This window comes from Amphibacillus cookii (assembly GCF_016908375.1).
Classification (GTDB): Bacteria; Bacillota; Bacilli; order Bacillales; family Amphibacillaceae; genus Amphibacillus_C; species Amphibacillus_C cookii.
Window position 1 is genome coordinate 115,343 of sequence record NZ_JAFBDS010000009.1, and the last position, 57,671, is coordinate 173,013.

The 57,671-nt window shown below is 36.4% G+C and carries 63 protein-coding genes, 1 other RNA gene and 2 pseudogenes (2 of these 66 running past the window's edge); 57 read left to right on the forward strand and 9 right to left on the reverse strand.

Translation table 11 applies throughout. The annotated features are described in order from the left end of the window. The 28 genes from aroC to JOE23_RS13865 all read left to right on the forward strand — a co-directional run. On the forward strand, window positions 1-1,093 hold the 3' portion of the coding sequence (aroC, locus tag JOE23_RS13730) for a chorismate synthase (RefSeq protein ID WP_204439211.1). The gene continues 74 nt to the left of window position 1, outside the view; the window shows 1,093 of its 1,167 coding nt (coding positions 75-1,167); its start codon lies beyond the left edge, outside the window; it ends in the stop codon at window positions 1,091-1,093. Next, window positions 1,093-2,175, forward strand: a complete 1,083-nt coding sequence (gene aroB / locus JOE23_RS13735) for a 3-dehydroquinate synthase (protein WP_204439213.1) — start codon at window positions 1,093-1,095, stop codon at window positions 2,173-2,175. The genes aroC and aroB overlap by 1 nt, the downstream gene beginning before the upstream one ends. After that, window positions 2,172-2,534 carry a chorismate mutase gene (aroH, locus tag JOE23_RS13740; protein WP_204439215.1) on the forward strand — a complete coding sequence of 121 codons (363 nt, stop codon included), beginning with the start codon at window positions 2,172-2,174 and terminating at the stop codon, window positions 2,532-2,534. The genes aroB and aroH overlap by 4 nt, the downstream gene beginning before the upstream one ends. Window positions 2,535-2,550: 16 nt before the next feature. Next, on the forward strand, window positions 2,551-3,651 hold the full coding sequence (hisC, locus tag JOE23_RS13745; RefSeq protein WP_204439217.1) for a histidinol-phosphate transaminase: 1,101 nt from the start codon (window positions 2,551-2,553) through the stop codon (window positions 3,649-3,651). Between the two features lie 2 nt (window positions 3,652-3,653). After that, a complete protein-coding gene (locus tag JOE23_RS13750) occupies window positions 3,654-4,757 on the forward strand; it encodes a prephenate dehydrogenase (RefSeq protein ID WP_204439218.1) in 1,104 nt (367 codons plus the stop codon). Window positions 4,758-4,770: 13 nt separating this feature from the next. After that, window positions 4,771-6,057 carry a 3-phosphoshikimate 1-carboxyvinyltransferase gene (gene aroA, locus JOE23_RS13755; RefSeq protein WP_204439219.1) on the forward strand — a complete coding sequence of 429 codons (1,287 nt, stop codon included), beginning with the start codon at window positions 4,771-4,773 and terminating at the stop codon, window positions 6,055-6,057. Between the two features lie 153 nt (window positions 6,058-6,210). Further along, window positions 6,211-7,461: a tetratricopeptide repeat protein gene (locus JOE23_RS13760; protein WP_204439220.1), complete on the forward strand. Its 1,251-nt coding sequence runs from the start codon at window positions 6,211-6,213 to the stop codon at window positions 7,459-7,461. 47 nt (window positions 7,462-7,508) lie between these two features. Then, complete coding sequence (locus JOE23_RS13765) at window positions 7,509-8,090, forward strand: ReoY family proteolytic degradation factor (RefSeq protein WP_204439221.1); 582 nt, start codon at window positions 7,509-7,511, stop codon at window positions 8,088-8,090. 203 nt (window positions 8,091-8,293) lie between these two features. Further along, window positions 8,294-8,893 (forward strand): lipoprotein heptaprenylglyceryl N-acetyltransferase LhaT, encoded by a 600-nt coding sequence (lhaT, locus tag JOE23_RS13770; protein ID WP_204439223.1) that lies wholly within the window; start codon window positions 8,294-8,296, stop codon window positions 8,891-8,893. Between the two features lie 35 nt (window positions 8,894-8,928). After that, window positions 8,929-9,138 carry a hypothetical protein gene (locus tag JOE23_RS13775; RefSeq protein WP_204439225.1) on the forward strand — a complete coding sequence of 70 codons (210 nt, stop codon included), beginning with the start codon at window positions 8,929-8,931 and terminating at the stop codon, window positions 9,136-9,138. 406 nt (window positions 9,139-9,544) lie between these two features. Continuing rightward, window positions 9,545-9,889, forward strand: coding sequence for a nucleotide pyrophosphohydrolase (locus JOE23_RS13780; RefSeq protein WP_204439227.1), 345 nt, complete (start codon window positions 9,545-9,547; stop codon window positions 9,887-9,889). Then, window positions 9,882-10,685 (forward strand): 4-hydroxy-tetrahydrodipicolinate reductase, encoded by an 804-nt coding sequence (gene dapB, locus JOE23_RS13785; protein WP_204439230.1) that lies wholly within the window; start codon window positions 9,882-9,884, stop codon window positions 10,683-10,685. Before JOE23_RS13780 ends, dapB begins: the two co-directional genes overlap by 8 nt. Window positions 10,686-10,724: 39 nt before the next feature. Continuing rightward, complete coding sequence (gene mgsA / locus JOE23_RS13790; protein WP_204439231.1) at window positions 10,725-11,132, forward strand: methylglyoxal synthase; 408 nt, start codon at window positions 10,725-10,727, stop codon at window positions 11,130-11,132. Then, a complete protein-coding gene (gene bshA, locus JOE23_RS13795; protein WP_204439232.1) occupies window positions 11,132-12,265 on the forward strand; it encodes an N-acetyl-alpha-D-glucosaminyl L-malate synthase BshA in 1,134 nt (377 codons plus the stop codon). Before mgsA ends, bshA begins: the two co-directional genes overlap by 1 nt. Window positions 12,266-12,268: 3 nt before the next feature. Next, entirely contained in the window at window positions 12,269-13,474 is a 1,206-nt protein-coding gene (locus JOE23_RS13800; RefSeq protein ID WP_204439233.1) for a CCA tRNA nucleotidyltransferase, read from the forward strand. Continuing rightward, the gene (locus JOE23_RS13805) at window positions 13,450-14,430 is read left to right on the forward strand and encodes a biotin--[acetyl-CoA-carboxylase] ligase (protein WP_204439234.1); all 981 of its coding nucleotides are present in this window, start codon (window positions 13,450-13,452) and stop codon (window positions 14,428-14,430) included. The genes JOE23_RS13800 and JOE23_RS13805 overlap by 25 nt, the downstream gene beginning before the upstream one ends. Before the next feature lie 12 nt (window positions 14,431-14,442). After that, window positions 14,443-15,279, forward strand: coding sequence for a 3-methyl-2-oxobutanoate hydroxymethyltransferase (gene panB / locus JOE23_RS13810; RefSeq protein WP_204439235.1), 837 nt, complete (start codon window positions 14,443-14,445; stop codon window positions 15,277-15,279). Window positions 15,280-15,286: 7 nt separating this feature from the next. Then, complete coding sequence (panC, locus tag JOE23_RS13815; RefSeq protein ID WP_204439236.1) at window positions 15,287-16,159, forward strand: pantoate--beta-alanine ligase; 873 nt, start codon at window positions 15,287-15,289, stop codon at window positions 16,157-16,159. 18 nt (window positions 16,160-16,177) lie between these two features. Beyond that, window positions 16,178-16,564, forward strand: a complete 387-nt coding sequence (gene panD / locus JOE23_RS13820) for an aspartate 1-decarboxylase (RefSeq protein ID WP_204439238.1) — start codon at window positions 16,178-16,180, stop codon at window positions 16,562-16,564. A gap of 352 nt (window positions 16,565-16,916) precedes the next feature. Further along, the gene (gene dinG, locus JOE23_RS13825; protein WP_204439240.1) at window positions 16,917-19,649 is read left to right on the forward strand and encodes an ATP-dependent DNA helicase DinG; all 2,733 of its coding nucleotides are present in this window, start codon (window positions 16,917-16,919) and stop codon (window positions 19,647-19,649) included. A 53-nt stretch (window positions 19,650-19,702) separates the two neighbouring features. Continuing rightward, window positions 19,703-20,509, forward strand: a complete 807-nt coding sequence (locus JOE23_RS13830; RefSeq protein WP_204439242.1) for an MBL fold metallo-hydrolase — start codon at window positions 19,703-19,705, stop codon at window positions 20,507-20,509. 78 nt (window positions 20,510-20,587) lie between these two features. Next, window positions 20,588-20,761, forward strand: a complete 174-nt coding sequence (locus JOE23_RS13835; protein WP_204439243.1) for a YpmA family protein — start codon at window positions 20,588-20,590, stop codon at window positions 20,759-20,761. Next, complete coding sequence (locus JOE23_RS13840; protein WP_204439244.1) at window positions 20,727-21,251, forward strand: hypothetical protein; 525 nt, start codon at window positions 20,727-20,729, stop codon at window positions 21,249-21,251. The genes JOE23_RS13835 and JOE23_RS13840 overlap by 35 nt, the downstream gene beginning before the upstream one ends. 19 nt (window positions 21,252-21,270) lie before the next feature. Next, a complete protein-coding gene (locus tag JOE23_RS13845; protein ID WP_204439245.1) occupies window positions 21,271-22,458 on the forward strand; it encodes a pyridoxal phosphate-dependent aminotransferase in 1,188 nt (395 codons plus the stop codon). Between the two features lie 23 nt (window positions 22,459-22,481). Further along, window positions 22,482-23,774 (forward strand): asparagine--tRNA ligase, encoded by a 1,293-nt coding sequence (gene asnS, locus JOE23_RS13850; protein ID WP_204439246.1) that lies wholly within the window; start codon window positions 22,482-22,484, stop codon window positions 23,772-23,774. A 176-nt stretch (window positions 23,775-23,950) separates the two neighbouring features. Beyond that, on the forward strand, window positions 23,951-24,637 hold the full coding sequence (locus JOE23_RS13855) for a DnaD domain-containing protein (protein ID WP_204439248.1): 687 nt from the start codon (window positions 23,951-23,953) through the stop codon (window positions 24,635-24,637). A gap of 17 nt (window positions 24,638-24,654) precedes the next feature. Beyond that, complete coding sequence (nth, locus tag JOE23_RS13860; protein ID WP_204439250.1) at window positions 24,655-25,305, forward strand: endonuclease III; 651 nt, start codon at window positions 24,655-24,657, stop codon at window positions 25,303-25,305. An 8-nt stretch (window positions 25,306-25,313) separates the two neighbouring features. After that, window positions 25,314-25,664 (forward strand): YpoC family protein, encoded by a 351-nt coding sequence (locus JOE23_RS13865; RefSeq protein ID WP_204439251.1) that lies wholly within the window; start codon window positions 25,314-25,316, stop codon window positions 25,662-25,664. Between the two features lie 80 nt (window positions 25,665-25,744). Here the strand turns inward: JOE23_RS13865 and JOE23_RS13870 are convergent, their stop codons facing one another. Next, complete coding sequence (locus JOE23_RS13870; RefSeq protein WP_204439252.1) at window positions 25,745-28,240, reverse strand: transglycosylase domain-containing protein; 2,496 nt, start codon at window positions 28,238-28,240, stop codon at window positions 25,745-25,747. Between the two features lie 2 nt (window positions 28,241-28,242). Further along, the gene (recU, locus tag JOE23_RS13875) at window positions 28,243-28,851 is read right to left on the reverse strand and encodes a Holliday junction resolvase RecU (RefSeq protein WP_204439253.1); all 609 of its coding nucleotides are present in this window, start codon (window positions 28,849-28,851) and stop codon (window positions 28,243-28,245) included. A gap of 300 nt (window positions 28,852-29,151) precedes the next feature. Here recU and JOE23_RS13880 point away from each other — a divergent pair, with 300 nt between their 5' ends. The 9 genes from JOE23_RS13880 to JOE23_RS13920 all read left to right on the forward strand — a co-directional run bounded on the left by JOE23_RS13880 (window position 29,152) and on the right by JOE23_RS13920 (window position 35,308). Beyond that, window positions 29,152-29,391 (forward strand): hypothetical protein, encoded by a 240-nt coding sequence (locus JOE23_RS13880; RefSeq protein WP_204439255.1) that lies wholly within the window; start codon window positions 29,152-29,154, stop codon window positions 29,389-29,391. A 55-nt stretch (window positions 29,392-29,446) separates the two neighbouring features. After that, window positions 29,447-29,803 (forward strand): DUF1798 family protein, encoded by a 357-nt coding sequence (locus JOE23_RS13885; RefSeq protein WP_204439257.1) that lies wholly within the window; start codon window positions 29,447-29,449, stop codon window positions 29,801-29,803. Between the two features lie 79 nt (window positions 29,804-29,882). After that, window positions 29,883-30,134 carry a CotD family spore coat protein gene (locus tag JOE23_RS13890; protein WP_204439260.1) on the forward strand — a complete coding sequence of 84 codons (252 nt, stop codon included), beginning with the start codon at window positions 29,883-29,885 and terminating at the stop codon, window positions 30,132-30,134. A gap of 106 nt (window positions 30,135-30,240) precedes the next feature. Continuing rightward, window positions 30,241-30,798: an SLOG family protein gene (locus JOE23_RS13895; protein WP_338021923.1), complete on the forward strand. Its 558-nt coding sequence runs from the start codon at window positions 30,241-30,243 to the stop codon at window positions 30,796-30,798. A gap of 339 nt (window positions 30,799-31,137) precedes the next feature. Continuing rightward, entirely contained in the window at window positions 31,138-31,440 is a 303-nt protein-coding gene (gene gpsB / locus JOE23_RS13900) for a cell division regulator GpsB (protein ID WP_204439262.1), read from the forward strand. Window positions 31,441-31,530: 90 nt separating this feature from the next. Continuing rightward, window positions 31,531-31,918: RNase P RNA component class B (gene rnpB / locus JOE23_RS13905), an RNA gene on the forward strand. A gap of 169 nt (window positions 31,919-32,087) precedes the next feature. Continuing rightward, window positions 32,088-33,236 (forward strand): THUMP domain-containing class I SAM-dependent RNA methyltransferase, encoded by a 1,149-nt coding sequence (locus JOE23_RS13910; protein ID WP_204439264.1) that lies wholly within the window; start codon window positions 32,088-32,090, stop codon window positions 33,234-33,236. Between the two features lie 63 nt (window positions 33,237-33,299). Further along, a complete protein-coding gene (locus JOE23_RS13915; protein ID WP_204439266.1) occupies window positions 33,300-34,790 on the forward strand; it encodes a carboxypeptidase M32 in 1,491 nt (496 codons plus the stop codon). A gap of 245 nt (window positions 34,791-35,035) precedes the next feature. Beyond that, on the forward strand, window positions 35,036-35,308 hold the full coding sequence (locus JOE23_RS13920) for a DUF6123 family protein (protein ID WP_204439267.1): 273 nt from the start codon (window positions 35,036-35,038) through the stop codon (window positions 35,306-35,308). On the opposite strand, the gene JOE23_RS13925 is transcribed toward JOE23_RS13920, so the two are convergent. After that, the gene (locus JOE23_RS13925; protein ID WP_204439268.1) at window positions 35,286-35,705 is read right to left on the reverse strand and encodes a ribonuclease HI family protein; all 420 of its coding nucleotides are present in this window, start codon (window positions 35,703-35,705) and stop codon (window positions 35,286-35,288) included. The two genes, JOE23_RS13920 and JOE23_RS13925, sit on opposite strands and share 23 nt — an antisense overlap. A gap of 89 nt (window positions 35,706-35,794) precedes the next feature. Continuing rightward, a complete protein-coding gene (locus tag JOE23_RS13930) occupies window positions 35,795-35,995 on the reverse strand; it encodes a cold-shock protein (RefSeq protein WP_204439269.1) in 201 nt (66 codons plus the stop codon). Between the two features lie 562 nt (window positions 35,996-36,557). Here JOE23_RS13930 and JOE23_RS13935 point away from each other — a divergent pair. After that, on the forward strand, window positions 36,558-37,151 hold the full coding sequence (locus JOE23_RS13935) for an HD domain-containing protein (RefSeq protein WP_204439270.1): 594 nt from the start codon (window positions 36,558-36,560) through the stop codon (window positions 37,149-37,151). A gap of 6 nt (window positions 37,152-37,157) precedes the next feature. On the opposite strand, the gene JOE23_RS13940 is transcribed toward JOE23_RS13935, so the two are convergent. Further along, complete coding sequence (locus JOE23_RS13940) at window positions 37,158-38,189, reverse strand: C40 family peptidase (RefSeq protein WP_204439272.1); 1,032 nt, start codon at window positions 38,187-38,189, stop codon at window positions 37,158-37,160. Window positions 38,190-38,324: 135 nt separating this feature from the next. Here JOE23_RS13940 and JOE23_RS13945 point away from each other — a divergent pair, with 135 nt between their 5' ends. The 6 genes from JOE23_RS13945 (at window position 38,325) to JOE23_RS13970 (ending at window position 44,798) form a co-directional block, all read left to right on the forward strand. Beyond that, entirely contained in the window at window positions 38,325-39,284 is a 960-nt protein-coding gene (locus JOE23_RS13945; protein WP_204439274.1) for a thymidylate synthase, read from the forward strand. Window positions 39,285-39,297: 13 nt separating this feature from the next. After that, window positions 39,298-39,786 (forward strand): dihydrofolate reductase, encoded by a 489-nt coding sequence (locus tag JOE23_RS13950; RefSeq protein WP_204439275.1) that lies wholly within the window; start codon window positions 39,298-39,300, stop codon window positions 39,784-39,786. A 17-nt stretch (window positions 39,787-39,803) separates the two neighbouring features. After that, entirely contained in the window at window positions 39,804-40,019 is a 216-nt protein-coding gene (locus JOE23_RS13955) for a YozE family protein (RefSeq protein ID WP_204439276.1), read from the forward strand. Window positions 40,020-40,226: 207 nt separating this feature from the next. Continuing rightward, window positions 40,227-41,381 carry an exonuclease SbcCD subunit D gene (locus tag JOE23_RS13960; protein ID WP_204439277.1) on the forward strand — a complete coding sequence of 385 codons (1,155 nt, stop codon included), beginning with the start codon at window positions 40,227-40,229 and terminating at the stop codon, window positions 41,379-41,381. Window position 41,382: 1 nt separating this feature from the next. Then, a complete protein-coding gene (locus JOE23_RS13965) occupies window positions 41,383-44,493 on the forward strand; it encodes an AAA family ATPase (protein WP_204439278.1) in 3,111 nt (1,036 codons plus the stop codon). 56 nt (window positions 44,494-44,549) lie between these two features. After that, window positions 44,550-44,798, forward strand: coding sequence for a DUF2584 family protein (locus tag JOE23_RS13970; RefSeq protein ID WP_204439279.1), 249 nt, complete (start codon window positions 44,550-44,552; stop codon window positions 44,796-44,798). Between the two features lie 323 nt (window positions 44,799-45,121). On the opposite strand, the pseudogene JOE23_RS13975 reads toward JOE23_RS13970, so the two are convergent. Continuing rightward, window positions 45,122-45,428 (reverse strand): annotated as a pseudogene (locus JOE23_RS13975) (Tn3 family transposase); the annotation flags it as partial. Between the two features lie 59 nt (window positions 45,429-45,487). Here JOE23_RS13975 and JOE23_RS18315 point away from each other — a divergent pair. From JOE23_RS18315 to JOE23_RS14020, 9 genes and pseudogenes are all read left to right on the forward strand, one after another. Further along, window positions 45,488-45,682, forward strand: coding sequence for a hypothetical protein (locus JOE23_RS18315; RefSeq protein ID WP_420827543.1), 195 nt, complete (start codon window positions 45,488-45,490; stop codon window positions 45,680-45,682). A 304-nt stretch (window positions 45,683-45,986) separates the two neighbouring features. Beyond that, window positions 45,987-46,127, forward strand: a pseudogene (locus JOE23_RS13985) (helix-turn-helix domain-containing protein); the annotation flags it as partial. A 103-nt stretch (window positions 46,128-46,230) separates the two neighbouring features. Then, window positions 46,231-47,076, forward strand: coding sequence for an AraC family transcriptional regulator (locus JOE23_RS13990; protein WP_204439281.1), 846 nt, complete (start codon window positions 46,231-46,233; stop codon window positions 47,074-47,076). A gap of 252 nt (window positions 47,077-47,328) precedes the next feature. Next, window positions 47,329-48,414, forward strand: coding sequence for a hypothetical protein (locus JOE23_RS13995; protein ID WP_204439284.1), 1,086 nt, complete (start codon window positions 47,329-47,331; stop codon window positions 48,412-48,414). A 411-nt stretch (window positions 48,415-48,825) separates the two neighbouring features. Beyond that, a complete protein-coding gene (gene vrrA, locus JOE23_RS14000; RefSeq protein ID WP_204439286.1) occupies window positions 48,826-49,368 on the forward strand; it encodes a VrrA/YqfQ family protein in 543 nt (180 codons plus the stop codon). Between the two features lie 59 nt (window positions 49,369-49,427). Further along, window positions 49,428-50,396: a peptide-methionine (S)-S-oxide reductase MsrA gene (gene msrA, locus JOE23_RS14005; protein ID WP_204439287.1), complete on the forward strand. Its 969-nt coding sequence runs from the start codon at window positions 49,428-49,430 to the stop codon at window positions 50,394-50,396. A 175-nt stretch (window positions 50,397-50,571) separates the two neighbouring features. Continuing rightward, window positions 50,572-50,781: a DUF6501 family protein gene (locus JOE23_RS14010; RefSeq protein WP_204439288.1), complete on the forward strand. Its 210-nt coding sequence runs from the start codon at window positions 50,572-50,574 to the stop codon at window positions 50,779-50,781. 70 nt (window positions 50,782-50,851) lie between these two features. Continuing rightward, window positions 50,852-51,397: a histidine phosphatase family protein gene (locus JOE23_RS14015; protein ID WP_204439289.1), complete on the forward strand. Its 546-nt coding sequence runs from the start codon at window positions 50,852-50,854 to the stop codon at window positions 51,395-51,397. Window positions 51,398-51,429: 32 nt separating this feature from the next. Next, entirely contained in the window at window positions 51,430-51,669 is a 240-nt protein-coding gene (locus JOE23_RS14020) for an indolepyruvate ferredoxin oxidoreductase subunit alpha (RefSeq protein ID WP_017472143.1), read from the forward strand. 59 nt (window positions 51,670-51,728) lie between these two features. On the opposite strand, the gene JOE23_RS14025 is transcribed toward JOE23_RS14020, so the two are convergent. Then, a complete protein-coding gene (locus JOE23_RS14025; protein WP_204439290.1) occupies window positions 51,729-52,010 on the reverse strand; it encodes an acylphosphatase in 282 nt (93 codons plus the stop codon). 84 nt (window positions 52,011-52,094) lie between these two features. Here JOE23_RS14025 and JOE23_RS14030 point away from each other — a divergent pair, with 84 nt between their 5' ends. The 4 genes from JOE23_RS14030 (at window position 52,095) to JOE23_RS14045 (ending at window position 56,203) form a co-directional block, all read left to right on the forward strand. Continuing rightward, complete coding sequence (locus JOE23_RS14030; RefSeq protein ID WP_204439291.1) at window positions 52,095-53,072, forward strand: P1 family peptidase; 978 nt, start codon at window positions 52,095-52,097, stop codon at window positions 53,070-53,072. Between the two features lie 102 nt (window positions 53,073-53,174). After that, window positions 53,175-54,098, forward strand: a complete 924-nt coding sequence (locus JOE23_RS14035; RefSeq protein ID WP_204439292.1) for a peptidase U32 family protein — start codon at window positions 53,175-53,177, stop codon at window positions 54,096-54,098. A gap of 17 nt (window positions 54,099-54,115) precedes the next feature. After that, window positions 54,116-55,339, forward strand: coding sequence for a peptidase U32 family protein (locus tag JOE23_RS14040; protein WP_204439293.1), 1,224 nt, complete (start codon window positions 54,116-54,118; stop codon window positions 55,337-55,339). A gap of 102 nt (window positions 55,340-55,441) precedes the next feature. Beyond that, window positions 55,442-56,203 (forward strand): alpha/beta fold hydrolase, encoded by a 762-nt coding sequence (locus JOE23_RS14045; protein ID WP_204439294.1) that lies wholly within the window; start codon window positions 55,442-55,444, stop codon window positions 56,201-56,203. 177 nt (window positions 56,204-56,380) lie between these two features. On the opposite strand, the gene JOE23_RS14050 is transcribed toward JOE23_RS14045, so the two are convergent. Continuing rightward, window positions 56,381-57,148, reverse strand: coding sequence for a methyltransferase domain-containing protein (locus JOE23_RS14050; protein WP_204439295.1), 768 nt, complete (start codon window positions 57,146-57,148; stop codon window positions 56,381-56,383). A 357-nt stretch (window positions 57,149-57,505) separates the two neighbouring features. Next, window positions 57,506-57,671, reverse strand: partial view of a DUF4885 family protein gene (locus tag JOE23_RS14055; protein WP_204439296.1) — the 3' end only. Its footprint extends 662 nt past the window's final position; the window shows 166 of its 828 coding nt (coding positions 663-828); its start codon lies off the right edge, out of view; it ends in the stop codon at window positions 57,506-57,508.

Below are 57,671 nucleotides of genomic sequence, written 5' to 3' on the forward strand. Positions count from 1 at the left end.
GCCTTTAACCACTAATGATATCAATGAATCGTTGCTACGTCGGCAAAAAGGCCATGGACGTGGTAAAAGAATGCAAATTGAAAAGGACTTAGTCGACATTGCTGGCGGTGTCCGGCATGGGTATACATTGGGGTCACCCATTGCAATGGTAGTCAAAAATGATGATTTTAAACATTGGCAAGATATTATGGGAGAAGAACCCATTGATCTTGATCAAGAAATCAGACGAACGGTTACGAGACCAAGACCAGGACATGCAGATTTAAATGGGGCGATTAAATATGGTCACCGAGATATGCGAAATATATTAGAACGATCGTCAGCTCGAGAAACTGCAGCAAGAGTTGCAGCAGGTGCAGTTGCTAAGACATTGTTAAAACATTTAGATATTAACATTATCGGTTATGTTACTGAAATTGCGGGCATTAAAGCAAATGAACCTGAAAACTTGACCATCCAAGATAAAATAAAAGTCTCTGAGGAGTCCCCAGTGCGCTCACTCGATGGGAAGGCTGGCCAGAAGATGATGGATGCCATTGATCAAGCCAAAAAAGAAGGTGATTCTATCGGTGGTGTTTGCCAAGTTTACATTGAAGGGATGCCTCCAGGTATAGGGTCTTATGTTCATTACGATCGTAAATTAGATGCTCGAATTGCCTTTGCTGTCCAGAGCATTAATGCTTTTAAAGGTGTAGAATTTGGCATTGGCTTTGAAGCAGCTCGTCGTAATGGTAGTGAAGTTCATGATGAAATTATTTGGTCAGAGCAACAAGGGTTTAAGCGACGGACTAATCATTTAGGCGGGTTTGAAGGTGGAATGACTTCAGGTATGCCCATTGTCGTTAAAGGTGTGATGAAGCCAATCCCTACCCTATATAAGCCCTTGCAAAGCGTCGATATTGAATCAAAAGAAGTGTTTAATGCAAGTATTGAACGTTCAGATTCATGTGCCGTTCCTGCTGCAGCGGTTGTGATGGAACACGTTGTCGCATTTGAGGTTGCCAATGCTTTATTAGAACAATTCCCACATGATCAATTTCCAAAATTAAAAGCAGCAATCGAGCAATATCGCGAAGAAGTCAGGTGTTTTTAATGGAGAGTATATCGGTTCAAACAAGTACAAATAGTTATCACGTTTTTGTAGGGGTTGGGCTTAGACATCAAGTTAATCGTTTCTTAAATAAAACGTACAGTAGCATATTTATTATCACAGACAGTAATGTTGAAACGCTTTATTTAAATGATGTTATTCAAAGCTTCAATGCTGATGATCAAAAGGTTGGTTATACTATTGTCCCTGCCGGGGAAGGTTCAAAAAGCATTCGATTTTATTTTGATATTATGACAGAAGCCATTCAATCTGGTTTAGATCGGCATGGACTTATTATTGCTTTAGGCGGTGGAATGATTGGCGATCTAGCTGGGTTTGTTGCTGCTACATTTATGCGTGGAATAGACTTTATTCAGATGCCTACCACGATCTTAGCTCATGATAGTAGTGTGGGAGGAAAAGTAGCCATTAATCATCCAGAAGGCAAAAATTTAATTGGTAGCTTTTATCCCCCGCAAGCTGTTGTTTATGATGTTGAAACATTACATACGATCCCTCAAACGGAAATTCGTTCTGGTTATGCAGAAATTGCCAAGCATAGTATTATTCATAATGATCCTTTTTGGGAAGATATTAAAAATGCACCATTAAATAAGCATTTAAGTGAAGAACGGTTAATGAAAGATCTATTAAAAGGTATCTCAGTTAAAGCAAAGATTGTCGAGCTAGATGAGCGTGAATCCAGTGTGCGGCAATATTTGAACTTCGGTCATACACTAGGCCATGCTCTAGAATCAGAATTGGGTTATGGAACATTAACTCACGGTGAAGCGGTAGCGATTGGTATGTTGTTTGCTATCCGAGTAAGTGAACATTACTATAAGGTAAGTTTGCCCTATAGCGAAGTGTTACACTGGCTAAAGCAAAATCACTATCCACTAATATTACCAAAGTTATCTGTTTCTCGACTCATTTCACGGATGAAAAAAGACAAGAAAGCTAAGCAACAAAGTATTCAAATGGTCTTATTAAAAGCGTTAGGTCAACCTTCTATTGAAAAAATTGACGACCAAAATATGACGATTTGGTTAGAAGACTTTTTAAGGGAGCTGGTGAACAATTGATTAGAGGTGTTCGAGGAGCAACAACTGTTTCCTCCAATAATGAATCAGAAATCATTAGCCATACACGCGAATTAACACGAGCAATGATCGAAGAAAATAACATTAACGCAGATGATGTTGCATCTGTTTTAGTATCAGTAACACAGGATTTAAATGCCGCATTTCCTGCCAAACCGATAAGAGAACTTAACGGGTGGGAGTATGTACCCGTCATGTGCATGCAGGAAATTGATGTGCCGAATGGTTTGCCTTATTGCATTCGCATTATGATGACGATCAATACACCGCTTGAGCAAGAAGAAATCATCCATGTATATCAGCACCAAGCGAAGAAGCTTAGACCAGATTTATTGAAATAATGAGGGGGAAAATATTTTGAAAGCAAAAAAAGTCTTTGAATCGATGTCACCATATAAACCAGGTAAGCAAATCGAAGATGTTAAAAAAGCATATGGACTAAATAAAATCGTTAAATTAGCCTCTAACGAAAATCCATTCGGTTATTCACAACAGGTAGATCAGGCCCTTAAAGCATCTGCTAATCATTTCGAAATTTATCCAGATGGGTATGCTACAGAGCTAAGGGAATTGTTAAGTGATGAACTATCTGTTGATCCCGATCAGCTTGTATTTGGTTGTGGATCAGATGAAATTATTACAATGATTTGTCAAGTATATCTAGAACCCGGTACGAACACGATAATGGCCACACCAAGCTTCTCACAATATAAACATAATGCCTTGATTCAAGGAGCGAAGGTAAAGGAAATCCCTGTAATTAATGGCTATCATGATCTTCAAGGGATGCTGGATGCTATTGACTCTTACACTAGGATTGTATGGCTCTGCTCACCAAATAACCCAACCGGCTGTTTAATTAATGATCAATCATTAAGAAGCTTTCTAGACCAATGTCGATCAGATGTATTAGTAGTGGTTGATGAAGCCTACTATGAATACATCATATCATCTGAGGCACCAGACACATTAAGTTTATTGAATCAATATCCTAATTTAATCATATTAAGGACTTTTTCAAAAGCTTTCGGTCTAGCAAGTTTACGTGTCGGATACGGCATCGCAAACCTAGCTATTAGTGAAGTGCTAAATATAGCTAGAGGTCCATTTAACGTGACACAAATTGCCCAAAAAGCTGCAACCGTTGCTTATCAAGATAAAGATTTTCTAGAACAATCATTAAGAGAAACGACCAAAAACAAGGTTATGCTGATGAATTATTTTGATGAAATGGGTTTGACGTATTATGACTCAGAAACAAATTTCATTTTTGTTAAGCTTCCGTGTTCTGGGGATGCATTATTTGAGTATTTATTGACCAAAGGATTTATTGTTCGATCAGGTGAAGCGCTCGGGCATCCTAATGGTGTCCGTATTACCATTGGAGCAGAAGACGATATGAAGGTGTTACAGGCTGAAATGAAGAGTTTTTTGGCTACACATGTAGGAGTTGAATAAGTTTGACTAAAAAAAAAATTTTGGTAGCAGGACTAGGGTTAATAGGGGGCTCACTCGCTTTAAATATTCGCAAACAAACGAATCACCATATCATCGGTTATGATGTGAACAAAAAAACACTTCAATATGCCTTAGATAAATCCATTATTGATGAAGTTGCAGATTCCTTTGAAGAAGCAGTAACGACTGTTGATTTCTGTATACTAGCTGCACCCGTTACAAAAACAATCGACTTGTTAAATGTGGTAAAGAAGTTGCACTTCACTAAGCCGATTATTATTACTGATGTTTCTTCTGTCAAAGGAAATGTCATGCAAACAGCTGAGCTCTTAGATAACCCTTTTGTCACATTTATTGGTGGACATCCAATGGCAGGATCACATAAAAGGGGAATCGAAGCGGCTAAAGCCCACCTTTTTGAAAATGCAATCTATATTATTACACCCACTCAAAAGGCTGATGCATCAGCAATTGAAGCACTAAAGGAACTTTTTTCAGCTACACATTCGAAATTTTTACATTTAGATGCTAAAGAACACGATGAAATGACAAGTGTCATCTCACATTTCCCACATCTAATCGCATCATCTCTTGTGCAACAAGCAAAGCGTTGGCAAAATAAACATGCTAAAATACCAACCCTTGCAGCAGGTGGTTTTCGTGATATTACTCGGATTGCTTCTAGTAATCCAACCATGTGGCAAGATATTTTCTTTCAAAATAAAAGCATTTTATCTGCTTTGTTGGTAGATTGGATTAAGGAAATGACAGATTTAAAAAAACTTTTAGATCATAATGATAAAGTATCAATGTATCATTATTTAGAACAAGCTCGAGAATATCGAGATGGTTTAGATCGTTCCAAAAAAGGGGCTTTACCCGGATTTTATGATTTATATGTTGATATATTTGATCAACCTGGTGCTTTATTAAAAGTCGTTTCATTATTAGCTGAGCAAGAAATCAGTATTAAAAATATTGAAATTTTAGAAATTAGAGAAGGCATCACAGGTGTTTTAAGGTTAAGCTTTGTAACAAAAGAAGACCAAATAAACAGTCATCGCTTACTCATTAAAAACGGCTATGAAACGATGTTACAAGATTAAGGGAGGGATTGCATTGAAACCATTAACATTAAAACCATCACGTTCGCCTTTAAGCGGAGAATTGGCTGTACCTGGTGATAAATCGATTTCACATCGAGCCATCATCTTCGGATCTTTAGCTAAAGGAACAACAATCATTACAAATTTCCTTGACGGTGAAGATTGCTTAGCAACCATTCAAGCTTTTAAGCTCATGGGTGTCGACATTGAACAACAGCAACAAAAGGTAACGATTAGAAGTAAAGGTATTGATGGTCTGACTGAACCTTTATTACCGATAGACCTAGGTAATTCAGGAACAACCGCTCGATTACTATTAGGTGTGCTCGCCGGTTTGCCTTTTCACACGACCTTATATGGTGATCAATCGCTAACTCAACGCCCAATGGATCGAATTGCTAAACCATTAGAACAAATGGGTGCTAAGTTGGATGGACGTGAAAGGGGAAAACACCTCCCAATAGCTGTCCGTGGGCAATCTCTAAAAGGCATCACATTTCGCCCACAAGTAAAAAGTGCTCAAGTGAAATCAGGTGTGCTATTAGCAGGTTTATTGGCGGAAGGGAAAACAACCATTATTGAATCAACCAAAACGCGTGATCACACAGAAAATATGTTGACTGCATTTGGTGGAAAAATCGAGGTGAATGGGAATGAAGTCACACTAGTTGGCAAGCAACCATTAACAGCTACGACGATTCAAGTCCCCGGTGATATTTCATCAGCTGCTTTTTTCATCGTTGCGGCTTTACTTGTCCCTAACAGTGAAGTAACCATAAAAGAGGTTGGCTTAAACCACACGCGAACGGGTATATTAGATGCATTAGCGGCCATGAACGTTGAACTTGAAATTAAAGAAACAGCACATGTTGGCGGAGAAGTTATCGGTTCGATAACAATTAGACATTCTCAGGCTTATGGTGCAGAGATAAGTGGTGATATCATTCCAAGAATGATTGACGAATTGCCGATTATTGCACTACTTGCTACGCAAGCAAAAGGGAAAACCATTATTCGTGACGCCGAAGAACTAAGATATAAAGAAACAAACCGCATCGACAGCGTTGTTAACACATTAACAGCTTTAGGTGCTGATGTTCAGCCAACAGATGATGGGATGATTATTGAAGGTGGCACGTCCTTAAAGGGAACCCAACTCCATTCCTACGGTGACCATCGAATTGGGATGATGATTGTTATCGCCTCACTCATCTGTGAAGGTGACATCACATTGACAGACGCAGACGCGATTAACGTATCATATCCACGTTTTTTTGAAGACCTAAAAAAAATAACCTAACATGTGATAGAACATCTTGTTTCTGCAAACAAGGTGTTCTTCTTTCTTTGTATGATTGAAATCCTTATTTAAAGATGGTTTATCGTTGAATAATTCATTTTTTTTCGATATGATTAAGCTAATTCAAGCAAGAGCTGAAAGGTTGTTATACAGATGGAAGATATTTATCAAGCGATTCATTTAATTGAACAAAATAACGTTGAAAAAGCGATTCGTATATTACATCAACACTTACCGCAAGCTAATGATGATGAGAAATTTACTATAGCAGATTTATTTTTAGAGCTCGGATTACAAGAAGACGCTAGTACTGTATTAGAACCGTTAGTGGAAGCATATCCCCAAGAAAAAGAGCTGCATTTGACACTTGCCGAAATATATATTGATTTGGAGCAAGATGAAAAAGCACTAAACCTTCTGGAAGAAATCGAGCCATCTAGCGATCATTATTTACCCGCACTTCTAGCCTCTGCTGATCTGTATCAGACACAAGGGCTGTTTGAAGTAGCAGAGCAAAAGCTCATTGAAGCGAAGCAATCTGCACCTGATGAGCCTTTAATCGATTTTGCCAGAGCAGAATTAGCCTTTTCCTTAGGAGAATACCAAAAAGCGGTTACACACTACCAGAAGGTGCACCAGACGCAATCAAATGTCGCTGAAATTGATATTTCCTTAAGATTAGCTGAATCATTAGCAGCTATTGGAGAGTTTGAACAATCACTATCCTTTTATCAAAAGGCAGAGAAAGAAGATGAAGACACACTATTTCGATATGGATTTATTGCATATCAAGCTAATCGATTAGATATAGCTATTAAAGTTTGGGAAGAACTTATTGAACGTGACAAAGAATATGCTTCTGTCTATAACTACTTAGCGCATGCATACGATGAAGAAGGGTTAGTTGACCAAGGTTATCAAACCGTACAAGACGGCTTGAAGTATGATCCACTAAATAAAGAGTTACTCCTAACGGGAGCAGCTTTAGCGCGTCGTTCAGGGGATAATGAAGCGAGCTATCGATTAGCAAGAGAGGCTGTGGCTATTGACCCCGGTTACAAAGAAGCGATCTTATTCTTAGTTGAAAATTATCGATCTGATAATGATTTTCAAGCAATAATTGATCTGCTTTCTCATATTATAGAACAAGGCGAGCAGGATGGTTATTATAAATGGGAATTAGCTAAAGCTTATGTAGAAGAAGAGCATTATGGTTTAGCACTTCATGCATATCAAGAAGCCTATGACGACTTTAAAGAAGATGGTGATTTCCTTAAAGCATATGGTTACTTTTTAATTGAGGAGGGGAGAAAGGAAGAAGCGATTCGTATATTTAATCGTTATCTAACCATTGAACCAAGTGATAGTGAAATTGAAAATTATCTGATACGTCTTAACAGTTGAGTCGTGTCATAATAACTTTCCTAAGGAATGATTGGGAGGGAAGCTTGTTGAATACTTCTGTATCCACGCACGACAAAAAAGCATTTATTCTTTGGTTTTTAGAACATTATCAGTTGAAAAAAAGAGAGAGTGTTTGGATCTTAAATTATTTAACCAACCACGAGAGTTTATTGGCGAATGTTCATTTTATAAGAGAAGCTCGTTTCTGCCCTCGAGGAATTATTATATCTGCTCAATGTTCAAATGATGTACCATTTCGTTTTTATAAAGATCATATCGTCACAACTGATGCAGAAAAATCTTTCCATGACATAAGATTAAATAGGCAAGACCCGATATATATACAGCTTTCTTTTGAAAATGCTCATCAAAGCGCTGAATATAGTGCAGTTTTAGAAGATAATCCTTTTTTACCTGATGATTTTTTTATAACGAAAAGAGAAAAAATGTTAGCAAGCGAATTTCTAAATTACACCCTATTCAAGGCTAGGAAAAATCAATTATTGAAAAAAATAGATCAAGCGCTTGATCATCATGATAAAGAGAACTTTAACAAATATACATTGGCGCTCGAACAATTGAAAGACGCTTATGACACAGATCCGTTATTTAGTATTGATGATCATTGATCTCAGTTAAGAAAAATAAATATGAAAAAGAAAAAGCCGGATGATAACTGATGAACTGCATTATCATTCGGTTCATTCAATGTTTACGAAATGGTCTGCAAATAGGGACTAATGTGCTACTTTAAATGCTTAAAAAATGTGAAAGTTTTGAGCTATAATACAATAAAAATGTTCTTGAAAACAGTTTAGGAAGGGTTTTATAATTGTCATACATCCACATCATACTTAGACATCGTTTATTTTTAATTGCTTTATTTTTTATTAATTTAATCGGTACAATTTATGGTTATATTTGGTACGCCAATCAACTTGCTAATACACCTGCTATTTTTTTAATATTTGTGCCAGACAGCCCAACAGCTAGTTTGTTTTTCACTATATTTTTAGGTTTCTATATATTTGGTAAACATGTTCCTTATATTGAAGCCCTAGCAATCGTTACTCTATTTAAATATGGGGTATGGGCGGTTGTAATGAATATTTTAACCTACTTTACTAATGGTCCTTTAGCTCCCGAAGCTTATATGCTTATTATTTCACATGGTGCGATGGCTATTCAGGGGCTATTATATGCTTCCCATTACAAGATTAAATTAAAGCATCTTGTTGTTGCTGGGTTATGGACAATACATAATGATTTTATTGATTATATATTTGGTATGATGCCACGTTATCATTCTTTAGATTTATACATGAATGAAATTGGTTATTTCACTTTTTGGCTTAGCATAGCTTCAATTGGATTAACTTATTATTTAACGATTAGAAAAAATCAAAATCAGACACCAAGTTTAAAGGATTAGCATAGGCTACAGTAAAAAGGTAGGAGGCCGATGATATGCTTGGGCTTATTCTGCTTTCTTATCAGATTTCCTTAAATTTTACTTTAGCTCAAATCAATCAATTTCATTCTATTCAGTTGGTAAAATCATTAGTCATTATGAGCGTTTTAATCGTTATGTGTTTAGGATATGTTATTTTTAGAATGTATCGCACGAATAAAAGAACCGATCGAGCAACCAAACCAAAAAAAATTGAAATTAAATAACATTAGAAAATTGAAGCGTTATTCTTTTTACACTTAATTGCGAGCCAATTTTATCACAGATAACCGTCCATAAAACGGACGGTTATCTCCTGATTCACTCAACGGCCAAGCAGCGGGAGAAGAACACTCACGGATTGAAGGTTCGTTTTATAGGGGAGGGGGGGCTGAGCGTATAAACTATCGCCAAAGGATTGGATAGTTTATATTTTATTAATTTTTAGCTCACCTTCGTTATTTATTGTACAACCATTTAAACACGGTCTGATTGTCAGGCGGTGTCTTTTTTTGTACAATATTTTAGAAAAGCTTATAATGTATGTTGAATAATAAGTTAAGAAATTTGTCAAATGATGTTGTTTTCGCTACCATAATAAATAAGACTTTATTATAAGAGAGAGGGACAAACATGGCAAAAAGTATTCAATCTATGCAAGAACGCGTCGATACATATATATCGCAATTTAAGGAAGGCTACTTCAGTCCATTAGCAATGATGGCACGATTTACTGAAGAAGTTGGTGAACTTGCGCGAGAAGTGAACCATGTATATGGAGAAAAGCCCAAAAAAAAATCTGAAGACAAAAATACGATAGAAAATGAATTGGGTGATTTATTATTTGTCATACTTTCGTTTGCAAACTCCCTTGATATCGATCTTTCAGACGCTTTTGATCAGGCGATGACAAAAATTGAAACGAGAGATAAAGATCGCTGGACAAAAAAAGAAATGGAGCGTGAATATAATGAGTGAAATTAATGTAGTAGTGGCAGGTGCAAGTGGTAAAATGGGTAGTGAAGCGCTGAGAATGATTAAAAAACATGCTGAATTAAATTTGGTTGCATGTATAGATATGAAACATACCGGAAAAAAAGTCAATGAAGTAGAAGGATTACCTAATTTCGAAGCTAAATTCTATAATGACATTGATCTCTGTCTAACTGAAGTTAATGCTGATGTCTTAGTTGATTTAACAAGTCCCAAAGTAGGGTTTAAGCACACTAAAGCTGCGATTGTTCATGGTGTAAGACCGGTCGTTGGAACAACGGGTTTCACTCCTGAAGAGTTAGACGAATTAACAGCTTTAGCGAAAGAAAAAGAAGTAGGGGCGGTTATTGCACCTAATTTTGCTATGGGTGCTGTATTAATGATGCAATTCTCTAAATTAGCTGCTAAATATTTTCCTGATATTGAAATTATCGAAAAGCATCATGATCAAAAATTGGATGCTCCCTCAGGAACGGCTGTTAAAACAGCAGAACTGATTCAGGAAAATCGTCAATCCAAAGCGCAAGGGCATCCAGAAGAACAAGAAACAATTACTGGGGCTAGGGGTGCAAACGTTGATGGCATGCGGATTCACAGTGTTCGTTTACCAGGATTAGTTGCCCATCAAGAAGTTATTTTTGCTGGACCTGGTGAGAATTTAAAAATTCAACATGATTCCTTTCATCGAGAATCTTTTATGTCTGGTATTAAATTTGCTATTGACCATGTCATAAATATGAAAGAATTAGTATATGGTTTAGAACATTTAATGTTAGACTAAGTGAAACAAATGAATAATCGCCGAAGGAGTTGGAGACTAATGAAAATTTCCCTGATTGCACATGATAAGAAAAAGGAATCTATTATTGAGTTTGCGAAATCCTATCAACATATTTTAGAGAAACATGAGCTCTTTGCTACCGGAACAACGGGTAAAAGAATAAGTGAAGCGACACGTTTACCTGTCCATCGTTTTCAATCTGGACCTATGGGTGGAGATCAACAAATTGGTGCCAAAATTGCTGAAGATAGCATGGATTTAGTCATCTTTTTCAGAGATCCATTAACAGCTCAACCTCATGAGCCAGATATCAGTGCGTTAATGCGTTTATGTGATGTTCACCAAATTCCCCTAGTGACAAATCTAGCTGGTGCGGAGATTATGATAAGAGCACTTGAGGCTAATTTTTTTGCATGGCGAGATTTAGTTAAAGAAGATACCGAATGATGAAAGCTTTAAAAATTGGTATCACTTGTTATCCTTCTATTGGGGGGTCTGGCATCGTCGCAACTGAGCTAGGTAAGCAACTTGCCAATAAAGGTCATGAAGTCCATTTTATTACGACAGATATGCCTTTTCGACTCGATCATATCTCAGCTCGAATATTTTATCACCAAGTGGAAATTAGCCATTATCCTGTCTTTCAGCATCCACCACACGACTTGGCTTTAGCAAACAAAATGGCCGAAGTAATTGATCGCGAACAACTTGACATTTTACACGTTCATTATGCAATGCCCCACGCAATCTGTGCCATTTTAGCAAAGCAAATGGCTAACCATCCTGTCAAGATTGTAACGACATTACACGGCACAGACATTACGGTCTTAGGCATTGATAAAAGCCTCACAAAAATGATTCGCTATGGTATTGAACAGTCTGATGCTGTAACATCAGTATCGACAAGCCTTGCAGAGGAAACATACCAAATTATTAATGTTAACAAACCCATCGATATCGTTTACAATTTTATTGATACCAATGATTATTATCGTTCTGATCCCCAAAAATTGAAAAAAGCTTTTCAGATAAACGAATCAGAAAAAATAATCGTCCATGTTTCAAATTTTCGAAAAGTAAAACGCATCGAGGATGTGATTGTTACTTTCTCAAAAATCTCAAAGCAATTAGCCGTAAAATTATTATTAGTAGGGGATGGACCAGAATATAATGCGATGGTAGAGCTTGTCGATCAATTACAGATAAAGGATCGAGTTCTTTTTCTAGGAAATCAACAAAATATGGCTGATCTTTTCTCAATTGCTGATTTAAATCTACTAATGTCGGAAAAGGAAAGCTTCGGACTTGTATTGATAGAAGCAATGGCATGCCAAGTGCCTTGTATTGGTACGGATGTTGGTGGTATCCCCGAAGTAATTAAAGATAATCATAATGGCTTTATTGTTTCTTTAGGTGATACGAAAAGAGCAAGTGAAATCGCGCTGGAATTATTGACGAATCAAGAGATGCACCAACGTCTTGCTAAACAGGCCTTGCTATCTGTGAAAGCACATTTCACACCATCGATAATTATCGCTAAATATGAACAGATTTATCAACGGATACTTGAGGATGATTAAAATATGCAGGTAGACCATTTCAAGAAGGCAAAAGAACTAATCAATATTATAATAGGTAAAGGCTACCAAGCTTATATTGTCGGTGGCGCTGTCCGTGATCATTTTTTAGGCCATCAACTAAACGATATCGATATAGCAACGTCTGCCACACCTTATCAGATTCAAACCATTTTTGAAAAAGTAATACCTGTTGGCATTAAGCACGGAACAGTGATGGTCAGATATAAAGGGGAATCTTTTGAAGTCACAACTTTTCGATCTGAATCTGGGTATTCTGATTATCGTCGTCCTGATCACGTCAGCTTCGTTGACTCCATTGATATTGACCTTTCAAGACGTGATTTTACAATTAATGCTATGGCCATGACAAGCACCCATCATTTAATTGATCCTTATAAAGGAAAACATGACTTAGATCAACAAACGATTAGAGCTGTAGGGTCCCCAATAAGGCGTTTTACAGAAGATCCATTACGAATCTTGCGGGCACTCAGATTTGCCAGCCAATTAAATTTTCGAATTGATGAGGACACTTATACAGCAATCAAATGTTTGATCGATATGGTTAGAAAGCTATCCATAGAGCGTGTGACAGTCGAATTAACGAAACTATTCAATGGTGACTTTGTTGATTATGGGCTTAAATATAGTTTCGATGTTCATTTATTTTCACATTTGCCTCTTTTTCAAGATCACCCGTGTATGGTTGATCAACTTAAAACCATTAACAAGCCCTTTAGTAAATTAGTTGACGTCTTTGTTTTTTTAAACAGAATATCAGTGGAGAGTCCATCGATAACCACGTGGTGTAAAACATATCGTTTATCCAATCGCACGCTTAATAATGGTAAACGTCTCTGCTATTTAGTTAATTTGTATGAAGAAGAAGGATGTAGCGCTTGGCTAATTTATCTATTGCCTGAAAATTTGGAACAGCGATTTATTCGGTTAATCGAAGCGATATCAAGTGAACGTATTGATATGCATCATGTTCAGATGATGCGCAGATCATTACCCATTTCAAGTCAAAAAGATATTAAAATTAGTGGAAATGATCTTATAAAATGGTATCCTCAACGAGAAAAGGGACCTTGGATTCAGGATTACCTTAAAGAAATTGAAAGAGCAGTCCTTGAAGCAAAAGTCATCAACCATATTAGTGAAATAAAGGAGTGGGTCCTACGATGTCATCCACCCGAGAACAATTAATTCAACTATTATCAACGCACATGCATACCTTTGTATCAGGTCAATGGTTGTCAGAGCAATTGGATATATCTCGAACAGCCATTTGGAAACAAATGAAACAATTAAAAAGTGATGGTTATCATTTTGAAGCGGTCCCTAATAAGGGGTATCGATTGATCTCCCAACCCGACAAAGTTAGCGAAAATACAATCTATTGGGGATTAAATACAAATTGGTTAGGAAAAACATTAGAACATTACACAGAAATAGATTCTACTCAATGTCTAGCTAATCAAAAAGCACAAGCCGGGGCACAAGAAGGACTTGTTATTGTATCCGAACGGCAAACAAAAGGAAAAGGGCGGCTTAATCGAAACTGGGATTCGGATAATGCCAAGGGGATATGGCTAAGCTTTATTTTGCGTCCAAAATTATTACCATCAGAAGCACCTCAGTTGACTTTATTAACTGCAATCGTTTTAGCTGATACAATAAAATCATTAACAAATGTAGAACCGTCGATCAAATGGCCGAATGATTTGTTAATTAACGAAAAGAAAGTTGCCGGTATTTTAACAGAAATGCAGGCTGAACAAGATCAAATTCATTACCTAGTGATTGGAATTGGATTAAATGTCAATCAAAAACAATCAAATTTCCCAAGTGAACTGGGGGATATCGCTACATCTTTAGCTACAGCAGCTAACCGAGAATTTCATAAACAAGAAATTATCCGAGATCTTTTAATGAGGTTTGAGACTTATTATCAAAACTATTTAACCGATGGCTTTAAGATGATTAAGAGAAAATGGGAGAGCTATGCCTATAAACTCGGTGAAATAGTGACTTATCGTAGCGGAAATCAAACGACTCAAGGCAAAATAGTAGCCATTGCTGATGATGGAGCACTAATCGTTGAAGATCGGCATAATCAGAAAACGAAAAAACTATACTCTGCTGAAATAGAATGGTTTTAGGAGGTTCTACACTTGAAAACAAGATTAGATTTCTTAAAAATGAAACAGGACAGTGATAAAATAACAATGATCACTGCTTATGACTATCCGTCTGCTAAATTAGTTGAACAAGCCAAAGCAGATATTATTTTAGTCGGTGATTCTCTAGGGATGGTTGTGCTCGGGTACGAGTCAACCATTAACGTTACAATGGAAGACATGATTCATCATGGCAAAGCAGCTCGTAAAGGTGCACCAAACACATTTGTTGTCGTTGACATGCCTTTTATGTCTTATCATATTTCAATGGAACAATCATTAGAGAACGCTAAACGCCTTTATCAAGAAACGGGTGCCCAAGCGATTAAGGTAGAAGGTGGGACTGATGAAATTTATCAACTGGTTCATCGTTTGACACACGCTGGAATTCCAGTAGTTGGACATGTTGGTTTAACACCACAATCGGTCAATATATTCGGTGGTTTTAAAGTGCAAGGAAAAGATCAAGAAAGTGCTGAGAAAATTGTTAAACAGGCCCAACAGCTTGAAGACATGGGGGCAATTGCTTGTGTCTTAGAAGGCGTGCCTAAAGCATTAGCCCGTCTTATCACTAAAAAGTTGGCTATCCCTACGATCGGAATAGGAGCAGGCATTGATTGTGATGGTCAAGTTCTTGTTTATCATGACCTTCTTCAATATGGTGTCGATCGTTTTCCGCGCTTTGTTAAAACGTATGCAAACTTCAACGATACCGGTCTCAAAGCGTTGGCTTCATTCGTAGAAGATGTTAAAAAAACGCAATTTCCAGAAGATAAACACAGCTATGCAGCAGAATCAACTGTTTGTTTACCTGAGGAAAAAAGTAGGTGAATATATAGTGAAAACGATTCGTTCGATTAAAGAAATGAAAGATACAATTCATCAGTTGAAGAGATCAGGTCAATCAATAGGCTTCGTTCCTACCATGGGCTATTTACATGAAGGTCATGGGGCGTTAATCGATCACGCACATAAAGATGCTGATATTGTTATTGTGAGTATCTTTGTTAATCCTCTTCAGTTTGGGGAAAATGAAGATTTTGATAATTATCCAAGAAATGAACAAAAAGACAAAACTTTTGTTGAGAATAAACAAGTCGACTACCTTTTTATCCCCACTGCTGATCAAATGTATCCAACATCAATGGGGCTGACCATGGTTGCAGAAAAGAGGATAGGTGTACTTTGTGATCGATCGAGACCGGGGCATTTCGGAGGAGTACTTACGGTATTAACCAAGCTTTTTCATATCATTGAACCAAATTATGTTTTTTTTGGTAGTAAAGATGCCCAACAAGTAGCTATTGTCGACTTATTAATTAAAGATTTTAATTTCCCAATTTCACTTAAAATGGTTGCAACCGTTCGAGATAGCGATGGCTTGGCCAAAAGTAGCCGTAATACGAATCTCCTTGACCATGAGAGGGAAGAAGCACCTCAATTGCATCAAGCTTTACAATTGGCCAGAAATAAAATCATTGACGGGGAAAAAAATCCTGTTAATATAGTGAATGAAGTTAAAGATCATATTACCAAAAAAACTTCAGGACAAATCGATTACGTGGAAATTCTATCCTTTCCAGAATTAGAAATAGTCAGCGAATGGGATCGAACAATAATTATTGCGTTAGCTGTGCAGTTCAGTCACGCGCGTTTAATTGATAATATTATTATTGATAATAGAGGTGAACCTGTTGATTCCCTGTATTAAATAAGGAGGGGGGCTTACATGTACCGAACAATGATGAAAGCAAAGTTGCATCGCGCTCGTGTTACAGAAGCGAACTTAAATTACGTTGGCAGTATTACCATTGATCCCGATATCCTTGAGGCAGTGGATATATTACCTCATGAAAAAGTTCAGATTGTTAATAATAATAACGGTGCCCGGTTAGAAACTTATGTTATTGCTGGTGAACGTGGAAGTAAAATGGTTTGTCTAAATGGGGCAGCTGCTAGACACGTGCAAGTTGATGACATCATTATTGTTGTTTCTTATGCGGCGATTTCTGATGATGAATTAGCGTCGTTTAAACCTAGGGTGGCATTAATGGATGATCAAAATAACGTTGTTAAAATGCTAGAACAAGAGCCGCCTCTAACCGTGTATAAATAGATAAACACTTGCCACTTAGAGGTAAGTGTTTATCTGTTTATACAACGAACCTTCAATCAGTGGAGGGAGGCCTACAGGATGTATGTCATGCAGACGTGGGCCTACAGGATGTATGTCATGCAGACGTTGCCACAGGACGTGGCGATCTTAGTCTGTAATCCTTCTTAAAGACGCGGCGGTCTTAGTCTACGATCTTACCCACCCACTGATTGGTCGTTGAGTGAATCAAGACATTAGTGTCCGTTATCCCCCTCAAACGATTTGCTCTACTCTCTTGAAGGGGGGATACAGACGGTTATCTGTGATAAATTAACATCGTTTTATCTAGCACAAAAAGATAAGGATGATATTTATGAATAAATTTGCAGTTATAGATTTAGAGACAACAGGAAATGCGCCTAACAAAGGGGATCGCATTATTGAGATTGGGATTGTCATTTATCAAGATGGAGAAATTATTGACCAATACAATCAATTAATCAATCCAAATAAGCATATCTCTCGCTTTATTTCACATTTAACTGGAATAACCAATGAAATGGTAATTGATAAACCTAGCTTCGAAGAGGTTGCTGATGATATTATTGCATTTTTTAAAAACGTCTATTTTGTTGCACACAATGTACCGTTTGACTTAGGTTTTTTAAATGTGGAGTTAAAAAATGCCGGTTATTCACCACTTAAGCAACCTATTATTGACACGGTAGAGCTAAGTCGAGTGTTTTTTCCAAAAGCAAAAAGTTTTAAATTAGCTCATCTATCTCGTTGGTTGAAGCTTGAACATAATAGTCCCCATAGAGCATTGTCAGATGCCTATGTAACTGCTAAACTGCTCGATCAACTGTTTGTAAAATTAGATAGCTTACCATTAACGACAATTAAACAATTACTCAAATTAGAACCTTATTTAAAAAGTAACTTAAGTAATATATTGATTGAAAAAGAAGAAAAGGCCAAGTGCAAAGAACTGATCAATCAGTCCTATGACTATCCATTTGGTTTAGCCGTTAAACCGATGATCCCAATCCATCAACAGGCCAACGAAAGTGAGCTAACATTTGGTGAATTATTGAACCTGCTTTTTGACAATCATACACCCTTTGAAAAATGGTTTGAAAGATATGAAGACCGGCCCGGTCAACAAGAAATGGCTGAATATATCTACCACGCGTTCCAAAGTCATCAACATGGAATTATTGAAGCCGGTGCCGGTATTGGCAAGTCAATTGCTTATCTTATTGCAGCTCTGTATCAAGCGAAATACCATCATGAAAAAATTATTGTCAGTACACATTTAACTCAGCTTCAAAAACAATTATTGCACGAGGAGATCCCACGTCTTCGCCATGTGTTACCCTTTCCTTTTCAAGCAACTTTATTAAAGGGAAAACAACATTATTTAAGTTTACCGTTATTTAAAAAAGCATTACAAGAACACCCTTACCGAAATTATGATGAACTATTAATAAAAGCCATGATCATCGTTTGGTTGACAGAAACCGAAACAGGGGATATCGATGAATTACAGTTACCGTCAGGTGGGGATCACTTCTTTAAACAGGTTTCCGTTGCTACTGAACATGCTTTACAAGTCAAGGTAAAAAAACACGGTGAATCTTTTTATGAATTTGCGCTTCAACAAAGCGAACAAGCTGACTTAATCATTATTAACCACGCGTTATTAGCAGATTATATTATTCAAACACGGTCGCCCATTTATGGCATCAATAAAATCATTGTAGATGAAGCCCATCACTTAGAGCGTGTATTTGCTAATAAAGCTGGAATGCAAATCGATTACCTTAGCTTCCAAAAGAGGCTTATCTCACTTAACCATATGCTAAAAGGGCTACATAATCATCATTTAAATCATAAATCAAATCAACTTATTGCAACACTTTTAGAAGAAAATGATATGTTCTTCAGATATATTTATCATTATGTAAATGACCGTAGAAACAGGGATATCAATAAAAATGATGTTGGACGCTATCAATGTACAATTGATGATCCATATCAATCAGATTGGCAAACAACAGTAGAAATGGCAAATCGATTAATTCTGTTCATTAATGATCTATCTAACCAATTAAGTCAGATTGAAACGATCAAACAAGAAGAATTGTTAATTGGCCATCATACGAACGAACTAAGGGAAATGAAGGATAAATTAAAACGATTTTTTACTCCAGATGAAAAAAATGCAGAGGTGAGATGGATTGAAATCGAATCCTATGGTGCTAAAAATGCTGTTTATTTATACCAAGAGCCGTTACAAATCCAGCAATTGTTAAGATCAACTTTATTTAAAGAGACAAATAGTGTTATTCTAACGAGTGCATCAATTACTATAGATGATCAATTCGAATTTTTTAAAAAGCAAATTGGCCTAGACAGTGAAGCAATAGTCGAGCGAAAAATTCCATCACCGTATGTTTATCAAAATCAAGTAAAAGTACTGATTCCAAATGATTTCCCTCTGGCTCATTATAAGGAAATGGACCCTTTTATTGAAGCAAGTTGTGAGGCTATTTTTACTTTGGCAGAAATCACTAAAGGGCGTATGCTTATTTTATTTAATTCATATGAGATGTTAAAAAAAGCGTATTATCTGTTAAAAGAGTTATTTAATGATGATTATGTCCTAATTGCGCAAGGTATTTCAAGTGGAAGCCATGAACGATTAAAGAAAAATTTTCAAAGCTTTAATCAAGCAATATTATTTGGCACGAATGCGTTTTGGGAAGGGTTAGACATACCCGGCAGTGATTTAACGTGTGTAGTTATGGTGAGATTACCATTCGACAATCCAAACCATCCTGTGTTTAAAGCAAAATATACAAACTTACAATCAAGTGGGCAAAATCCATTTCTATCCTTGTCACTGCCCAATGCCGTGATTCGGTTCAAACAAGGCTTTGGTCGTCTCATACGTTCTCATACAGATAGAGGAATAATATTTATCTGTGATGATCGCATTATGACAAAACATTATGGACAGACATTTCTAAATTCGATTGCGAACGTCCCTACTTTTCACCGGAGAACAAATGAATTATTAGAAATAGCTAATAATTGGATTTAGTAACACCTTCAAATTGAGGAATAATAACCAAACATTATTTAGGTGGTGCTAAAATGAAGGTAGGTTGGCTATTTGGGCTACTTTTAATTACAATTTCAATACTCGTATCCTTCTCTAATCAGTCAGAGGTAGTGGTGTATTTCCTTGACCTTCCAGATGGGGAAGCAACACTAGTACAAGGAACCAATCAGCAATATACTTTAATTAATACCGGCTCAAAAGCAAGCGAAATTTATTTAATTAAATTTTTGGAAACATTAGAGATTGATACCATCAAGCATCTCATTATAACAGACAATGATCAAAGTTATTGTGCGAATAAAGATTTGATTATTAACAAATTTGATGTTAAACATGTATTTGATATAAGTGAAACAATGAATCAGCATAGAACTAAACTAGCGACGCCTACATTGAGTAAGGAACCCACATCCATTCATTTAGATGCTGGATTAACCTTTCATGTATTAGCTGTTTCAAATCAACCACGTTCTTCAACAAACGTGCTCACTTATAATAATCAAGCTATTCTTTTTATGGGGAGAACAAGCATAACTGACGATGATATTGAAAATTTTAATAAGTATGATTTTCAAATTGTTAAAACTGCACATTTTGGCGCAACATTTTTACCTGCTCGACATATATTAACAAAAATCAATCCTGACGTAGCCATATTTTTCACTTCTTCACAAAATGAAACAGATGGCCAATTATTGTATTATCTTGAAGAACGCTGGATTGAACCGTACTTTTTAGAAGATGTTGGTTCCCTTATTGCTATCTTTAAAGATTCCGATTATGATATAGAAGTGCAATTTCGCACAAAAAATATGAAGCATCATATTAATTTTGACTAAAAACCTGTTATAATGTATACAGGTTTCCCATATGTCGTTGTGCGATATGGATTATTCGATAGAAAAGGCTGGGATAAAATGAAAAAAGAACAAATCGAAACGCTATCAACCGTTAGATTACAATACAATCCTGAATTATATAAAGTTGTTGATAGCTTAAACCGAACACTTAAAGATGACGATTTAATGTTTGGCTTAGCATTAGATGAGGTGGACAATGAGACGGCAGTCTTCACCATTTATCGAACTTAGTTGGCTTAAAGTCGTCTTTCTTCTATTTATCCTTGCTATCCTAATTATAATAGGGTTTTCAGTTTATTTGTATCAAAGCGTTAATACAGAAAAAACAAAAGGTTTTTCTGATACAAGAGAACGTGTTGAACAACAACTAGAAATTGCTTCGATTGACGACATTTCACGCTATCATGGATCAAAATATTTTCATGTGGTTGAAGCTAAATCCACTTCGGATGAACATCTAGTCATTTTTGTTGATCAGACAGACCAAGATGCGGAATTGGTAACATATTATAAGGAAGATTGGATTGAAATTGATCATGTTCTTGACGAATGGCGCAACCAAACTGTTTATCAAGAGATATACCATACCCAAATAGGGTTACGTCATCAAACCCCGCTTTTGGAAATTGTCTATCTTGATGAGTCAGGTAGACTAAGCTATGATTACTATCGTTTAGATAATGGAGAGTATGATAGTGGTATATCATTTGCAAACCATTAACTGAAAGAAAGGTGATAACATGCAGCTAGCAAATCGAGTACAAAAAATAACGCCATCTTCAACCTTAGCAATAACAGCAAAAGCAAAGGCACTTAAACAAGCTGGACATGATGTCATAGGGTTAGGTGCTGGTGAGCCAGACTTCAATACACCAAATTTTATTATTAAAGCAGCTGAGCACGCCATGCACACTGGATTAACGCGTTATACACCAGCAGGAGGCATACTAGAGTTAAAAGAAGCAATTACAAATAAAATGTATCGTGATCACCAACTGTCCTATCATCCTGATCAAGTTGTTGTGACAACAGGAGCAAAACATGCATTATTTACATTATTTCAGGTTTTACTTAATAAGGGGGATGAAGTCATTGTCCCAGCTCCATATTGGGTAAGCTACCCCGAACAGATTAAATTAGCAGAAGGCACACCCATTTTTGTGACTGGTGAAGAAAAAAATCATTTTAAATTAACAGCAAAACAACTAGAAGAAGCGATTACTGCCAAGACAAAAGCAGTTATTATTAATTCGCCTAGTAATCCAACAGGTATGATGTATACCAAAGAAGAATTGAAAGCAATTGGCGACGTATGTCTTAAACATAACTTATTAATTGTTTCTGATGAAATTTATGAAAAATTAACTTATACTGACCAAGAACATATTTCCATTAGTCAACTTTCAAATCAATTAAAGGAACAAACAGTAATTATTAATGGTGTATCAAAATCACATGCTATGACGGGCTGGCGTATTGGATACGCCGTTGGAAGTAAGACACTTATTAAAGCAATGAGTAACCTTATATCACATTCAACATCTAATCCGACAACCATTGCTCAGTATGGTGCACTTGCAGCCTATCAGGCTAATGATGATGAAATTGTTAAAATGAAGCAAGCTTTTAAGGAAAGACTCGACCGCACTTATGAGTTACTCACTCAAGTACCAGGGATAAATTGTCTTAAACCAATGGGGGCCTTCTATCTGTTTCCGAATGTATCAGAAGCAATGAAGAAAACGGGATTTGATTCTATTGAAGCATGGGTGACTGCGATATTAGAGGAAGAAAAAGTGGCGCTTGTACCAGGCAGTGGATTTGGTGCACCAGATAATGTGAGATTATCTTATGCCATTGAACTTGATCAATTAGAGAAAGCTATTGATCGGATTCAACATTTTATTAACAGACATCAACAAATATAAAAGAGAGCTTTGGAGGGTTATCATTGAAGACAACGATAAATAAAGTGAAAAACTATGTAGGAACAGAAGTAACCATTGGTGCCTGGCTTGCCAATAAACGCTCTAGTGGCAAAATTGCTTTCCTACAGTTACGGGATGGAACAGGTTTCATTCAGGGTGTCGTCGTTAAGGCGGAAGTAGATGAAGAGATATTCAGCCAAGCGAAAGCATTAACACAAGAATCGTCGGTATGGGTAACTGGTGTGATCGTAGAAGACGCACGGTCACCATTTGGATTTGAAATGCAAGTGAAGACACTAGAAATGATTCATGAATCCGTTGATTTCCCGATAACACCTAAAGAACATGGAACTGAATTTCTAATGGACCATCGGCATTTATGGTTGCGTTCAAAACGTCAACACGCGGTTATGAAAATTCGCAATGAAATCATTCGAGCAACCTATCAATTCTTTAATGACAATGATTATATAAAAATAGATCCACCTATTTTAACTGGATCAGCAGCTGAAGGAACAACAGAATTATTCCATACACAGTATTTTGATGAAGAAGCCTATTTATCACAGAGTGGCCAGTTATATATGGAAGCAGCCGCTATGGCTTTTGGAAAAGTTTTCTCTTTCGGACCTACATTTCGGGCAGAAAAATCAAAAACACGGCGGCATTTGATAGAATTCTGGATGATTGAACCTGAAATGGCATTTACCGATCATGAAGAGAGTTTGGCTATTCAAGAAGCTTATGTAAGCTATTTAGCGAAAGCTGTCTTAACAAATTGTAAGTTGGAGCTAACAACACTTGACCGAGATATAGTAAGCCTAGAAAAAATACAAGCACCATTTCCTCGTATTACATATGATGAAGCTATTGCTTTATTAAAGGAGAAAGGTTTTGGTGATATTGAATGGGGAGAAGACTTCGGTGCACCTCATGAAACAGCTATTGCGGAAAGTTTCGATAAACCCGTATTTATTACTCACTATCCAGCTAACATAAAGGCATTTTATATGAAACCAGACCCAGATCGTCCAGAAGTTGTATTATGTGCTGATTTAATAGCCCCTGAAGGATATGGAGAAATTGTTGGTGGATCACAGCGTATTGATGACTTAGAGTTGATGAAACAACGTTATCAAGAACATCAATTATCTGGTGATGCATATCAATGGTATTTGGAATTAAGACAATATGGTAGTGTTCCTCATTCAGGTTTTGGATTGGGCCTTGAACGCACAGTAGCTTGGTTTGCCGGTGTTGAACATGTACGTGAAACCATTCCGTTTCCAAGGTTATTAAATAGATTATATCCATAATCGATAGATACAATAGGGGAATTGACAAAACATGATATCTTCCCTAATCAGTTAAGGATTTTCTAACTGTTAATAGGGAGAAAAAATATTTTTATAAAGCCCTCGAATAACTTCGGGGGCTCTTTCTATCTTTAATGGTCAATAAATATGTTAGAATAATGTCAGAGGTGACTGAGATGAAAAAGCAACAAAATTATCAATTATTTTTAAGTGAGCAAATAGCCATACCTTCCCGATTACTTAGTCAATATCATACGTTGTCTCTAACCGAGCAAGAACTAATCGTCATTCTACATATCCACCATGCTTTTCTTAAGGGTAAGTATTTTCCTACACCTTTTGAAATTGCAGAGCTATCAAGTTTCGATGAACAAACATGTAGTCAACTTTTAAGGCAGCTTATGCAAAAAAATATTTTAACTATTATTGAGACAAAAGATGATCAAGGAATTGTTGATGAGTGTTATTCGTTGGAACCATTATGGGAATTACTATACAGTAAAAAAACTAAACCAAAAACTGATGAAGAGCAATCCTCCATGAATATTTTTATATTATTTGAACAAGAATTTGGACGTCCCTTGTCACCATTTGAAATTGAAACGATCAACATTTGGCTAGATGAAGATGCGTTTGAACCGTCACTTATTAAAGCCGCGTTAAGGGAATCGGTATTAATGAGCAAACTCAATTTTAAATATATCGATCGCATATTACGTGAATGGAAACGTAAAGGTATTCGTACGGTTAGCGATGCAAGAGCCGAATCAAAAGCTTTTCATACTAAACGATCTACTGAAAACAAAAGAGCAACGAAACGTGACACATCTGTATACTATAATTGGTTAGAGGAAGATGAATAGAGGGGGGAGGACCAGTTATGTTAAACAAAGCACAAATACACTATGTCTTAAGTGTAATGGAAGAAATGTATCCTGATGCAGCATGTGAATTGGTCCATGACAATCCTTTTGAACTTGTCATTGCTGTAGCACTTTCAGCTCAATGTACCGATCAACTTGTTAATAAAGTAACGAAAGATTTATTTAAAAAATATAAAACACCAGAAGACTACTTATCAGTTCCTCTAGAAGAATTACAAAACGATATTCGTTCAATCGGTCTTTACCGTAACAAAGCAAAAAATATTCAAAAATTATCTCGTTCACTAATTGATGACTTTAATGGTGTTGTACCAGAGACAAAGGAAGAATTAGAGACTTTAGCTGGAGTAGGTAGAAAAACAGCAAATGTAGTAACATCAGTTGCTTTTAATCAACCTGCTATTGCTGTCGACACACACGTGGAGCGTGTATCTAAACGTTTGGGAATATGCAGATGGAAAGATACCCCACTAGAAGTCGAGAAAACATTAATGCGTAAAGTACCAAAACAAGCATGGAGCGACACCCATCATCGTATGATATTTTTCGGACGTTACCATTGTAAAGCTAGAAATCCAAACTGCGGAAGTTGTAAATTGTTAGATATTTGTCGTGAAGGTAAAAAGCGAATGAAACAAAAGGGGTGAAGTGGTTTATGAACAAAGAAGACTGGATTGAAAAATGGAAATATCAATCCCCACATTTATCACAGTTATTTCACAACAAGCATTACCAAGAGGCGGTAGGGCCCATGGGTACATCCTTAAACCTTTTTATAGATGCTTTATATCATTTGAATCAACAGTCTTGGTCAAAAGGCGATCTGTATCAAACGATAGATTCACTTGAACATAAACCGTTTAATATCGGAGAACGTGTTCATTATATTGCATCTAATTTAAGTCAATACCACGCTTATATCCAATTAGATGCTTTGTATCAAGAGTTAGAGAAGTTATATGCTAAAGTTGAAGTTCTTGAGCTTTATGCAAAAGATAATAAATAAAATCAACCTTTTAAATAATGAAATACGTATTATCTATTGAGATAAAGAAGACCACTCATTTTCATGAGTGGTCTTTAGTATTAATTTTGATTTTCATCATTTGAGTCTTGTTCGCCATTACCGTTATTTGAATCTTGATCAGAATCTTGGTCAAGATCTTGATCTTCATCTTCATCATCAGAGACTGGTGGGTCATCTACTTGATCATCACCATTTCCTTCATCAGGGTCCTCAGGCTGATCCGGCTCATCAATTTCATCTGGTTCGTCGGGTTCATCTTCTTCCTCTTGGTCAGGAATTCGAATTTCCACCCGCCTTGACTCACTTTGAAGATCACTATTTTCATCACTTATTGCCGTTACCTCGATCGTGTAAACTGTACCACGCTCAACACTCTGAATCGTAAATGATGTATCAGAAGTAGACGATTCATTATTAGTCGATCCATCTGTACCATAGGCAATGTTAAAGCGAACGTCTTGATCATTAGAATCAGACCAACTCACTTCAATTTGATTTTGCTCCTCGTTAAACTGAGCGCTAAGACCACTAACTGGGTCAAGGCGGTCAAATGTTTCAGATTGTTCAGTAGGCTCATGTCCACGCTTAAACAATTCAGAAACGATTTGAGAATCGGGCGTATACGGGCTAGGCAATCTAGCTGGATTTGAACCTCGTTCGACATCAACACGCACAACCGAATTTGGCATTTCAAAATCAGCTGTATCCATTCCAACAGATATTTCGCTCATCACATGACGAAAAATTTCTTGAGATATTCTCGTTTGTGTTACTGCTCGAGTGGCATCATCTTGATAACCACTCCACACCGCTACAGTATAATTGGTCGTATAGCCAGCAAACCAAACGTCAACATAATCATTGGTTGAACCTGTTTTACCTACCATTGGCAAACCGGAAACATTTGCAGTGGTACCTGTTCCGCTGTTTACAACAGTTTTTAGCATATCAGTAACCATATATGCGGTAGCGTCTGACATCGCTGCAACAGGATCAGATTTAAGTGTCTGCTTGTTCCCATCACTAAAAACAACTTCAGTAACAGCATAAGGCTCATTATAAATACCACCATTACCAAACGCCGAATAAGCTCCAGCCATATCTAATGATGACATGCTTAATGTTGAACCACCAATACCATCACGAATATTAAGACCATCTTCGGGGATAGGGAGGCCAATCCCTTCTGCAAACTCAGTTGCTTGAGCGATTCCCACTTCTTCTAAAGTTTTAACAGCAGGGACATTTAAAGATTGTTGCATCGCATAACGCGCACTAACGTAGCCTTGATACTCATTATTCCAATTTCGAATATCCCCACCTTGTGTTTCGTAGGGCGCGTCATTATTAATTTGTTGGTGTGTAGACCAATTTAAGTATTCAATAGCTGGCCCGTAGTCAAGAATCGGTTTAATAGCTGAACCTGGTTGTCGCTTAGCTTGAATGGCCATATTAAAACCACCAACTTCTCGATTACGTCCACCACCAATCGCTCGGATCGCTCCAGACTGTGTATCAAGGACGGTCAAACCAGATTGAAGTTCATCATCAGGAAAACTAATAGGTCCTTGATCCGATAATACATATTCAACATGTTCTTGCGCATCTGGATCGAGTGTTGTATGAATTTCAAGCCCGTCATTGTACATATCAACATCCAATTTCTCTTCGATTTCAATCCTTACTTGATCTAAGAAGGCATGATAAGGCGTCCCTTCTGATTCGGTTAAATTTAACATGTCTTCTACATTTTCTGAAGCTGCTTCATCTGCTTCAGCTTCCGTAATCTTACCATGTCGAACCATTAAGCCTAATACCGTATCCATTCTTTCTTGAGCAAGATCAGGATTTACAGTTGGATCATATGCTGAAGGACGTTGTGGTAAGCCTGCTAATAAGGCAGCTTGAGCTAGAGTTAAGTCATCTAAATCTGTAATCCCAAAATAGGTTTCAGCTGCTGTTGCCACACCATAAGACTGAGCTCCATAGTAAATTTTATTTAGATACATTTCTAATATTTCTTCTTTTTCATAAGCGCGTTCTACTTGTAATGCTAACCATTGTTCTTGAACTTTACGCTCCATCGTTTGATCAGGAGATAAAAGCGAACTTTTAACCACTTGCTGTGTAATGGTACTACCACCTTCAGCCCCAAAACCACGAGTGAAGTTTGCTAAAATCGCAGCAGCACTTCGACGAAGGTCAACCCCTGAGTGATCAAAAAAACGGTTGTCTTCAGTTGCTAATACTGCATCAATCAATATATCTGGAAGGTCATTATAGCTGATTGTTGTACGCCTTTCTTGACCGAGCTCAGCAAAAAGCTCTCCTTCTACATCATATACTCTCGTTGAGGCTGGTGCTCCTAGTAAGTCATGGTCTAAGTCAGGTGCTGATATAATATAGTAACCAAATACAGCCCCCGCTCCAATTAGAGCAGCTAAAGTAACGGCTAATAATGATAGTCCGATTTTTTTCCAAATTGAAGATTTATTTTTTTTCGATTGTTTTTGTTGTTGTCGTCTTGCAGTACGTGACTGGCCTTGTTCCGCCATTGTCATCTTCCTCCATTCTTAAAAAACACTTGATCAATGACTTTAATGTAGTCAATGATAGCTGGATAGCCTTTAGGTATTTCAATACCTTCTTTAACAATCTCTTGATAAGAGATAGATTTTCTACCTCCATTATTAAATTGACGTTCCCAGAACGGGAAAAGTTTCATTGCAGTGAATAGAAAAGATTGGTCGTGTGTTGCAAAGCGAATAATAACAAAAGCAATACCCCCATGTTGCTCAACGGCTTTCATGTGCTCAATCTGATGATTATGAAAGTTATTAAGTGGGAATGACGTTTTGTTCTTTGTCTCTTTAGCTTCAAAGTCAATATAACGCCCACGATAAACACCATTGTAATCAGTTGTAGATGGTTGTTTAAAATAACCTTCTTTAATGACTGCAGCACTACGCTTCGGATAGTCTACCTTAACAATTTGAACAGGTGTCGGTTTCTTATGCACCACACAAATTTGATGCGTTAGATAATAAAGGTTTGTCTGATTGATGTCATCTTCTAACGTCATACCCCGATTACTAAAATTCCGTTGGCGTTCTGCTTTTGTTTTATTCATTGTAGCTGTACGTTTTTGACCATTTGGATACTTCATCAGATTAATTCCCTCCTGCATGACTGTATCATACCAGATTACAGCCTGATTTGAGAACTAAAAAGATAAATAAAAAGCGTATGTGTATCGGAATAACCCGATGTCTTCCTATCACCCTACAACTATTATAAACAACTTTTAGCAAATCTATAAGTACAAAATTAGCTATTCTACTATTTTAATAGACGAAATTTAAGAAGATTTGTTCATTCAACACTACTTTTGTCTGGCACGCAGGATTTCATCAATTATATATGAAATTAATGAATAAAATGAGAAAAAATAAAAGGAGATGGAATGATGACAGCACAAAAAAGTATAGAGAAATTTCAAAAGCAGTTATTTCATTTAAATACACAATTAATTAAAATCGAAAAAAAAATCAATTGGGAATGTAATTATCAAATTTGTACGCGCCATCAAAACTATGCGAAACAACTTTTCATCTATCGAGATCAGTTGCAAATTTTAAAAAAGCGCCATACTAATTGTAAAAACAAGCGCCGTTCTACACAAAATTGGCGCCTAAGAAGAGCTTAGCTATTTACGAAAACACCAACCGCGTGGTAAGGTTTTAAGGGAGGTGACACAACGTATGCTACTCAATTTAACAGATAAAGTCCAACAAGCACGCCTTCAATTAAAGGAAAGATATTTAAAAAGTGATAAACCCGATAGCAAAAGAGACAGAACGTTCTTTAACATGGTAAAAAACGAAACAGATCCCTTATTCGAATTAATTGAAAAATGGGAAGAACTTGCACTTAAAGCAGTTAAGGATAGAGAGGTTTCTGTTCATCCGCAACAAGTACAATCAACAAGGGAAAATTTTGAACTTATTATATTACACAGCTATTACATTGACATTAAACAGAAGCGATATATGGAATTACATCAAGCGATTGATTACGTTTGTCAAATGATAATAGATACTTTAACAAAAAAATATTAAAACCCTGGTCAGATGCCCGCCACCTCTTAGATATTTGTTCATAAGCTAATATGAATCATAAATAAGAAAGGGGATTACTATGCGAAGAAGACCATGTTGTCATACCGGACCGGTTGAAACAATCGTTTGCCCTACAAAACACCATCATGTGAATACATGCAGTCAAAGTCAAGTTAATTATGTACACCCAACGCATACTTCTGTTATGAATCATCACACGATTCAAAATACGCACTTTTACCCACAAACAACTTCATGGGGGCAAACTGTAAATCAAACAAATGCCTATGGTGGACCAAATTGGCCTCCAGGGTATAATCGTTGGCGTTAATTTGATCAAAATGAAAGGGGCTGGAGAACCAGCCTTTTCATTTTGGCCAATAATGTATGAACCCTCTCGTTACGAAATTAATTATTGTCATAAAGGATTGGATACAGTGGAAAAAGTCATGACCATTACAGGATATAAATCGTATGAATTAAATATTAGGACAAGCCAAGATATGCGTGTGGATATCATTAAGTATGCCCTAAAACAATCGATTGTAGCTTTTGTAGAAAATGGGGGAGAGTGGATACTCACCTCCGGCCAGATAGGTGTGGAAATCTGGGCTTGCCAAGTAGCTCAAGAGCTTTCCAAGGATTATCAGCTCAAATACGCTATTATTCCACCATTTGAGAATCAGCAAGAGAGGTGGAGTGAATCAGACCAACAAGCTTATCAACAAATAATCGAACAGGCTGACTTTTATGATGTCATATACAAAGGTAAATATAAAGGGGCTTATCAATATACCGCCAAAGACAATTGGTTAATTAATAAAAGTGACTGCTGTTTAATTTTAATTGATGAAGAATATCCCGGAAGCGTGCAATATTTTCTTAATAAAGCAAAAGAACAAGTTGTTCAGCAAAACTATTCAATTCATTATATTACACCGTTTGACTTAGAAGAGATTGTACGGCAATGGCAAGAAATTAATCCAGAATATTAACCAAGTCTACAAATGAGCCACAGTTGTTAGAGGTCGCATTAAGGAGTGGGTACAAATAAAATTGATTAGAATTCGTTGTTACTTATAATTTATCAAAAGTTATGCTTCTAATTATTAATTAGTGATAATAATATTAATATCATGATTCATGGGTTGAGTAATGATTAAAATATTGATTCCAAAAGATGAGATGGCAGTAAGTAATTATAGGCAAAGCTTTTTAAAAAAAGACCAGGCAATTATTCATAAACGATGTCGATAGACTACTTGTGGATTGACATTTGATACAAAATTTGAAAAAATACATATTAAGTGTTGTTAAATATGAGGTGAAAAATAATGACAGAATTGCAAAATAGTCAATTGCAAACAAAAGACATTTTAGACAAGCAATTTAAAACATCCATGCGAGGTTATAATCAGGAAGAAGTTGATAAATTTCTAGATAAAATTATTCAGGACTATGAATTTTTCAACAAGAAAATTGAGCACCTAACACAAGAAAATGAAAGATTAAAAGTACAAAAAGAACAACCCAGATCCCGAGCGCAAACGTCTAACCATCAAGTTAATTATGACATCTTAAAAAGATTGTCTAATCTAGAAAAGGCTGTTTTCGGTAAAAAATATACAGATGCCTGATCATTGAACTGGTAAATTTTGATGGATGATAAAACGTAGAGCATATGCTATACTAACCATTAGAGTTTAATAACATCAATATAGAATGAATGTTTTGGTAATCGCTGCAAACCTCGGTTTGTAGAGGAAAGTCCATGCTCACACAAGCTGAGATGCTTGTAGTGTTCGTGCTTGATGAATTCATAAATCAAGGGAGTTGAGTTAATCAACTTACGGCAGGAAAAGAAGCTAAGTCATTTTTGATATGTTTCAAATTCCTTGAAAGTGCCACAGTGACGTAGTCAAATTGGAAACAATTTGAGTGGAACGAGGTAAACCCCGCGAGTGAGCAACCCAAATTTTGGTAGGGGCATCTTTGAGTAGGGAATTCAACTGAAATAAGGGCTGTTTATCGATAAACAGCAGATAGATGATTACAACTAAGGTACGAGGCTAACCACCATTTGTAGTACTTTAGCACAGAACATGGCTTATAAAACATTCATTGGTTAAGATGTATGTTCAAACCTTCCGAAGGCAATTCTGTCATTAGGAAGGTTTTTTACGTTAACAGCGTTTATCAAAGATAGCCGTCTGTAAATCGCCACTGATTGAAGGTTCGTTTTATATTACTCGAATATTAAATATCCATGAAAAGGAGTTAAAAAATGACTAAATCAACTGTAAAGCTATTGGCTACCGCGGCTATGGGGTTAGAATCAGTCGTAGCAAATGAAGTCAGAGCACTTGGATATGAAACCACTCAAGTCGATAACGGCAAGGTGATTTTTGAAGCAATCCCCGCCGCCATTCCGCGTTGCAATTTATGGTTACGTACAGCTGATCGGGTTAAATTAATGGTCGGTGAATTTGAAGCAACAACGTTTGATCAATTGTTTGAACAAACGAAAGCCCTTGATTGGCACCGGTACATACCAGAAGACGGTCAATTCCCTGTTATAGGAAAATCGGTCAAATCAAAGCTTTACAGTGTGCCTGATTGTCAAGCTATTGTAAAAAAAGCGGTCGTCGATAAATTAAAACAAAAACATGGGGTTGCTAGTAAGATGCCTGAGACAGGCGCATTATATCGAATCGAAGTAGCTATTGTTAAGAATCGTGTTACTTTAACGATAGATACATCTGGATCTGGCTTACATAAACGTGGCTATCGTGTTGGACAAGGAGAAGCGCCGTTGAAAGAAACATTAGCTGCTGCCCTTGTTCAGTTAACCAACTGGAAACCAGAATATCCACTTGTTGACTTGTTTTGCGGCTCAGGTACGATTTTAATTGAAGCTGCTCTGATCGGTCAAAATATCGCACCAGGATTCAATCGTGAATTTGCTAGTGAAAATTGGCATTTTATTGCTAACGAAGAATGGGATCAAGCATTTCAAGAAGCGGAACAACTAGCGAACTATGATCAGCCGTTAACCATTACGGGTAGTGATTTAGATCCGAAAATGATTGAAATAGCCAAACAAAATGCCATGGAGGCAGGGCTTGCTGATTTGATCTTATGGAAACAGATGAAAGCATCCGACTTTATTCCTAAACAAAATAATGGTTATCTGATTACTAACCCACCATATGGTGAACGTTTGAACAAACAATCAGAAGTTGAACAAATGTATCGTGACCTTGGACAATCAATGCATCAAAACACTAGTTGGAGCAACTACATATTAACGTCACATGAAGAATTCGAAGTATTATTTGGTAAAAAAGCAACGAAAAAAAGGAAGCTTTTCAATGGTTTTATTAAAGTAGACTATTATCAGTATTTTGGTAAACATATTAAGGTTCAAGATTAATTAGACTTATTAAGGTCAAATACTAAACAATTATCTAACAAAATAATTAAGGAGTGACGTATGATGACACCAGTAGAAAATCAATTTATGGAATTGATGAAGGAGATTAAAGGATATACTGAAGCACTGTCATTAATCCAATGGGATTTGAGAACAAAGATTCCTAAAAAGGGCATGGAACAACGTGCACTTGTCATCGGCCTACTCTCGGAAAAGATACATCAACTAAACACATCCGATCAAGTCAAAGCATTGATCGATCAGTTAAAAGGCGTTACGAAAGACCCGTTAATTGAAAAAGCTGTAGAGGTATGTGAAGAGGAATATAATAAAAGTAGTAAAATCCCCGTTGAGGAATTCAAAGCGTATGTGACTTTACGCTCAAAAGCAGAAACGATTTGGCAAGAGGCTAGATCCAAAAACGATTTTGCCTTACTCCAGCCTTATTTAGAAGAATTAGTGAATTACAACAAAAAATTTGCTACTTACTGGGGTTATCAATCAAACAAATACGATGGATTACTTAATAATTATGAACCAGGCTTAACAACCACTATTTTAGATGAGGTATTTGATAAACTTAAATATGCATTAACCGATCTTGTTAAAAATATCTCTGAATCAAAAATAGAAGTTGATGCAAACCAATTGGCTCACCATTTTCCTAAAACTGATCAAGAACAATTCAGTTTAGCGATCCTCGATAAGATGGGGTATGATTTTGATGCAGGTAGGCTAGATGAAACGATACATCCTTTTGCAATAGGGATCAATCCTAAAGATGTTCGGATAACGACGCGCTATGATGAAAATGATTTCAGAATGGCTATATTTGGAACCATTCACGAAGGCGGTCATGCGCTTTATGAACAAAATTTTGATCCAGACCTTTATCAAACCGTATTAGCAAATGCCACCTCAATGGGGATCCATGAATCACAATCGCTGTTTTGGGAGAATTTTGTTGGGCGAAGCCGGAGTTTTTGGGAAAATCATTTTGATTTATTCCGAAAAATAGCTCCATCCTCATTTCAATCGATACCGTTTGAGTCATTTTTTAAAGCAATCAACGAAGTTAAACCGAGTTATATTCGTATTGAAGCAGATGAATTAACTTATTCATTACATATTATTATTCGTTACGAACTCGAAAAAGCTTTAATTAATGGTGACTTAGATACAAAAGATCTTCCAGAAGCTTGGAATCAAAAAATGGAAGATTATTTAGGGATAAAACCAGCAAATGATCAGCAAGGCGTTTTACAGGATATTCATTGGTCTGCTGGAGATTTTGGTTACTTTCCTACCTATGCATTAGGTTATATGTATGCAGCACAACTCAATCATAAGCTAAAGCAAGATATAGACACGGAAGCAATTATTAAATCTGGGGATTTTGAGCCAATAAAAGCATGGATGACTGAACATGTGCATCGACACGGTAAAATGAAAAAGCCGCTTGAAATTTTAACCGATGTAACAGGCGAGGGACTAAACCCAGATTATCTTATTAGCTATTTAACTGACAAATACAGGGCTATCTATCAGTTTTAATTTCTAAGTATATATCACAGATAACGGACGCTAATGTCCTGATTCACTCAACGAACCTGCAATCAGCGGGCGTTTTCGTTCATCTTCCTCTGATTGCAGGTTCGTTTTATAATTCTAATCATTTTTTGTCCTAACGCACAAACTAGAACAAACGTTCTTTTCATGCTTTTATTTTAGCGCAGACTATACTATAATAGAATGAAAGGAATATTGAAAAGTTACGGGTAGTGGAAGAAGGGATCAATTTGAGACTTAGCCAAACACTAGCTGACTATATTGAAAGTTTGTGGGACAAAGGATTTAAATTAACAGATGAACAAGTGCGATTTATTTACTTTGGTAAAAAATATACAGATGCTAACGAAGAAATTACAAAAGCTGCATTGGAAGCGACACTAAGATTACAGTTTTATTTTGACCGATCATTTTATATTAGTTTGTTAGAATTATTGAAAGAGCACCATATTACCAGTTGGATTGATGCTCGTCAATTATTTAAAGAGAAAGGCATTCAGTGATTGCTTCCTCTTTTGTTTGAATGGCAAGTCTGGCTAACTGATCTGCTTGTTTATTTTGATTATCTGGTATCCATTTGATAAAGCAATAAGGAAATGAATCGATAAGAGGTTGTGCCTTCTGTAATAATGGTTGAAATTGTTTATTTTTAATATAACCTCTCTCAACAGCATCAACGACTAGCTTAGAATCTGAACGAATAGATAAAATTTGGTCTGGATAATGAAGATGACAGTATTGTAAAGCATTGATCAATGCTCTGAATTCCGCTTCATGATTCGTCGTTATCCCAATATAGGTGTATCCTTGTTGACAATTATCCTTATTCCTAATAATAAAGCTTGTCCCACTTGGACCTGGATAACCTGCTGTAGCACCATCAATATAAACAGTTAACAATACTTCCACTTCCTTTTGTTTGTGATGAGATGATAAAATCATACTTTTTTGTATAGAAAACGGTGACACAATGGTCACCGTTTGAATGATTAATTTTTTTCAACATTAGCAGCTTGTGGGCCTCGGTCACCTTCAATGATTTCAAATGTGACTGATTGACCTTCTTCCAAAGTCTTAAAGCCTTCTTCTTGGATTGCAGAATAATGTACGAAGACGTCATCGCCTTCTTCTAATTGGATGAAGCCGTAACCTTTCTCTGCATTAAACCATTTTACAATACCATTTTGCATGTGTACATAATCCTCCTAGATATTCACGATAAAACGTGATTAAAATACAAATAAGATGAAAATGAAAAAAGTAGCCTCATGAGAAGTGTAGGATCTTACCTGCATCACTTCAATTAAGGCTACTTGCATATAGATCCAAACATCTTCTTTGCTTAATTAAATGATAGCGCAATTGTCAAAAGACGTCAAGCCTTGCAACTTCCCAATTTATCACAGGTAACCGTTCGTAAAACCCCCCGTCAAAAGAGAGCGTAGAGCAAATCGATTGAGGGCGGTGATAACGGGAGCTAATCTCCGGATTCACTAAACGAACCATCAGTGGGCAGGTAAGATCGTAGACTAAAACCACCACATCTCTAAGAAGGATTACAGACTAAGACCGCCACGTCCTTAAAAGAGGATTACAGACTAAGACCGCCACGTCCTGTGGCAACGTCTGCATAACCTACATCCTGTAGGCCCACGTCTGCATGACCTACATCCTGTAGGCCTCCGTCCGCTGATTGAAGGTTCATTTTATCAATAAACACAATAGTTAAAGCATCATTGAAAGGGTGGGAATATGGAACATAACGAAAAACAATTAAATGAAATTAAACAATATATCTTTCAAATATTTAGTCATGACGTTAGTGGACATGATTACGAACACATGCATCGTGTTGCGCAATTATCGCGCAAAATTGCAGAAAAAGAAGCAAGCGATGTACATCTTTGTGAAATATCTGGTTGGGTCCATGACCTGATTGATCACAAGTTGACAGATGATGTAGCAAAAAGCAAACAAGAATTAACAAACCTATTAAATAAAATTAAATTATCAGATAAACAGATCCAAGCTGTCGTCGAGGCAATTGACACGGTATCTTTTAGTAAAGGTGTTCTTCCAACGAGTAAGATCGGTCAAATCGTTCAAGATGCTGATCGTTTAGATGCTATTGGAGCTATTGGTGTGGCACGTGCGTTTAGTTTTGGCGCTTCAAGAGGACGACCACTCTATGCCGCAAATGGTCAGTCCACTATTGAACATTTCGATCACAAACTATTTAAGATTAAGGATCAACTACACACAACATATGCGAAGCAATTAGCGACCGAACGTCATCAATTTCTTGAATTATTTTACCAGCAATTTTTAAAAGAGTGGCCTGATTAATCAAAATTAGTGTAGTGAAACACGGCGACTGCCTAAATATCTCGACTGCCAATATTCGTTTGTCAACTCAGTAATAGAGACCCCTTGCGATTCACTCGCATGGATAAATTGGTTGTTACCTAAATATATACCAGCATGAGAGGGACCCTTCTTATACGTTTCAAAAAAGACAAGATCACCAATTGAGGGCTGATCAACTTTAATGGTTCGATGCCACATATCTGATACCGTTCTTGGAAGTGACACGCCGTGTTGGTCAAAAGTAAATTGAATAAAACCACTACAATCGAAGCCGGAAGGGGAAGTACCGCCCCATTCATAACGTGAGCCCATTTGAGATTTAGCTGTTTGTATAATCGATTCTATCTGTGTATTGGTTTGATCTTTTTCGATCGATTGTGCGGAGCTCTCTTGTTCCTCTTCTTGTTGATCGCTTGGTGTCTCAAGCACTTGTATTTCTGTTTCATCTTCTATATTATTAATGAATTCAGTTGTTACATGTGGGGTTTCTGGCAGGCCGAATGCTCGTTGCGCCTGCAACAAAGCTGCTTCTGTAATGGGTCCATAAATGCTATCTAGCTGATCACTATAATAGCCGAAATAAGAGAGAGCTTTTTGCAATCCCTTAATTTCTTCACTTTTCTCACCATATTGTAAAGGATGATCAATAGCTGTCAATTGATTGAGATAATAACGTCTTTCTGCTTTCATAATGGACTCTAGCGTTTCTGTATTCAAAGCCCCATTCGAATCGATATCATGATCAATTTGAAATCTTTTCAGTGCATACTCTGTAAATAAACCAAATTCACCATCAATGGTCTCATCAAAATAATTTAGGTTATTTAACTTTTGTTGTATAATACGAATAGTTGGACTATGGTCACCAAAAGCAATAAATTCTTCTTTTTCAGTTATTAACCATTGATTTTGCAGAAGTGGATAAGCATCGACATAAAAAGTGAAAGGCTGACTGGCAATATAGCCATAGGCAACTGACTGCTTAACAAGATGATTAATATCTGCTTGAGCTAACAATCAAACGCCTCCTTATCATTATAATATTGTTTTTAAAAGTGTATTCACTAAATAATCAATAAATGTGTATTGAACCTGTTGTTATTATTCTGTAATATTAAACAGGAAATAAGTAATTAAGTGGGGAGTGATCTAATGTCAAATAGTGAACAAGCATATTTAAGTTTATGCCAGTCTATCTTAAATGAAGGATATAAAAAGAACGACCGTACAAATACAGGTACATACTCAATTTTTGGCGCACAAATGCGCTTTGATTTATCAAAAGGGTTTCCGTTACTAACGACAAAAAAAGTTAATTTCAAATTAATTGCATCTGAACTTATCTGGTTTCTTCGTGGTGACACTAACATTCAATATTTAGTTAAAAACCATAACAACATATGGAATGAATGGGCATTTAAACGTTGGGTAGAAAGCAGTGATTATCAGGGTCCAGATATGACTGATTTCGGTAATAGAAGCTTAGTTGATCCAGAATTCAATATTCAATATCAACATGAAATGGATAAATTCAAACAACAAATTATCAATAATAATGATTTCGCTGAAAAATATGGTGAGCTTGGGCCCGTTTATGGTAAGCAATGGCGAGCATGGCAAACATCAAAAGGGGAAACCATTGATCAAATAGCGAATGTCATTGAGTCAATAAAACATAACCCTGATTCACGTCGTCATATTGTGTCTGCATGGAACCCAGAAGATGTACCAAAAAATATGGCATTGCCCCCATGTCACACACTGTTTCAATTTTATGTGGCAGACGGAAAGTTATCATGTCAGCTTTATCAACGAAGTGCAGATGTCTTTCTAGGCGTTCCGTTTAACATTGCTAGTTATGCATTACTCACACATTTGATTGCACACGAGTGTGGATTAGCGGTGGGTGAGTTTGTTCATACGTTAGGCGATGCACATATTTATCAAAACCATGTTGATCAAGTGAAGACCCAACTTACACGTGAGTGTCTTTCATTACCCACAATAGCCATTAACGACAAGCTTTCTTCGATATTTGATATTGAGTTAGAAGATATAAGCATAGATAACTATCAATCACATCCAGCAATAAAGGCGCCTATTGCTGTATAATGGAGGGATATTTTTGATTTCAATGATTGCCGCACACGATCAAAATCGATTAATCGGTGAAGACAACTGGATGCCTTGGGATATCCCGAATGATTTAGGGTACTTCAAAGCCATGACAACTGGTAAAACGATTGTTATGGGTAGAAAAACGTTTGCGTCATTTGGTAAACCCCTTCCTAATCGACATAATATTGTCTTAACACGTGATAAGCATTTTCAAGCAGCTGGTTGTGAGATTTACCATGATATCAGTGTATTACTTGAAAAATTACAGCATATTGGTGATGAAGAGGTAATTATTATTGGAGGGGGAGAGATCTATCAATTTTTTTTACCTTATGCGGATCGCCTCTATATTACCTATATTGATGATGCATTTGATGGTGACACCTATTTTCCAGCATATGAATTATCCGATTGGACACTAACGACCAAAGAAAAAGGAATAAAAAATAAAGAAAACCCATATGATTACTATTTCTTACAATACGATCGCCGTTAGTATAAAGGAGTTTTATGATGCAAACTTTCCACCAGTATGTAATGCGTTACCGAGGTACCAAACAACAAACAGAAGAACAAAAATTAGCTGAGTGGATCTTTCACGATCATGACTTCCCAAAACACAGCTATTCCTATGATGAAATTAGTCGTTACTTAGAATGGAACATCCCTTTTACCAATGCCGTTAGTATATTTGATCAACTATGGGATGACTATTTAGAAACACGATAATAGACTCTAGCTTTGCTAGGGTCTTCATTACTTTTATCACAGATAACCGTCCGTAAGCCCACAACAAAAAAGTATCTATTAAGGCGGACGCTAATGTCTGATTCACTCAGCTAACCATCAGTGAGCAAAGAACAAGAATGTCTACTGTTTGAAGGTTCGTTGTATTTCGATGGTGGGTAGGATGGAGTAAATTGGAGGACCAAAGATATGAGAATATTACATACTGCCGATTGGCATTTAGGTAAAATTGTAAACAACGTCTATATGACTGAAGATCAAAGTTATATACTAGAACAATTTTTTGAAATTATTAACGACCAAAAACCCGATGTAATCATTATTGCAGGTGATATATATGACCGCTCGATACCACCAAAAGAGGCAGTAGATTTATTGGATCAAACCTTTACTAGATTAATAACAGACTATTCAATACCCGTACTTATCACATCTGGAAATCATGACAGTCCTGATCGCTTACATTTTGGCAGTCGATTATTTAGGAAAAATCAACTCTTTATTGAATCGAAAATAACATTACCTGTCGAACAATTGACTTACACAGATCAACAGGGACCCGTTAACTTTTATTTGATTCCCTATTTCGAACCCGCTGATATTAAAGCGCTTTTTCCTAATCATAAAATACAATCACATCAAGATGCCATGGCCGTTATTATTCAATCAATCGAAGCACGTTTAAATAAACAAGAACGACACGTTTGTATTGCCCATGCTTTTTTAGCCGGAGGGATGGCCTCAGAATCAGAGGATCGTTTATCTATGATCGGCGGTAACCCCTACGTTGATGTTGATATTTTTAATGCTTTCGATTATGTTGCACTTGGTCACCTTCATCAACCCCAAAAAGTAAAGCGAGATACCGTTCAATATAGTGGCTCCCTACTGAAATATTCATTTTCAGAAGCTAGCCAACAAAAATCGGTAACGATCATTGAACTTGAAGCGCATAATCCAACGAAAATAACAAGGGTGCCGTTAATACCAAGAAAAGAGATGCGCATAATAGAAGGCTATTTCGAACAGCTTATTTCCGATGCATATTATAAACCAAGTGAAGACTATATCCAAGTTTGTTTATTAGACGATGGACAAGTCCTTGATCCTGTAAGTCAATTAAGAAAAAAATTTCCTAATATTCTAAGATTAGAAAGAAGAGTTAAACAATCGAATCAACGTTTAGATCAACTTCAACATGCTAAAGAAAAGCAGCATTTATCACATCAAGAATTGTTTCATAATTTTTATAAAGAAATCAAGGGCGAAGCGATTTCGGAAACAAGAGAAAAGATGATCAATGAGATAATCGAACAACTAATGTTGCAAAAGAGGAGACAATAATATGCGCGCTTTAACTTTAACCATGACAGCATTCGGACCTTATCGAAATCAACAAATATTGGATTTCAAGCAACTAGGTGAAGAATCTATTTTTCTGATCACTGGTCCTACTGGATCTGGAAAAACAACGATTTTCGATGCGATTTGCTTTGCTTTGTATGGAAAAGCTAGTGGCAGTGATCGTGATTATGATACGTTACGTAGTGATTTTGCTGACTTATTAGAGCCAACTGAAGTGAGCTTTTCTTTTGAATTAAAGGGGAAAGAATACTTAATTATTCGTCGACCAAAACAAGAACGGCCTAAAGAACGTGGAGACGGTACACGTGAAGAACCTGCCATAGCGAACTTATACCAACTTAAAAACGGTGAACAACAGCTCCTTTATAGTAAGGCGAAAGAAGTAAACGAAACCATAGAAATGATGCTCGGTCTTGATTATAATCAATTTTTAAAAATGATTATGATTCCTCAAGGAGAATTCAGAAAATTAATTACTGAAAATAGTAATGAGCGTGAAAAGATCTTACAAAAAATATTCCATACGTATTTTTATCGGGATATCATTGATCAATTAAAAGAAAGGTCAACACAAGTACAATTAAAACTTGAGCGGCTTAATCATGATATTGACCATGGGTTAGCGCAAGTTGAGTGGTTGGAATCGGAACAACAAAGAGAAAATTGGACAAGGGACAACTACATTAAAGCGCTGGAAAATAAAATAACTGGTTTATCATCAAAGATTGATGATAAACAACAACAACAAACACAAAAACAAAAAAGTTTGGCAGTCGCACAATCTCAATTAAGACAAGCCGAACAATTAGCTGATCTATTTCATACATACGATCAACTATTAGAGGAAAAACAAGGGCTTTCAAAACAGCAGCCAATCATTCAAGAACAACAAAACACATTGGAAAAAGCGATCCAGGCCAAATCACTTGAACCATATGAAGCAGATTTACAAAGGCGCTATCAAGAATGGCTAGAGCAAAAGCAAATAAAAGATCAGAAAATAAAAGAACTTGATACATTAAAACAACAGTTTTCTCAACAACAAGAACAATTTTCCGAGTTAGAATCCTTATACGAAGCGAATGCAACACAACTAAAAAAACAACAAGAACTTGAAATGAAACGTCAAGCTTGGGAACAAGTTCTTAAGTTCGATCAAGTGATAAGTCAAGAAAATAAGGAAAAAGACGAGATAGAGCAAGAATATAATCACAAAAAAGATCATATGCTAACCAAGCAAAAAAAACTTGAAAGCATAGAAACGGAATTAAAGCTTGAAAACCAGTGGTCAACCCAAACTCATCAATTAAAAATAGAAATGAATGAGATGGAGGAAAAGCACGATCAAGCTAAAAAACTACAAAAAGCTTTTCAGACATGGAATGAAATCAGCGATTTTTATCATACCGTTGAGTTAAACTATAAAGAGTTAGATCAACAGTTACTCAAGACAAAACAACAATTGCAAAAACATGAAAATACCAACATCCAATATCAAGCCACACAATTAGCAAAACATTTATCTGCTGGATCGCCTTGTCCTGTATGTGGATCAACGACACACCCAAATAAAGCTAATGACCATGTACAAGCATTAAATCAAACAGATAAATCCTTTTATGTCTCAAAAATTGATGAGATAGAATTAAAATTAGCTGATACACGCGACCAATTAATTGAAGTGAAAGCAAATCGACAAACGCAATTACATCTTGTAGAAGAATTGGCAAATAAATTAGATTTATCTTTTGAGCTGTTAGATGATGCGCGAATTAACGAAGTAAGAAATAATTATCAAACAGAATGCCAACAACTTATCAATCGTGATCAAGCGTTAAAACAAGAACAACAGAAAATTCAAGGTTATAAAATAAAGAAGAATCAACTTCAAGACCAACTAAAAGTTATAGAAGCAGATCTTGAAAAAATTAGTCACCAACTACAGCAAAAAAATGATCAATTAACACATTTACATGGTCAACGCGCTTCTTACCAAAAAGACTTACCAGAGACTGATCTGACTTATCAAGAATGGGCTGATCACCTAGAAAGTGAAAAAAATCATTTAGAACAATGGCTAACACGCTATAATGAGAAAAAGCAAGAGCTTACTGACTTAAGTAATCGGATTGAAACAGAGCGTGTCCATTTTAAATCGATTTTATCCTTTACAGAAAAATTAAAAGATTATTATAATGAAGCTAGTAAAACATTTTACGAAAAACGGGTAGAAACATCCTTTGAAGATTTACAAACGTACCAAGAAGCCAAAATGTCAGAAGCACAACAACAAGACCTAACCGATCAAATTCAAATCTATCAAGATCAAGTGAATAAAGTGACAGCAAGATTAGAGCAATTAACTACTCAATTAAGAGACAAAGAAAAGCCAAATCTCAAGGAGTGGCAAGATAAAGCAGATGGCATTCAGCGAGAATATGAGCAACTCATTCGTGAATTAGAACAGCAAGAGTATCAGTTAGAACATGATAAGAAAATTTATCATCAGACGAACAAGCAATTAAAAGCATATAGCGAACATCAACAAGATTTCGTTGACGTAACAGCATTATCAGATTTAGCTAGGGGGGACAATCACTTGAAGCTATCCTTCGAACGCTATGTCTTAACGTCTTTCCTAGATGAAATTTTATTACAGGCAAATTTAAGATTTGATCAACTTAGTGATCACCGTTACCAATTGTTAAGAAGTGATCAACTAGCCAAACGAGGGGCACAAAGCGGTCTTGATATAGAAGTGCTTGACCAGCAAACAGGGAAAAAGCGCTCAGTAAAGACATTATCTGGTGGTGAAGGTTTTAAAGCTTCGTTAAGTTTAGCCCTAGGGATGGCCGATGTCGTCCAAGCACATGCTGGTGGCGTACAGCTTGATACATTATTTATAGATGAAGGATTTGGCACATTGGATGAAATTTCTTTAGAACAAGCAATCGAAACGTTAAAAACCTTACAACACTCTAATCGCGTATTAGGTATTATTTCTCATGTTCCTCAACTTAAAGAGGAAATATATGCTAAATTACAAATTAATGTTACACCGCAAGGGTCAACTGCTAGCTTTAGACTATAGATTGTGACATTTCACTTGACGATATACCAATTAAATTAAGAGAGGAGTGCGTATCCATGACTATGCCTTTAACCTTAGAATGGACTTTAGTAACTGAAGGGAAAGAAGAACGAGTAAAAGATCAAGATAATCTATTTAAAATGTCAACTGATGGTTATCGTTTATACCCAATCCAAGATCAGATTGAAATTAGACGACATAAAGATTCAGATCAAATTGGATTTGGCAGAATAATAGAACTGACCTGGCGAGACAAAAAAACTTTTTGTATTTATCAACTGGATTCATTATACAGTGTCAATTAAAGACACTGTATAATGATTCGATTGTCAAATTATCAATGACATTGCGGTTACCCAGGAAATAAAACAAACCTTCAATCAATGGGCGGATTTGTTCTTTCACCACTGATTGGTTTTTGAGTGAATCAGAGCATCAGATATGTCCCAGTGTGCTTATTACTAGAGTGAACGTATCGACTCAATCCACCTATTTCTTTTACCCTTTTGATTTAATTTGTTCAATAAAAGGGTATTTTTATTATTACACTACATGGGGTACCGTCAGGAAAATGCGGATTTACAACGCTAAGCCTATTTTCTTGACGATTCTACCGTTTTTAACAACGTTAAGAAAGTTTCAGTGGTCTTAGAGAATCTAATGAGACCACTTTCTCTAGTTAAAATGGTATTCACCTAATAAATTGATATGTTCCCAGCCTAAAGGTGACATATGATTTAATAAGTTTTCATTAAAACAACCTGTCCGTTTTTGATATTCAACTGCTTTTGTTAGATGTAGGGTATTCCAGATACTGATGGCATTAATAATTATGTTTAATGCACTGGCTCTTTGTAATGATGCTGTATGGTTCGTTCCCTAAGCTCTCCTTGTTTTCCGAAGAAAATAGCTCTTGCCAGTCCATTCATGGCTTCTCGCCAAAATCCTTCAAGACAATTTCAGCAATTAAACGAAATCGGTATGGATATTATTTTTGAAGAAAAAGTTTCTGGTGGAACAATTAGAGCGAGATCTTATCCGTTTGCGTCAACGTGAAGGGATTGAGCTAGCTAAGAAAGAAGGAAAGTTTAAGGGTCGTTTAAAGAAGTATCATAAAAATCAGGTTCTTTGTCAAATGATGTTGGTGAGAATTATTGCCGATTTTATAAGTGAATGTTTGTTTGATTAGGTGCATTTTGGGCTGATTTCGATTCAATAGATCTTAACTTAGCTATCTACACGTAAATTCATACGGGTTCGGTCAGGAAGTGATGAGACTCCTGCAGGAATAGCACGAGCTGAAGATCCACTCATGTGCGCGTTTTGTGCGCACATGAGTTAGCTGAAGCCGTGCCTGCGGAAAGCGAATCACTGGATGACCGAACCCATTGCTATTTTTAGAGAAATAGAAAAGACGTTAACGATAGTCTACCCCATTACACAAACGCATGAAATGGAGAATTCCCTTCACCAACGTCAAATAGTATACAACCAAAAATCATGCAGGAATGAATTATCCAGTAAAGCTATATAAAGAAGGTGGTATGACTGTAAATCAAATTTGCGAAATTACTAATGTATCTAAGGCTTCATTATATAGAAGGCTATCGAAAGGAAACAATAGTTTGTCCTGATTCTATCAAAAGGTGTATTTTTTTCACCAACATTTTTAGGCATGAAATGTCGGCAATTATTATCTATTTTGTTTTAAAGTAAATATTGAAAGGGAGTAAACTTATGGATTGGCTAGAAAGAATGAACAATGCGTTAAACTACATTGAAAATAGCCTGGATGAAAAAATAGACTACAAAGAGATTGCAAAAGCAGCTAATTGTTCTGAGTTTCATTTTTCAAGAATGTTCTCTTCAATCTCAGGTGTATCGCTATCAGAATATATTAGACGAAGACGATTAACACTCGCAGCATTTGAAATTCAAAAAAGTGATATTCGGATAATCGATGTAGCAATTAAATATGGTTATGTTTCTTCTGACACTTTCTCACGTGCTTTTCAAAAAATGCATGGAGTAACCCCTTCCAATGCTCGTAATAGAGGGGTACAGTTAAAAGCCTTTCCCAGAATTTCCTTTCAAATTTCTATTAAAGGAGATATCGAGATGGATTACAGAATTGAAAACCTTGATTTTGAATTAAAAATTGTTGGAAAAAGTAAGCCAGTAAAAACAAACAGAGCATTTAAAACAATCCCTACGCTTTGGAACACTGCGAAAAAAGATGGATTCATGCAAGAACTAGTAGATATGTCATGGAAAAATCCAAAATGCACGCTTGAAAGTCTTCTGGGGGTTTGCGGAAAAGAAGCCGCCATAACAGATGAAGAGTTTTCCTATTTCATGGGCGTAAGATACGATGGGGAATCCCCAGCAAATATGGAGACGCTTATTATTCCCGCAAGTACATGGGCAGTTTTTCCGAACATAGTAGATGCATGGAAACGTTTATATTCCGAGTGGGTCCCTACCTCCGAGTATGAACTTGCAAATTTACCGTGTATAGAATGTTATTACGGTCCGAAGCATAAACCAAGACACGAACTCTGGGTTCCTGTTATCCCGAAGTAAATTACATATTCAGTGATAAAATGCTGTTTATGGAGTAACGAAAGTAAGAGCCGAATTTCTCAATTTAGGTGATGGGAAATCAGACTTTTTATATTGGAATTTCCTTATCGTTATAAATCCGCATTTTTTCTGACGCTACCACTACATATAAACATAAACTCATCATACTTTCTAATCATTGACATACTAAATGTCCTATGCTAGATTTTAAAAATGCAAAGAACTATTACAAAATTAAGGAGTGACAGTGATATGGGAAGAGGTGGAGGATCTGGTAAACGAGGGGGTTCTTCCGGTGGCGGTCGAGGAGGCGGAGGTTCCGGTAAACGGGGCGGTTCTTTCGGTGGTGGCCGAGGAGGCGGCGGTCGAAGTCGTGTTGGCAACTCGTTTGGACCAGGTAAGAAAAGAGGAGGCGCTCAGCCTTCTGCAAGCAGACCTAGAGGCGGTGGCTATCGACCAAGAACAGGCGGATTCTATGGCAGACCTTTTTATCGTCGACCATGGCGACGAAGAGGTTATTATGGCGCACCTGGGTGTGGTGGATCGGGTTGTGGTTTTATTGTTATTATTATTTTTGTTCTATTAGGATTAATGTTTTTTTCATCTATTCCTAATTTTTTCTTGAATTTCAATAATGGTTTTTCTAGTAACCTATTCTCAAGTAATATAACGCAATCCACTGTAGAAAGAGAAGCTCTACCGGCCGGATCTGTAGACGAAACAGACTACTACACCGACAATCCAGGTTGGATTGACAATGACACGGTAATGACCGATGGGCTCCGTCATTTTTATAATGAGACAGGTGTTCAACCACATGTTTACATAGCTGACGAAATAGATGGAAGTAAAAACCCGTCAGACACAGAAATAGAAGAATACAGCCATCATTTATATGACCAATTATTCACGGATGAAGCGCATCTATTATTAATATTCTTTGAACCTCGAGAAAACGAATATATGACTTACTATGTGGTGGGATCACAAGCAAGAAGTGTTATTGATAACGAAGCAGCAAATATTTTGCTTGATTATGTTGATCGTTATTACTATGATAAGAATTTCACAGATGCAGAATTTTTCAGTCGTTCATTCCAGCAGACAGCTGATCGAATAATGGAAGTCACACGTTCACCGTGGATTACGGTTTGGATACTTATTGCTATCGTGACGCTTATCTTTATTTTATTCAAATGGTGGAAGCATAAGCAAAAGCAAAAAAATAAAGAAGCGAAACAAACTGAAGAAATGTTAAATAAACCTTTAGATACTTTTGGAAGTAGTGAAGCAGATGACTTAGCTAAAAACTATAAGCAAGACACCAAAGAAGATTAAAGCACGGTGATTCGGAGCACTGAGTGAAACACAGCAAGAAACGATAACTATCCAATCGTTGGGGAGGAAATAATGTGCATCCTTTTAGATAGACAGTTTGAAACATGAAGAGCTGTCTACCTAAAGAGGGTGTACTTTTTTGTGTTTCAACGTACGTACGCCAGACTAAAATAGAAAAGCACGACAGTCTATTTTGAGACAATCTTTTATGGTCGTTTTTCTGTGATCAAGCTACTCGTGGTTCGTGATTATCAGTCTGGTCAATATGTGTTATGTGTTTCTGGATATATGGCTCTAAAACACCACAGTTTAGTGCTACAAATAATCTTGCGCTTTTATTGGTCTTGAATCACAATTTTATCTGCCCAGCGTAAGCTATTTAATGAGAAGCAAAGAAAAGAGGGGAATAAAATGAAACAAATGCCTCCTAACTATACAAGCGGTTATCCTTTTAATCAAACCTTTCAAGCCGCTCCCTGGATGTCCAATATGCCAAATATCCAACAACCCTATATGATGGCTCAAGCCGCACCTAAAACAGGTCTTGCGGGTCTACTTCAAAAATTCATCCCCGCTGGTGGCAACTTAACACAAACACTTGATCAATTACAAAATGTTTTAAAGATGACTCAATCCTTTGCGCCAACACTTCAACAATACGGACCATTGTTAAAGAATTTACCTAGTATGCTAGCGCTGATGAAGGAATTTAATGAGAGTGACGAATCAGCTGATCAGTCTACTGATGAAACAACCAACAAGGATAGTGAGTCAAGTGATTTAGCAGATATCCTAGCAGTCGAAGATGACAATCAACAACAAGATCATGAAGTGAAGATAGAATCAGATGATCAAATTAAAGAGACAACTAATCATTCAAAAAATTTATATCGTATCGAAACATTAGTAGAGCAAAATCAAAATGAATATCATAAACCGAAGCTCTATATTTGATAATCATTGTAATCACCTTTAAAATAGATGGTATGACACATAAGTGAGGAGATATCAATTTGGTACATTTAGATCAAACGCTAGCTACATTCGCAGGAGGATGTTTTTGGTGTATGGTGGAGCCTTTCGATCAACAACCAGGTATTATATCTGTTGTGTCTGGCTATACTGGCGGACATAAGGAGCATCCAACTTATGAAGAAGTTTGTTCAGATACAACGGGGCATTATGAAGCTGTCCAAATCACATATGATCCTAATATATTCCCCTATGAAAAATTAGTGAATATTTTTTGGCAGCAAATTGACCCTACTGATAGGGGAGGACAATTTAATGATAGAGGCGTATCCTATAAGACGGCCATTTTTTATCACAATAGCGAACAAAAAGAAATAGCGGAAGCTTCTAAAAAAGCTCTAAGTCAATCAAATAAATTTGATCAACCTATTGTAACTGAAATTTTACCGGCAAAAACGTTTTATCGAGCAGAAGAGAAACATCAAAATTATTATCAAAAAAACAGCTTCCATTATCACTTATATAAACAAGGTTCTGGTCGAGAAGACTTCATCAGAAAACATTGGAAACCTTCCTACTCTAAGGAAGAATTAAAATCCAAATTAACATCACTTCAATACCATGTTACTCAAGAAAACGGTACAGAAAAACCGTTTCAAAATGATTACTATGCAACTGAAGATGAAGGGATTTATGTTGATATTGTTAGTGGAGAACCCTTGTTTTCTTCATTAGACAAATATGATGCTGGGTGTGGGTGGCCAAGCTTTACGAAACCAATTAATCGCAATGAAATTGAAGAATCACTTGATACGTCTCACGGTATGAGACGTATTGAGGTAAGAAGTAAAGGTGCAAATAGTCATTTAGGACATGTATTTGATGATGGCCCTTCTGAATATGGCAGCATGCGTTATTGCATTAACTCAGCTGCTTTAAGGTTTATTCCAAAAGAACAATTAGAAGCTGAAGGTTATGGGGTATATAAGCAACTATTTAATGAATCATAACACTAAAAAACACGAAGAGGAGAATGAAGGTTCGTTTTATCTTCGTGTTAACCAATAATAACCCTTTTACACAGCATGATTTGAACTTTTTTATATACAATGGTTATTTTTTTTGTAGAAACGTGCTAAAATATAAGATAAGTTTAATAGGATAGGAAATGGGAGGAAAAATACCTTGATCCACACATATTGGGAAGAAAAAGAAACCATTAAACAAATAAAATGTGTCCATACCGATGCTAAAAAATTTGTTGTTAACCATATGTTAACACCAGAAAAGATATATGATGTCAAAAATGAAACGGACGAGTTTTACTTTATTATTGACAATTCAAATCGTGTTGGTGGGTTTCGAAAGACATATTTTACTGAGGAATTCAAATAATAATGGCCTAATATCAGCATTATATGATATATAAACCTATAGACTCTTAGCCTAATTAGGAGATGATCCAATGAAAAAGCTCATCCTTATCCGACATTGTCAAGCAGAAGGTCAACATAAAGATTCTCCTTTGACGAATAATGGCGTTAATCAAGCAAGACGATTAGCAGAATTCTTAAATTCAAAGGGACTAAAATTGGATAGGATTATTTCTAGTCCATATATGAGAGCTGTTGAAACCATAAGGCCTTATGCAAGGCAAAATAAGATCGAAATTGAAACAGACTCTCGATTACAAGAACGTATCTTAAGTGATCAGCCTGTCGATGACTGGTTTGATGTTGTTGAGACATCATTTAAAGATATGGATTATCGACTACCTGGTGGCGAGTCATCTAATGATGCATTACAACGCGGGCTTGAAGTTATTAAAGAAGCAGTGGAAGATCCAAACCATCAACAAATTGCGATGGTGACTCACGGTAACTTACTTATGCTCCTGCTCTCTCAGTTTGAGGAGGGCTATGGTTTTACACAATGGCGATTATTAAAAAATCCTGATATTTTTATTATTGAACATGAGCAAGACTTTTATCAACTTCAACATATTTGGTAGAAGAACTTTACTATTTTGAGGAGGCATTTAGATTGGCATTTGTTATAACCTCTCCATGTATTGGAGAAAAAGCTGGGGAATGTGAAGAGGTGTGCCCTGTTGATTGTATAGAAGAAGGAGACGATATGTTTTATATTGATCCTGATATTTGTATTGACTGTGGTGCTTGTGAAGCGGTTTGTCCTGTTGAAGCTATTTTTATGGAAGATGAAGTCCCAGAAGAAGAGCATGAATACATTGCATTAAACCGTCGTTTTTTTGAAGAAAAATAAAATAGAGAGTCGTGTATTTATTTAATAATTACACGACTTTTTTGATTTTAAAAGTAAAATCAGTAGACCACATCAAAGGACTGATACGCTTTAAGCTCTTCAGAAATATTCAGATCAACATCTTCAACTTTAGCAGATGGGCTTGGCCCGGCTTTAATCGCATCAATAAATTGATATAACTTATCCACTTCGCCCTCGCCTTCAATTTCAACGGTATCATCAGGCAAATTTTTCACCCAACCGCATACCCCTATTTCCTTCGCTTTCATTTGCGTGGTATATCGAAAACCAACGCCTTGAACCCTGCCTGAAATAATCATATGAGCGCGTAAACGGGACATATCAGATCACTCCTTCATTTATTTATCTATATATTTCGTACCCTAGTTCATATTATACTAAACACATATAAGGAGGACATCACTTTGTTAAAAGAAATCACACCAGCAGCACTTTCACAATTTCAAATCGGTCATGCATCCTATCCAAGTGATTTAACGGGGTGCACAGTTGTTCTCGCTCCTAATGGTGCGATCGCAGGCGTTGATGTGCGTGGTGGATCGCCAGGAACGCGGGAAACAGATTTACTGAAATCAGAGAATTTGATTGATCAAGTTCACGCAATCTTTTTGACAGGTGGAAGTGCCTACGGTTTGGATGTCGCTACAGGTATCATGCGTTATTTAGAAGAGAAACATATTGGATTTAACACGCCAGCTGCTCATATTCCTATTGTTCCGGGTGCAGTCCTTTTCGATTTAATGATCGGTAATTCTTCCGTGCGCCCAGACGCTGAACTGGGTTATCAAGCATGCTTAAATGCAAGAACATCAGGAGGTTTAGTCGGTAATGTCGGTGCAGGATTAGGTGCAACTGTAGGAAAATGTTGTGGATCTGATTATGCAATGAAAGGTGGGGTAGGGCACTATGCAGTAGAGTTAAGAGGGATTAAGGTAGCGGCATTAATTGCCGTTAATAGTTTTGGCGATATTATTAACCCCAAGACTGGGAAGGTATTGGCTGGCGCTTATGATCGGAGTCAGCATATGTTTTTGGATAGTGAGCAACAGTTATTCAATCAAATGACACAATCAACTAATCACTTTTCCGGCAATACAACAATTGGTGTCGTTATGACCAATGTCAAAGCTACTAAAGCGCAAATGAACAAAATAGCTAGTATTGCTCATGATGGTCTGGCAAGAACGATGCGACCGTCACACAGCTTTGTCGATGGTGATACGTTATTTACTTTAAGCAGTAACGAAGAAGAAGCAGATTTAAATGTGATTTCCATGTTGGCTACTACTGTAGTTGAAAAAGCGATCATCAACGCGATTAAATCTGCGCAGTCAGTTGAAGGTTGTCCAAGCTATCAAGACGTCAAGGATCACTTTAGCTAGAAAATATATAATAAAGTATGAAAAACTGTGATTTTTATCACTGCTTTTTTGTTTGTTTGCTTCATAATAAACATTAGACTGTATTTTTTGAGGTGAAAAATAATGTGTTCATATAAACCTGAGCTTCAAGCAACTGCAGAAGATTTCGATGAAGTTAAATCTTTAATAAAAGCTGGTGCAGATGCTATCGTATTAGGGAATCAACAATTTGGAAATCGTGTTTGTGGTGATTTCACTTTAGATCAAATAAAATCGGCGACAGAGTGGCTGCATTTAGAAGGAAAACGCATCTATATTATGGTTAATGCCATTTTTCATAATGACCACTTAAAACAACTACCCGATTATTTAAAGACGCTTGAAACATTTGGAGTAGACGGTATTATTGCTGGCGATCAAGCCATTTTTCAACTGTTGGAAGATCTTGATTTAACACTCCCTTTAACTTGGAATCCAGCTACGTTATCAACAAATTATCAGACTTTAAATTTTTGGCATCAACGCGGCCTAAAACGCGCGACACTATCAAATGAATTATCACTTGATGCCGTTATTGAAATAAAACAGAAGGTTACATTTCCAATAGAAATACAAGTGCATGGTATGACGTGTATTTTTCAATCAAAACGTAAACTGATCCGTAATTATTATAATCATATTAAAAAAGAATATCATCCTAATCAAACGCGTTTTATTAAAGAAGACAAGAAAGATGATACACATTATCCCATTTTCGAAGATATCAATGGCACTCATATTATGAGTAACGAAGATTTAGTGATGATTGAATATCTAGATCAAATACTGGAAGCAGAAATTGATGGCTTACTGATTAATGGCATATTAAAGACAAGATCTTATAATGAAAAAATGGTGTCCATTTATCGAGAAGCTATTGATACCTACTTAAACAATCCGCGCAACTATCAAATAAAGAAATCAGGATGGAGACAAGCTATTGAAGACATTCAACCTGAGCAACGTGGGATGAATACCGGGTTTTACTTTAAAGAACAGATTTATTAACAAGAGGTGTATGGGGTATGACAACAAAACAAAAACCAGAATTGCTTGCACCCGCAGGTAATCTAGAAAAATTAAAATTTGCAATTCACTATGGAGCTGACGCCGTTTATATTGGCGGAAGGCAGTTTGGGCTCCGTTCTAAAGCAGGTAATTTTACCTTTGATGAAATGCGTGAAGGCGTTGCATTTGCTAATAAGTACGGAGCAAAAGTATATGTTGCAACCAATATCATTGCCCATAATGAAAACTTAGATGGGGCACATGAGTATTTTAAAAATCTCTATGAAGTTGGGGTCTCAGCTGTCATTGCTGCCGATCCTGCATTGATTCAATCTTGTCGTGAAGCAGCACCAGATTTGGAAATACACATTAGTACACAAGCATCGATTGCCAATTGGAAAACAGCGCAATTTTGGAAAAACGAAGGGATTCCCCGTGTCGTTTTAGCACGTGAAGTGTCTGTTGAAGAAATTCGGGAAATGAAGGAAAAAGTAGACATAGAAATTGAAGCATTTATCCATGGTGCAATGTGTATTTCTTACTCTGGACGTTGTGTACTTTCCAATCATATGACATCGCGTGACGCGAATCGCGGGGGATGTGCTCAATCTTGTCGTTGGAAGTATGATTTATTTGAAGATGGCATCGATGATGACATTGCTGTATCTGAACAAGCAGATGAGAAGTATACAATGAGTTCCCAAGACCTAAGCATGGTTGAACACTTACCGGACTTAATTGAAGCTGGTGTCGATTCATTAAAAATTGAAGGACGCATGAAAAGCATTCACTATGTTGCAACGGTTGTAAATGTGTATCGAAAAATCATTGATACATATTTTGAAGATCCTGATCATTATCAAATTGATCAAGCATGGATTGATGAAATATGGAAAGCTGCACAGCGTTCCTTGTCAACAGCTTTTTATTATAATGAACCGACAGATAAAGATCAATTATTCGGCAAACCAGATCGGATCCCTAAATATGATTTTGCTGGTTTAGTCCTTGATTATGATCAACAGACACAAATGGCAACGATTCAACAACGCAATAGCTTTGGCGTCGGTGATGAAGTTGAATTTTTCGGGCCTCATTTTTATCATTTTAAACAAACTATCACTGAACTATGGAATGAACAAGGTGAACCAATAGATCGAGCTAAACATGCGATGATGATTACAAAAATAAAAGTAGATCAACCGTTAAAATATTATGATATGATGCGGAAGCAAAAGTAAAAGATTAAAGGTTAGTCCTTTAATCTTTTACTTTTTTACTATCTCATTTTTGTATAAAGATAAAGCCCCAAGGGCAAACCATAGTAAAGAGGGGGGAGAGCTATGAAAACTGTCAAGTTTGAGCAAAATGAAATATTTTATGAAGTAATGGGTGAAGGTTTGCCGATTCTTTTCATTCATCCTCCGGGTTTAGGTCGAACTGTTTTTCAGTCGCAATTATCATTAGCAAAATATTATCAATTAATCCTTCCTGATTTTAGTGGACACGGGCAATCCACAGCTCAGTATCGATTACATATTATCGATCAATATTGTAAAGAGATTGAAGCAATCTTGGACCAAGAAGACATTAGCAAAGTTATTATATGTGCATACTCAGCTGGAGGCGTAGTTGGACAAATCTTTGCCTGTCACTATCCAGATCGTGTCGAAGCATTAATTATTGCAGGAGGCTATCCAAATGTTAAAACTTCAGCGTTACATCTTATTTATTTAGCAGGTATGTTTACACTGCGAATCTCAAGAAATTTCTTATCAAATAGGTTAGCAGCAAGTAATACAACAAATGACGACGATCGAAAGAAACTATTAAAGCACATTCATCAATCAAATCCAAATAAATGGTATCAATATTATTTGAGCACACACCAGGTAGATATTAGACATTATATCAATAAAATAAACTGTAAAAGCTTAATTATCTATGGCAACCTCACGGACTTTACGCATTATTATCAAAGGTACTATCAAGATAATAAGTTTATTCAATTGGCTTATGTAGAACTCGGGACACACCAAATCCCGCCAAAAAAAGCTGAAGCCTTTAATCATTTAATAAGAGAATTTATCGATCATCACATCTAAATTTTCATTTCGTCTCACTATCATAAGTATACTTCTTTTATGAGATATGTTATTTGTATTTACCCATAACTTCCGATAATATATATTATGTAAACTAAAATTTTTAAATGCATTCATTACTATTGGGACAAGAAAATCTAAACTCCCCACCTTCTACAACTTTAAAGACATGAAAGTCTAAACTGGTTTATTATTATAAGCAACTATTATAAATCGATGCTCATAGTTTAAAACATAGCCATTTAATGTTAACTCTTTATAGGCATTCAACAACTGTTCAAAGTTATCCTTTACATTAAATGCCGGAAATTCCCACTCAATAACTTTTGCATAGTAAATTAGGGCTTCCATGTTGAAGAACTTTTGGTAAGGAAAGTATTCATTAGCGAACTTAATCTCAAAATCACTTTCCTCTAGATCACGTTGAGTATTTCTCAAATTTAAGGTCCTGTATCTTGGTTGAAACTCTGGAATAAGCATATTTGATAAACGGTTTCCATTTTCCCCGCCAACCTGCTGTGTAATGAATACCCCGTTTGGTCTTAATACTCTTTTTACTTCATTAACATTAAATGATTCATGCCTATTAATTATAATATCAAAACTATTATCATCATAATCAATTATGTCATCGTCATTAATCGAAGCTAGATTTATTCCTAAAGGGACTAATTTTCCTTTTAAAAATTCAATATTTGGCTGCCAACCTTCTGTTACCGATGTTTTTTCATAAGGATGATTTAAGGACAGAAGAAATTCTCCACCTCCTGTACCCATATCGAGTAATTCTAAATCTGAAGACAAATACTTATTTATGATTCTAGCATAATCCCATGGGAGATTCTCGTTTTCCCAATCGTCCTTTATAAGAGAAAAATCCCAACCTTCAAAGTTCACTTCTTCTTCATATTTTATCCATTCTTTTTTTAACACATTTATATTCATAATAACTATCCCTCCACTTTTTATTTGTTATGTGGACGATACAGTTAACTGATAGATACTTAGGTTAAGCCCGATACAGACTCCATCAGATTTACTAACTGTATCGAGTAATTAATTCGTTTCATTTTAATGAGTTCCCTCCTTATAGGATAGACATTCAAAAAGCTAAAGAAAAATTAAATTATTCACCAATAGATGATGCCATTAAAGAATGTGGATTTACTTTCGATAATTAAAATAAACCAAAAGCAAAGTAAAGCTAACATTATAATTATATACTTTTAACTCTTAATTGTTTTTACGGACGGTTATCTTTGATAAATATCACCTTAATATTTCTTAAATAAATTATTAATCTTAATCCATACTCAACAATGCTTCTTTAAGAAATGAATCATTCAGCCATTCATTTAACTGGCCTGTGGAAAACCCTTTTGAAACATTAAGGTCAATAAGTGTTCCACTGGAGTAGCCGAAAGAAGCCGATCGATTCGCTATGGTGTCAGGACCTTTTTCTAAAACA

Coding starts and splice junctions, on each gene's coding strand:
- gpsB (WP_204439262.1), top strand. CDS start 31,138: ATGACAGAATTGCAAAATAGTCAATTGCAAACAAAAGACATTTTAGAC.
- JOE23_RS14025 (WP_204439290.1), bottom strand. CDS start 52,010: ATGTCCCGTTTACGCGCTCATATGATTATTTCAGGCAGGGTTCAAGGC.
- JOE23_RS13800 (WP_204439233.1), top strand. CDS start 12,269: ATGCAGGTAGACCATTTCAAGAAGGCAAAAGAACTAATCAATATTATA.
- JOE23_RS13780 (WP_204439227.1), top strand. CDS start 9,545: ATGGCAAAAAGTATTCAATCTATGCAAGAACGCGTCGATACATATATA.
- JOE23_RS14050 (WP_204439295.1), bottom strand. CDS start 57,148: ATGAATATAAATGTGTTAAAAAAAGAATGGATAAAATATGAAGAAGAA.
- JOE23_RS13870 (WP_204439252.1), bottom strand. CDS start 28,240: ATGGCGGAACAAGGCCAGTCACGTACTGCAAGACGACAACAACAAAAA.
- JOE23_RS13890 (WP_204439260.1), top strand. CDS start 29,883: ATGCGAAGAAGACCATGTTGTCATACCGGACCGGTTGAAACAATCGTT.
- JOE23_RS13830 (WP_204439242.1), top strand. CDS start 19,703: ATGAAGGTAGGTTGGCTATTTGGGCTACTTTTAATTACAATTTCAATA.
- vrrA (WP_204439286.1), top strand. CDS start 48,826: ATGAAACAAATGCCTCCTAACTATACAAGCGGTTATCCTTTTAATCAA.
- dinG (WP_204439240.1), top strand. CDS start 16,917: ATGAATAAATTTGCAGTTATAGATTTAGAGACAACAGGAAATGCGCCT.
- JOE23_RS13865 (WP_204439251.1), top strand. CDS start 25,314: ATGAACAAAGAAGACTGGATTGAAAAATGGAAATATCAATCCCCACAT.
- JOE23_RS13840 (WP_204439244.1), top strand. CDS start 20,727: ATGAGACGGCAGTCTTCACCATTTATCGAACTTAGTTGGCTTAAAGTC.
- JOE23_RS13930 (WP_204439269.1), bottom strand. CDS start 35,995: ATGCAAAATGGTATTGTAAAATGGTTTAATGCAGAGAAAGGTTACGGC.
- recU (WP_204439253.1), bottom strand. CDS start 28,851: ATGAAGTATCCAAATGGTCAAAAACGTACAGCTACAATGAATAAAACA.
- JOE23_RS14035 (WP_204439292.1), top strand. CDS start 53,175: ATGTGTTCATATAAACCTGAGCTTCAAGCAACTGCAGAAGATTTCGAT.
- JOE23_RS13995 (WP_204439284.1), top strand. CDS start 47,329: ATGGGAAGAGGTGGAGGATCTGGTAAACGAGGGGGTTCTTCCGGTGGC.
- JOE23_RS13935 (WP_204439270.1), top strand. CDS start 36,558: ATGGAACATAACGAAAAACAATTAAATGAAATTAAACAATATATCTTT.
- JOE23_RS14015 (WP_204439289.1), top strand. CDS start 50,852: ATGAAAAAGCTCATCCTTATCCGACATTGTCAAGCAGAAGGTCAACAT.
- JOE23_RS13835 (WP_204439243.1), top strand. CDS start 20,588: ATGAAAAAAGAACAAATCGAAACGCTATCAACCGTTAGATTACAATAC.
- nth (WP_204439250.1), top strand. CDS start 24,655: ATGTTAAACAAAGCACAAATACACTATGTCTTAAGTGTAATGGAAGAA.
- JOE23_RS13885 (WP_204439257.1), top strand. CDS start 29,447: ATGCTACTCAATTTAACAGATAAAGTCCAACAAGCACGCCTTCAATTA.
- dapB (WP_204439230.1), top strand. CDS start 9,882: ATGAGTGAAATTAATGTAGTAGTGGCAGGTGCAAGTGGTAAAATGGGT.
- bshA (WP_204439232.1), top strand. CDS start 11,132: ATGAAAGCTTTAAAAATTGGTATCACTTGTTATCCTTCTATTGGGGGG.
- JOE23_RS13845 (WP_204439245.1), top strand. CDS start 21,271: ATGCAGCTAGCAAATCGAGTACAAAAAATAACGCCATCTTCAACCTTA.
- mgsA (WP_204439231.1), top strand. CDS start 10,725: ATGAAAATTTCCCTGATTGCACATGATAAGAAAAAGGAATCTATTATT.
- JOE23_RS13760 (WP_204439220.1), top strand. CDS start 6,211: ATGGAAGATATTTATCAAGCGATTCATTTAATTGAACAAAATAACGTT.
- JOE23_RS13910 (WP_204439264.1), top strand. CDS start 32,088: ATGACTAAATCAACTGTAAAGCTATTGGCTACCGCGGCTATGGGGTTA.
- JOE23_RS13990 (WP_204439281.1), top strand. CDS start 46,231: ATGGATTGGCTAGAAAGAATGAACAATGCGTTAAACTACATTGAAAAT.
- JOE23_RS13805 (WP_204439234.1), top strand. CDS start 13,450: ATGTCATCCACCCGAGAACAATTAATTCAACTATTATCAACGCACATG.
- JOE23_RS13955 (WP_204439276.1), top strand. CDS start 39,804: ATGCAAACTTTCCACCAGTATGTAATGCGTTACCGAGGTACCAAACAA.
- JOE23_RS13915 (WP_204439266.1), top strand. CDS start 33,300: ATGACACCAGTAGAAAATCAATTTATGGAATTGATGAAGGAGATTAAA.
- JOE23_RS13775 (WP_204439225.1), top strand. CDS start 8,929: ATGCTTGGGCTTATTCTGCTTTCTTATCAGATTTCCTTAAATTTTACT.
- JOE23_RS13970 (WP_204439279.1), top strand. CDS start 44,550: ATGACTATGCCTTTAACCTTAGAATGGACTTTAGTAACTGAAGGGAAA.
- JOE23_RS13965 (WP_204439278.1), top strand. CDS start 41,383: ATGCGCGCTTTAACTTTAACCATGACAGCATTCGGACCTTATCGAAAT.
- panD (WP_204439238.1), top strand. CDS start 16,178: ATGTACCGAACAATGATGAAAGCAAAGTTGCATCGCGCTCGTGTTACA.
- JOE23_RS13880 (WP_204439255.1), top strand. CDS start 29,152: ATGACAGCACAAAAAAGTATAGAGAAATTTCAAAAGCAGTTATTTCAT.
- JOE23_RS13855 (WP_204439248.1), top strand. CDS start 23,951: ATGAAAAAGCAACAAAATTATCAATTATTTTTAAGTGAGCAAATAGCC.
- JOE23_RS13945 (WP_204439274.1), top strand. CDS start 38,325: ATGTCAAATAGTGAACAAGCATATTTAAGTTTATGCCAGTCTATCTTA.
- JOE23_RS14040 (WP_204439293.1), top strand. CDS start 54,116: ATGACAACAAAACAAAAACCAGAATTGCTTGCACCCGCAGGTAATCTA.
- JOE23_RS13960 (WP_204439277.1), top strand. CDS start 40,227: ATGAGAATATTACATACTGCCGATTGGCATTTAGGTAAAATTGTAAAC.
- aroB (WP_204439213.1), top strand. CDS start 1,093: ATGGAGAGTATATCGGTTCAAACAAGTACAAATAGTTATCACGTTTTT.
- JOE23_RS14045 (WP_204439294.1), top strand. CDS start 55,442: ATGAAAACTGTCAAGTTTGAGCAAAATGAAATATTTTATGAAGTAATG.